The sequence below is a fragment of the Streptomyces sp. NRRL S-340 genome, assembly GCF_000720185.1.
GTDB lineage: Bacteria > Actinomycetota > Actinomycetes > Streptomycetales > Streptomycetaceae > Streptomyces.
The window spans coordinates 56457-114127 of sequence record NZ_JOIY01000011.1 but is presented as its reverse complement, the minus strand read 5'-3'; the positions used below and the strand labels follow the sequence as shown (position 1 = coordinate 114127).

At 74.5% G+C, this 57671-nt stretch carries 48 protein-coding genes (1 of these 48 only partly in view); 26 read left to right on the top strand and 22 right to left on the bottom strand.

The features are described from left to right. Both IG64_RS11475 and mltG read left to right on the top strand, forming a co-directional pair. On the top strand, positions 1–322 hold the 3' portion of the coding sequence (locus IG64_RS11475) for an ABC transporter ATP-binding protein (RefSeq protein ID WP_037854714.1). 1589 nt of this gene lie to the left of the window's left edge; the window shows 322 of its 1911 coding nt (coding positions 1590–1911); its start codon lies off the left edge, out of view; the stop codon is at positions 320–322. Between the two features lie 134 nt (positions 323–456). Next, complete coding sequence (gene mltG, locus IG64_RS11470; protein WP_037854815.1) at positions 457–1371, top strand: endolytic transglycosylase MltG; 915 nt, start codon at positions 457–459, stop codon at positions 1369–1371. A gap of 14 nt (positions 1372–1385) precedes the next feature. Here the strand turns inward: mltG and IG64_RS11465 are convergent, their stop codons facing one another. Continuing rightward, on the bottom strand, positions 1386–2465 hold the full coding sequence (locus tag IG64_RS11465) for an NAD(P)-binding domain-containing protein (protein WP_037854713.1): 1080 nt from the start codon (positions 2463–2465) through the stop codon (positions 1386–1388). Positions 2466–2523: 58 nt separating this feature from the next. Between IG64_RS11465 and IG64_RS11460 the strand changes: the two genes are divergently transcribed. The 12 genes from IG64_RS11460 to IG64_RS11400 all read left to right on the top strand — a co-directional run bounded on the left by IG64_RS11460 (position 2524) and on the right by IG64_RS11400 (position 14190). Then, entirely contained in the window at positions 2524–2946 is a 423-nt protein-coding gene (locus IG64_RS11460; protein WP_037854712.1) for a secondary thiamine-phosphate synthase enzyme YjbQ, read from the top strand. 462 nt (positions 2947–3408) lie between these two features. Beyond that, on the top strand, positions 3409–4389 hold the full coding sequence (locus IG64_RS11450) for a hydroxyacid dehydrogenase (RefSeq protein WP_037854814.1): 981 nt from the start codon (positions 3409–3411) through the stop codon (positions 4387–4389). Continuing rightward, the gene (locus IG64_RS11445; protein WP_037854710.1) at positions 4386–4625 is read left to right on the top strand and encodes a hypothetical protein; all 240 of its coding nucleotides are present in this window, start codon (positions 4386–4388) and stop codon (positions 4623–4625) included. The genes IG64_RS11450 and IG64_RS11445 overlap by 4 nt, the downstream gene beginning before the upstream one ends. Before the next feature lie 315 nt (positions 4626–4940). Next, a complete protein-coding gene (locus IG64_RS11440) occupies positions 4941–5477 on the top strand; it encodes an RNA polymerase sigma factor (RefSeq protein ID WP_078883936.1) in 537 nt (178 codons plus the stop codon). Positions 5478–5725: 248 nt separating this feature from the next. Continuing rightward, entirely contained in the window at positions 5726–6370 is a 645-nt protein-coding gene (locus tag IG64_RS11435) for a hypothetical protein (RefSeq protein ID WP_063758785.1), read from the top strand. 509 nt (positions 6371–6879) lie between these two features. Continuing rightward, positions 6880–8424, top strand: a complete 1545-nt coding sequence (locus IG64_RS11430; RefSeq protein ID WP_037854708.1) for an ABC1 kinase family protein — start codon at positions 6880–6882, stop codon at positions 8422–8424. Positions 8425–8863: 439 nt separating this feature from the next. Next, positions 8864–9766, top strand: a complete 903-nt coding sequence (locus IG64_RS11425) for an SAM-dependent methyltransferase (RefSeq protein ID WP_107474229.1) — start codon at positions 8864–8866, stop codon at positions 9764–9766. A 5-nt stretch (positions 9767–9771) separates the two neighbouring features. Beyond that, complete coding sequence (locus IG64_RS11420) at positions 9772–10239, top strand: membrane protein (protein ID WP_037854707.1); 468 nt, start codon at positions 9772–9774, stop codon at positions 10237–10239. Then, positions 10236–11288, top strand: a complete 1053-nt coding sequence (locus IG64_RS11415) for a DUF2156 domain-containing protein (RefSeq protein WP_107474228.1) — start codon at positions 10236–10238, stop codon at positions 11286–11288. The genes IG64_RS11420 and IG64_RS11415 overlap by 4 nt, the downstream gene beginning before the upstream one ends. Before the next feature lie 53 nt (positions 11289–11341). Further along, entirely contained in the window at positions 11342–12322 is a 981-nt protein-coding gene (locus IG64_RS11410) for a VlmB-like protein (RefSeq protein WP_051812677.1), read from the top strand. Between the two features lie 54 nt (positions 12323–12376). Further along, positions 12377–13429 (top strand): fatty acid desaturase family protein, encoded by a 1053-nt coding sequence (locus IG64_RS11405; RefSeq protein WP_037854706.1) that lies wholly within the window; start codon positions 12377–12379, stop codon positions 13427–13429. A gap of 128 nt (positions 13430–13557) precedes the next feature. After that, complete coding sequence (locus tag IG64_RS11400; RefSeq protein ID WP_037854705.1) at positions 13558–14190, top strand: hypothetical protein; 633 nt, start codon at positions 13558–13560, stop codon at positions 14188–14190. A gap of 74 nt (positions 14191–14264) precedes the next feature. Here IG64_RS11400 and IG64_RS11395 read toward each other — a convergent pair whose 3' ends face one another. From IG64_RS11395 to IG64_RS11365, 7 genes are all read right to left on the bottom strand, one after another. Further along, positions 14265–15134 carry an esterase/lipase family protein gene (locus IG64_RS11395; protein ID WP_037854704.1) on the bottom strand — a complete coding sequence of 290 codons (870 nt, stop codon included), beginning with the start codon at positions 15132–15134 and terminating at the stop codon, positions 14265–14267. A gap of 91 nt (positions 15135–15225) precedes the next feature. Then, positions 15226–15888 carry a flavin reductase family protein gene (locus IG64_RS11390; protein ID WP_078883935.1) on the bottom strand — a complete coding sequence of 221 codons (663 nt, stop codon included), beginning with the start codon at positions 15886–15888 and terminating at the stop codon, positions 15226–15228. Beyond that, the gene (locus IG64_RS11385) at positions 15881–16366 is read right to left on the bottom strand and encodes an SRPBCC family protein (RefSeq protein ID WP_037854703.1); all 486 of its coding nucleotides are present in this window, start codon (positions 16364–16366) and stop codon (positions 15881–15883) included. Before IG64_RS11385 ends, IG64_RS11390 begins: the two co-directional genes overlap by 8 nt. 200 nt (positions 16367–16566) lie before the next feature. Beyond that, positions 16567–17901 (bottom strand): aspartate aminotransferase family protein, encoded by a 1335-nt coding sequence (locus tag IG64_RS11380; protein ID WP_078883934.1) that lies wholly within the window; start codon positions 17899–17901, stop codon positions 16567–16569. Next, positions 17898–18995: an SDR family oxidoreductase gene (locus IG64_RS11375; protein ID WP_037854702.1), complete on the bottom strand. Its 1098-nt coding sequence runs from the start codon at positions 18993–18995 to the stop codon at positions 17898–17900. Before IG64_RS11375 ends, IG64_RS11380 begins: the two co-directional genes overlap by 4 nt. A 425-nt stretch (positions 18996–19420) precedes the next feature. After that, positions 19421–20554, bottom strand: coding sequence for an acyl-CoA dehydrogenase family protein (locus IG64_RS11370; protein WP_037854701.1), 1134 nt, complete (start codon positions 20552–20554; stop codon positions 19421–19423). A gap of 339 nt (positions 20555–20893) precedes the next feature. Then, on the bottom strand, positions 20894–21472 hold the full coding sequence (locus IG64_RS11365; RefSeq protein WP_037854700.1) for a TetR/AcrR family transcriptional regulator: 579 nt from the start codon (positions 21470–21472) through the stop codon (positions 20894–20896). Positions 21473–21720: 248 nt separating this feature from the next. Here IG64_RS11365 and IG64_RS11360 point away from each other — a divergent pair, with 248 nt between their 5' ends. Genes IG64_RS11360 through IG64_RS11345 form a run of 4 tightly spaced genes read left to right on the top strand, consistent with a single transcriptional unit; the run spans position 21721 to position 26582 of the window. Continuing rightward, positions 21721–22308: a (2Fe-2S)-binding protein gene (locus IG64_RS11360; protein ID WP_037854699.1), complete on the top strand. Its 588-nt coding sequence runs from the start codon at positions 21721–21723 to the stop codon at positions 22306–22308. Then, the gene (locus tag IG64_RS11355) at positions 22305–23297 is read left to right on the top strand and encodes an FAD binding domain-containing protein (protein WP_037854698.1); all 993 of its coding nucleotides are present in this window, start codon (positions 22305–22307) and stop codon (positions 23295–23297) included. Before IG64_RS11360 ends, IG64_RS11355 begins: the two co-directional genes overlap by 4 nt. Further along, positions 23294–25435, top strand: a complete 2142-nt coding sequence (locus tag IG64_RS11350) for a xanthine dehydrogenase family protein molybdopterin-binding subunit (RefSeq protein WP_037854697.1) — start codon at positions 23294–23296, stop codon at positions 25433–25435. Before IG64_RS11355 ends, IG64_RS11350 begins: the two co-directional genes overlap by 4 nt. Next, on the top strand, positions 25428–26582 hold the full coding sequence (locus IG64_RS11345) for an XdhC family protein (RefSeq protein WP_037854696.1): 1155 nt from the start codon (positions 25428–25430) through the stop codon (positions 26580–26582). The genes IG64_RS11350 and IG64_RS11345 overlap by 8 nt, the downstream gene beginning before the upstream one ends. Before the next feature lie 66 nt (positions 26583–26648). Here the strand turns inward: IG64_RS11345 and IG64_RS11340 are convergent, their stop codons facing one another. The 4 genes from IG64_RS11340 to IG64_RS11325 form a co-directional block, all read right to left on the bottom strand. Next, positions 26649–29552 (bottom strand): helix-turn-helix transcriptional regulator, encoded by a 2904-nt coding sequence (locus IG64_RS11340; protein WP_037854694.1) that lies wholly within the window; start codon positions 29550–29552, stop codon positions 26649–26651. Positions 29553–29774: 222 nt separating this feature from the next. Then, positions 29775–30806 carry a (-)-alpha-amorphene synthase gene (locus IG64_RS11335; RefSeq protein WP_234438474.1) on the bottom strand — a complete coding sequence of 344 codons (1032 nt, stop codon included), beginning with the start codon at positions 30804–30806 and terminating at the stop codon, positions 29775–29777. Between the two features lie 5 nt (positions 30807–30811). Continuing rightward, positions 30812–32095: a cytochrome P450 gene (locus tag IG64_RS11330; RefSeq protein WP_234438473.1), complete on the bottom strand. Its 1284-nt coding sequence runs from the start codon at positions 32093–32095 to the stop codon at positions 30812–30814. Between the two features lie 593 nt (positions 32096–32688). Continuing rightward, entirely contained in the window at positions 32689–33093 is a 405-nt protein-coding gene (locus IG64_RS11325; RefSeq protein ID WP_037854690.1) for a DUF5997 family protein, read from the bottom strand. 78 nt (positions 33094–33171) lie between these two features. On the opposite strand from IG64_RS11325, the gene IG64_RS11320 reads away from it, so the two are divergent. Beyond that, positions 33172–33999 carry a LysR family transcriptional regulator substrate-binding protein gene (locus tag IG64_RS11320; protein ID WP_037854687.1) on the top strand — a complete coding sequence of 276 codons (828 nt, stop codon included), beginning with the start codon at positions 33172–33174 and terminating at the stop codon, positions 33997–33999. Between the two features lie 129 nt (positions 34000–34128). Here IG64_RS11320 and IG64_RS11315 read toward each other — a convergent pair whose 3' ends face one another. Next, on the bottom strand, positions 34129–34605 hold the full coding sequence (locus IG64_RS11315) for an Lrp/AsnC family transcriptional regulator (RefSeq protein ID WP_037854684.1): 477 nt from the start codon (positions 34603–34605) through the stop codon (positions 34129–34131). 270 nt (positions 34606–34875) lie between these two features. Between IG64_RS11315 and IG64_RS11310 the strand changes: the two genes are divergently transcribed. Next, entirely contained in the window at positions 34876–36375 is a 1500-nt protein-coding gene (locus tag IG64_RS11310; protein ID WP_037854681.1) for an FUSC family protein, read from the top strand. A gap of 108 nt (positions 36376–36483) precedes the next feature. Continuing rightward, on the top strand, positions 36484–37521 hold the full coding sequence (locus IG64_RS11305) for a lactonase family protein (protein WP_037854679.1): 1038 nt from the start codon (positions 36484–36486) through the stop codon (positions 37519–37521). Positions 37522–37673: 152 nt separating this feature from the next. Here IG64_RS11305 and IG64_RS11300 read toward each other — a convergent pair whose 3' ends face one another. Then, positions 37674–38597: a sirohydrochlorin chelatase gene (locus IG64_RS11300; protein ID WP_107474226.1), complete on the bottom strand. Its 924-nt coding sequence runs from the start codon at positions 38595–38597 to the stop codon at positions 37674–37676. A gap of 636 nt (positions 38598–39233) precedes the next feature. Between IG64_RS11300 and IG64_RS11295 the strand changes: the two genes are divergently transcribed. Then, complete coding sequence (locus tag IG64_RS11295) at positions 39234–39911, top strand: uracil-DNA glycosylase (protein ID WP_037854675.1); 678 nt, start codon at positions 39234–39236, stop codon at positions 39909–39911. Positions 39912–40056: 145 nt separating this feature from the next. Here IG64_RS11295 and IG64_RS37550 read toward each other — a convergent pair whose 3' ends face one another. The 3 genes from IG64_RS37550 to IG64_RS11280 all read right to left on the bottom strand — a co-directional run bounded on the left by IG64_RS37550 (position 40057) and on the right by IG64_RS11280 (position 44996). Beyond that, entirely contained in the window at positions 40057–41583 is a 1527-nt protein-coding gene (locus IG64_RS37550; protein WP_107474225.1) for a sensor histidine kinase, read from the bottom strand. 254 nt (positions 41584–41837) lie between these two features. Beyond that, positions 41838–42923 carry a WD40/YVTN/BNR-like repeat-containing protein gene (locus IG64_RS11285; protein WP_037854673.1) on the bottom strand — a complete coding sequence of 362 codons (1086 nt, stop codon included), beginning with the start codon at positions 42921–42923 and terminating at the stop codon, positions 41838–41840. A gap of 387 nt (positions 42924–43310) precedes the next feature. Further along, a complete protein-coding gene (locus IG64_RS11280; RefSeq protein ID WP_051812687.1) occupies positions 43311–44996 on the bottom strand; it encodes an acyl-CoA dehydrogenase family protein in 1686 nt (561 codons plus the stop codon). A 212-nt stretch (positions 44997–45208) separates the two neighbouring features. Here IG64_RS11280 and IG64_RS42095 point away from each other — a divergent pair, with 212 nt between their 5' ends. The 3 genes from IG64_RS42095 (at position 45209) to IG64_RS11260 (ending at position 51991) form a co-directional block, all read left to right on the top strand. Then, on the top strand, positions 45209–46204 hold the full coding sequence (locus tag IG64_RS42095) for a PaaX family transcriptional regulator C-terminal domain-containing protein (RefSeq protein ID WP_234438472.1): 996 nt from the start codon (positions 45209–45211) through the stop codon (positions 46202–46204). Between the two features lie 264 nt (positions 46205–46468). Then, entirely contained in the window at positions 46469–47608 is a 1140-nt protein-coding gene (locus IG64_RS43235) for a hypothetical protein (RefSeq protein WP_420709909.1), read from the top strand. A gap of 9 nt (positions 47609–47617) precedes the next feature. Then, positions 47618–51991, top strand: a complete 4374-nt coding sequence (locus IG64_RS11260) for a cation-translocating P-type ATPase (RefSeq protein WP_199811569.1) — start codon at positions 47618–47620, stop codon at positions 51989–51991. Positions 51992–52180: 189 nt separating this feature from the next. On the opposite strand, the gene IG64_RS11255 is transcribed toward IG64_RS11260, so the two are convergent. Next, complete coding sequence (locus IG64_RS11255) at positions 52181–53260, bottom strand: NADH:flavin oxidoreductase/NADH oxidase (RefSeq protein WP_037854792.1); 1080 nt, start codon at positions 53258–53260, stop codon at positions 52181–52183. A gap of 121 nt (positions 53261–53381) precedes the next feature. Here IG64_RS11255 and IG64_RS11250 point away from each other — a divergent pair, with 121 nt between their 5' ends. Then, positions 53382–53744, top strand: coding sequence for an ArsR/SmtB family transcription factor (locus IG64_RS11250; protein ID WP_037854669.1), 363 nt, complete (start codon positions 53382–53384; stop codon positions 53742–53744). 25 nt (positions 53745–53769) lie between these two features. Here IG64_RS11250 and IG64_RS11245 read toward each other — a convergent pair whose 3' ends face one another. The 4 genes from IG64_RS11245 to IG64_RS11230 all read right to left on the bottom strand — a co-directional run bounded on the left by IG64_RS11245 (position 53770) and on the right by IG64_RS11230 (position 57553). Continuing rightward, entirely contained in the window at positions 53770–55170 is a 1401-nt protein-coding gene (locus IG64_RS11245) for an FAD-dependent oxidoreductase (RefSeq protein WP_037854666.1), read from the bottom strand. Between the two features lie 129 nt (positions 55171–55299). Then, positions 55300–55977, bottom strand: a complete 678-nt coding sequence (locus tag IG64_RS11240; RefSeq protein WP_037854665.1) for a TetR/AcrR family transcriptional regulator — start codon at positions 55975–55977, stop codon at positions 55300–55302. 241 nt (positions 55978–56218) lie between these two features. Next, entirely contained in the window at positions 56219–56935 is a 717-nt protein-coding gene (locus IG64_RS11235; RefSeq protein WP_037854663.1) for an HAD family hydrolase, read from the bottom strand. A gap of 15 nt (positions 56936–56950) precedes the next feature. Next, positions 56951–57553 (bottom strand): phosphatase PAP2 family protein, encoded by a 603-nt coding sequence (locus IG64_RS11230; RefSeq protein ID WP_037854789.1) that lies wholly within the window; start codon positions 57551–57553, stop codon positions 56951–56953. Positions 57554–57671: the final 118 nt, after the last annotated feature.

The following is a 57671-nucleotide window of genomic DNA, read 5'->3' as shown; positions in this document are numbered from 1 at the left end:
GTTCTCCGGTGGCGAGAAACAGCGCCTGGCCATCGCCCGGACCATCCTGCGCGACCCGCCGGTCCTCATCCTCGACGAGGCCACCAGCGCCCTGGACACCCGGACCGAGGCGGCCGTCCAGGAGGCCATCGACGCGCTGTCGGCCAACCGCACCACGCTCACCATCGCGCACCGCCTGTCCACCGTCCGCGACGCGGACCAGATCGTGGTCCTCGACTCCGGCCGCGTGGCCGAACGCGGTACGCACGAAGAACTGCTGGCACTGGACGGACGGTACGCGGCGCTGGTCCGCCGCGACGCCCGGCTGGAACCGACGACCTGACGGCCCGCCGGTGGCCCGGCCCCCGGCCGCGGCAGGCGCCGCGAGCGCGGGGCCCGAGCAGGCCACTGCCCGCTGAGTGCCGACAAAATGACGATATGCCGGGTTTGGGGACCCTGGAGGGTTACCGTGCCCGCATGCAGACGAACACTCCGTCACGGAAGACCGTCAAACTGACGCGGCGGGGCCGGCTGGTCCTCCTCGTGTCCGGGGCCGCCCTGGCCGGCACCGCCGTGGTGGTGCCGCTGCTGACCCTGCGCGACGACGGGGCGGCGCGCCCGCGCACGCTGGTGATCCCGGAGGGCTGGCGGGCCGTCCAGGTGTACGCCGCCGTGGACAAGGCGCTCGCGCTGCCCCCCGGCAGTACGAAACAGGCGGCCGCCGGGGCGGGCCTGAAGCTGCCGGACGCGGCCGAGGGCAATCCGGAAGGCTATCTGTTCCCGGCGACGTACCCGGTCGACGAGCGGACGACCCCGCGGTCGCTGCTGTCGGCCATGGTCTCCACGGCGAACAGGAAGTTCTCCGCCGCGCCGGTCGCCGCCGGCGCCCCCCGTACCGCGATGAGCCTCTACCAGGCGGTCACCATCGCGAGCATCGTGCAGGCCGAGTCCGCCACCAAGGCCGACATGGGGAAGGTGGCGCGGGTCGTCTTCAACCGGCTGGAGCAGGGCATGCCGCTCCAGATGGACTCCACCTTGAACTACGGCCTCGGCCGCAGCACCGTCCGCACCACCGCGGAGGACACGCGGATCGGCAGCCCGTACAACTCCTACCAGCGCATGGGCCTTCCGCCGACCCCCATCGACAGCCCCGGCGAGGACGCCCTGCGCGCCGTGTACAACCCGACGCCGGGCGACTGGCTGTACTTCGTCACGGTCAAGCCCGGTGACACACGATTCACCGCCGACTACGCCGAGCACCAGCGCAACGTCGAGGAGTTCAACGCGCGCCGGCGGAGCCTCGCCCAGCAGCGGAGCGAGCAGCAGGGACACGGGGAGCACGGCGACGGGGAGCAGGGGCAGAGCCGTGGTCCGCAACCGGCCGGGAGGTGAACAGGTCCCCGGACTCAGGCGGCGACGGCCGGTTCCCCGGCCAGCAGCCGCCGGATGTCCCGGACGGCCGCACGCCCGGCGCGGTTGGCGCCCACCGTGCTCGCCGAGGGACCGTAACCGACGAGATGGACGCGGGGGTCGGCCACGGCGCGGGTGCCTTCGACGCGGATGCCGCCGCCCGGCTCGCGCAGCCGCAGCGGGGCGAGGTGGCCGAGCGCGGCCCGGAACCCCGTCGCCCACAGGATGACGTCGGCCGCCAGGCGCTGCCCGTCCCGCCACTCCACTCCGTCGGGGGTGATCCGGTCGAACATGGGCCGGCGGTCCAGGACCCCGTCGCGCAGCCCCTCCCGCACGGCGTCGTTCAGCGGAAGGCCCGTGACCGAGACGACGCTGCGGGGCGGCAGCCCCTGGCGGACCCGTTCCTCGACGAGCGCGACCGCGGCACGGCCCGCGTTCTCGTCGAAGGGCCCCTCCCGGAAGACCGGCGGCCGTCTGGTCACCCACGTGGTGGCGGCGGCGTAGGGCGCGAGTTCGAGCAGGTGCTGGGTGCCGGACGCGCCGCCGCCGACCACGATCACCCGCTGTCCGGCGAACTCCTGCGGACCCGCGTACTGCGCTGTGTGCAGCTGCCGCCCGCGGAAGGTCTCCTGCCCCGGGTACCGGGGCCAGAACGGCTGGTCCCAGGTGCCGGTCGCGTTGATCAGCGCGCGTGCCGCCCACACACCGGCCGAGCTCTCCACGCGCAGACGCCCTCCGGCGCCCTCGCGCACGGCACGCACGTCGACGGGGCGCCGTACACGGAGATCGAACGCGCGCTCGTACCGGGCGAAGTACTCGCCGATGACCTCCGAGGACGGCCGCGCGGGGTCCGCGTCCGTCAGTTCCATCCCGGGCAGCGCGTGCATCCCGTGCACCTTGCCGTACGTCAGCGAGGGCCAGCGGAACTGCCAGGCGCCGCCCGGGCCGGGGGAGTGGTCGAGCACGACGAAGCCGCGATCCGGCTCGAACCCGCTGCGCCGCAGGTGATGGGCGGCGGCCAGGCCCGCCTGACCGGCGCCGACGACGACCACGTCGACCTCGTGTGTGCTGTTCACGCAGGGACCAACCGTGCCGCGGGCACGGATCTTCCCCGGTATCGAGGAGGATGGGTGCATGTCACATGCCTTCACCACCCGAGTGCTGAACGTCGCTTCCGGCTCACGGGAGAGGGTCGTCGACCTCACCCGTGACTGCGAGGCCTTCCTGCGGGAGGCCTCCGACGGCCGCGACGGCCTGCTGAACCTGTTCGTACCGCACGCCACCGCCGGCATCGCGATCATCGAGACGGGCGCGGGCAGCGACGACGACCTCCTGGCCGCCCTGCACACCCTGCTGCCCGCCGACGACCGCTGGCAGCACCGTCACGGCAGTCCCGGCCACGGCCGCGACCACGTCCTGCCCGCGCTCGTCCCCCCGCACGCCACCGTCCCGGTCATCGGCGGCCGGATGGAGCTGGGCACCTGGCAGTCGGTGTGCCTGGTGGACACCAATGTCGACAATCCGAACCGTCAGGTACGGCTGAGCTTCCTCGGGTGAACTGCGGGCAGAGCGGGAAGATCAGGGAGGCCCCGGAGGCGATGGAGGCCAGGGAGGCCACGGAGGCGGTGGAGGCCAGGCGGGCCGCGGACGGGCGCGGGGCGCCGGGACCGAGGCCGATCACGACCGACGCGTCCTGTCAGGATCGGGGCTCCCGCCGTGCGACCTCCTGGTGACCACCGGCTCCCTGTTCCCCCGTCCCCCTCGTCACCGCCTTCGTGCTGCTGCAACGCCAGTGGCGCAGCGGACTCGCCGCAGGGAGCACACGTGACCGACAGCACCGTCCGCTCCGGGGCCGCCCAGCCGCCCGCCCCCGCTTCGTCCGGCGCCACCCCGGCGCCCACCCCCGAATCGGTGGGCGCCGCCCCTGCGGCCGCCGCCGCCTCGCCGGGGGCCGCCCCGGCGGCGACCGTTCCCGGCCCGGCCGCCGGGAACGTCAGACGTCCCGAGACCCTGCTCGTCATGGACGCCAGGTCGCGCGAAATGCAGTTCGGCGAGGAGGAGATGACGCGGCTGCGGGCGGTGGCGGCTCTCGGCGAACCCGTCGTCGTGGACGAACTCGCCTCGCCCCGCACCCGGCGCCGTCTCGGTGAGACCGAGGTGCTGATCACCTCCTGGGGCTGCCCCCCGCTCGAAGCGCAGGTCCTGGACGCGGCCCCCCGGCTGCGTGCCGTCCTGCACGCGGCGGGCTCGGTACGCCCGCACGTCACGGACGCCGTCTTCGACCGCGGCATCCTGGTGACCACCGCCGCCGACGCCAACGCCGAACCGGTGGCCCACTTCACCCTCGCCGCCGTCCTGTGGGCCTTCAAGAAGGCTCCCTTCCTCGCGAACGACGCCCGGCGCTTCCGCGACGACTGGAGCTACGTCGAGCGCCGCGGCGAACTGACCGGTGCCGGCCGCACGGTGGTGGTCGTCGGCTTCTCCCGCATCGGCAGCCGCGTCGTACGGCTGCTGCGCGAACTGGACCTGGCACGGGTCCTCGTCGTCGACCCGGTGGCCGACCCCGCACGCGTCGTCGCGGCGGGCGGCGAACCCGCCGCCCTCGCCGAGGCACTGCCCCGCGCCGACGTCCTCAGTCTGCACGCGCCCGCGCTGCCCGGGACCCGGCACATGATCGGCGCCGCCGAACTGGCCGCCCTGCCCCAGGACGCCGTCCTCGTGAACACGGCCCGCGGCAGCCTCGTCGACACGGCGGCGCTGGAGGCCGCCTGCCGCGCCGGCCTGCACGCCATCCTCGATGTCACCGAACCCGAACCGCTGCCGGCCGACTCGCCGTTGTACACCCTGCCGAACGTGATGCTGACCCCGCACATCGCGGGGTCCCTCGGCTCCGAGGCCCGCAGGATGAGCGCACTGGCCCTGACCGAACTGGAGCGCTACGCCGCCGGCCTGCCCCCGCTCGCCCCGGTCACCCGGGACAGTCTGGCGGTGCAGGCATGAGCCGGCCGTACGAGCGCCCCGCCTCCGCTCCCGGCCGGGGGGCCTCCCCGTACACCGGCCGGGAACGGCGGCACGGGGCCGCACCGGCCGACCATCTGCTCACCGCGCTCGACGCGCCCGGAAGGGGTGACCTGCCCCGCACGGACATCCGGCCGGACGAGGGCGGCGGTGGTCGCCTCGCGCGGATCCGGTGGACCGACCGGGTGCTCGTCCAGATCGCCGTTCCCCGGAACTGACGCCACCCCGCCCGATCCGGCGCACGCCCAGCGGACCCGCCCCTGCCGAAGAGTTCCCTGGAAACCGGTCACGCTTTACCCAGTGCTGGTACGTTTCCGCGCCTGCCGGTACGTTTCCGCTGGGCGGATTCGTGCTGCGCTGACTTCTTGGAACAGCGGCCCGTCCGGCCTCTTCATGCATGGCACGCTAGCACGAAACGGAACCCGAGGTACCGCGTGCCCTGCCACCTTCACGCGGATGAGTGGACGTCCACCTGCCCCGTTTGCTGATGTTCCGGGAAGGACATTTTCCGGGGTGACGGGCGGAGGGATTTCGTGGACTGTTCTGAAGATTTCAATCGTTCAAAAGAGTTCCAGCGGGAATTCTCCTGGGATGTCATTGCCGGCCACCGCGAACGCCTGATGCGGCTGGTGCGCCGCCGGCTTCCGAACGCCCAGGACGCGGAGGACTGCGTACAGGAGGCAATGCTCCGGGCTGCCGCGCACGGCAACCTGGACCGGGAGCGGATCGGGCCGTTTCTGACCTCGGTCGCCCTGCGCCTGTGTGTCGATCACTACCGTGAACAGGAACGACGCCATCGTATGCTGCGGCGTGCGGCGGATGCGCGCGCTCCCGAGATGCCGGACGAAGGAGTGTGTGACCAGGACTTCGGGCGCTGGCTGCTCGGCCAGGTGCACCTGCTGCGCGGCCGCGAGCGGCAAGTCGTGCTGGCGCGCGCCCAGGGCATCTCCACGCTGGAATTCGCGCGCATGCATCAGATCTCGGTGAAGGCGGCGGAAGGTGCTTTCACCCGGGGGAGGGCCCGGCTGCGGCTGGTGTGCGCCCGCGCACTGGACGGTGCGATGGCCTGAACCGGAAACGATCGCATGCGATCGGCGGTACGTTCCGCGGACGTAAAAGTAAAAACGTGAGCGGAATCCGCAGAAAAGCTCCATCAGGTTCATCTCCGGATTTCAATGTTCCCAGATTCCTGAATTCTGGGAAAACTTCGAATCACCTGGACTTCAGGGACTGAATTTCCGCACTCCGTGCACACCACCTCCGGACTCCGTGGGGCCAATCCCACGGATCCCGACAGGCTCGTGAAAGGGAAGTGACCGTGGGGAAGAACAACACGCAGGACACCATCAAGGACCTGATCGGCGACATCGCCGACAGCACGAAGAAGGCCTTCGACGAGCTGCTCGACCGGAAGGACGACGACCGCGGCGGCCTGGACTGGTTCGGGCCGGTCAACCCGTACCAGGCGCTCACCGGCCTGCCCGGAGACGTGCTCCGGACGGTCAGCGCGCTGTCCGCCCTCGGCGGGGTCGCCAACCCCGTCGCCGCGCTGGCCAACGCCGCCAACGCGGCGGCCGGAGCGGGCAGTCCGCTCGGCGCGCTGACCGGCGCCGCGGGCAACCCCCTGGCGGCGCTCCCCGGCGGAGGCGCGAATCCGCTCGTGGCGCTGACCGGCGCGGCCGGCGCGGTCAACCCCCTGGGCGCGCTCGCCGGCGGAGCCAACCCCCTGGGCGCCCTCACCGGTGGCGGCAACCCCCTCGGCGCACTGGGCCAGGTGGCGGGCGGCGCAGCATCGGCGGTGTCGGGTGCGGCGGGCATGGCCGAGGGGCTGGCCGCGCTGCCCGGCCAGCTCGCCCAGCTCACCGAACTCGTGGCCAACCTGGCGAGCGTCCTGGAGAACGTCCAGAAGGTCGCGGGCCCGCTCGCCGGCGCGAGCACCCCGGCCGCCCGCAAAGCCACCTGAGCCCTCCGTGGCTCCCGGCTCCCGGGCAGGCTCCCTGCCTCCGGCCGCCGGGCTCACCGGGCGCAGGCTCGCCTTCGCCCGGTGGCCGCCTCGCCGTGCCGACGAGCACCGTGCCGGGCCGAGGCGTCCGCCTCGCGGGACCGGCGTGATCCCTGCGGACGCTCCGGCGTCCGACCCGGGGCTCCGCGCCCGCGTCGGCAGACCTCCGTGCGCCCGGGAACTCCGCGCCTCGCGCCCGGAGACCCACCGAGGTGCCGGGGACGCCGGGGTGTCTTGGCCCCGCAGCTCCTCGCGGCGGTACGGCACCGCGGTTCCCCGGCCCGGCAGCTCCCCGCGGTGACAGGGCACCGCGGTTCCCCGGCCCGGCAACTCCGCCCGGCCGTACGGCACTTCCGTGCCTCAGCCCGGTGACTCACGGCGGCCCACGGCACCTCGGTGCCTTCGCCCGGAGAATCCGGGGATCCGTCGGGAACCCCCGACATCCGTCAGACATCAGGAGGATGTGGCACATGAGTGCCCCGCTCGGCAGCCGGCTCCGGCTGGTGGTGAAGGTGCTGGGAGGCCTCGTCACAGACGAGGTCGGCCAGATGGCCCGGGCCAGACGGCAGTTCGGGCGGAACTCGCCGCCGGCCGAGACCTCCGCCGGGGAGGGCGGCCGCCGCGCGCGAGCGGTCCGTCAGGCGCTGGAGAGCCTCGGCCCGTTCTACGTCAAGCTCGGACAGATCCTGTCCACCCGTCCCGACATGGTGCCCCCCGCCATGATCGCCGAACTGCAGAACCTCCACGACCAGGTCGACGTCCAGCCGTTCTCCGTCTTCGAACCCGTCCTCGAAGCGGAGCTGGGCCCGGACTGGAAACTCTGCTTCGACGACATCGACACCACCCGCCCGCTCGGCGCCGCCTCGCTGGCCCAGGTGTACCGGGTGGAACTGCCCGGCGGCCGCCCGGCCGTCGTCAAGGTGCAGCGCCCCGGCATCCGCGACGCCGTACGCGCCGACATGGCGCTGATGCGCAAGGCGTCCCGGATCCTGGCACGCACCGCGCCCCGCTTCAACGAGGTCATCGACGTGGAGGCGATGCTCGGCTCCATCTTCGACGCCATGGAGCCCGAACTGGACTTCACCGGCGAGGCACGCAACATGGACGAGGCGCGCGAGAACATCCGCCGCTACCCGACCCTGGAGGTGCCCCGGGTCGTCCACGCCACCCCCAAGGTGCTGGTGCAGTCGCTCGCGGCAGGGACCTCCGTCCGCCACGCCGACCGGCGCGCGTTCAGCGACCGGGAACGCACGGACATGGGCAAGGATCTGCTGCGGTTCATGTACCGCGGCTACTTCGTCGACCGCATGTTCCACGCCGACCCGCACGCGGGCAACGTGTTCGCGCGGCCGGGCGGCCCGGCCACTCTCATCGACTGGGGCATGGTCGGCCGGCTCGACCGGCGCACCAGCCTGCGCCTGCTGCCGCTGCTGATGTCCATCGCCCAGAACGACGGGCACGGACTGGCCTGGGCGTGGGCGGACATGGGCCGCGTCACGGCCTGGTCCAACCTGCCGGCCTTCGCCTCCGACATGGCCGCCCTGGTGCCCAAGGTGGCCACGGCCTCGCTGGAGGACATCAACTTCGGGGTGTCCCTGACCACCGTGCTGGAGAAGGCCACACGGCGCGGCATCGGCTCGGCGCCGGCCATCTCCCTGCTGGGCAAGTCCTTCGCCAACCTGGAAGGCTCGGTGCGCTGCCTGGCGCCGGACATCGCGCTCGCCGAGGTCTTCAAGTCCGAGGTGCGCGGCATCATCGTCTCGCTGCTGCGCGAGTACTTCTCGCTCGACCAGGTCGCCCGCAACACCATGGACCTGCTCACCGCGGTGACCTCGGGCCCCGAGCAGTGGCGCGGGGTGCTCGCGGACGCCGCCAACCGCCGCTTCGCCCTCCAGGTCAACGAGCCGTACACCCCCGCCTCCCTGGGCGGGCAGCGCTCCTGGTCGCCCTCGCGCGGCCTGATGGCCCTGGGGGCCGCGGCCCTCCTGCTCGACCGCCGGCGGACACCGCGCTGAACCCGGCCCCGCCCGTCCGCGCCGCCCGCACCGCCGTCGCCCTGACGCCGGCCCGGCACCGGCCCCGCGGCCCATCAGGGCACCGGCCGCCCCGGACCCCCACCGAGCCGCCAGGCCGCCCGACCACCGGCTCCCCCCCGACCACCGACTCATCCCCTCACCCCCCACTGACCCCCGACCACCACCTCGCCACCCCACCGACCCCGACTCGCCACCTCACCAACCCGCCCCACCCACCACCGACCCGACCCGCGCACCCCGCCCCCGGCCGTCTGCCGCCGCTCGCCCGGATGCCGCATCCCGCGCTCGCTCGGCGTCCCCGGGCCCGGCTGCCCGGACACCCGCGGCCCGGTGACGCCGCTCGTCCCGGCGGCCGAGCGCCGACGCCCGCCCCGACGACCCGCCCGTGTGCGCACCCTGAGACGAAGGATCCCGACCGATGCCCATGTTGCTGCCGCAGGACGACACCCACCCCGACTCCGCCGACGGGACCGACCCCGTGTCCGCCGCCCTGGACGGCGTCTCCGGAACGGCCCTGTGGACCGTGCGGATGCGGGCCCAGGAGTCCGCCCGCGCCGACGCCCTCTTCGACGACCCGCTGGCCGCCGAGTTCCTCACCCGCGCCCGTGAGGCGGGCACCCCGCCCGGCAGCGGCCTGCTCCAGCAGGTACTGCCGGACTGGCTGGCCGTACGCACCCGCTTCTTCGACGACCACCTCATCGCCGCCACCCGTTCCGGCTGCCCGCAGGTGGTCCTGCTGGGCGCCGGGCTCGACACCCGGGCCCACCGGCTCGACTGGCCCGACGGAGTCCACCTCTTCGAGGTCGACCTGCCGGCCGTGCACGCCTTCAAGGAACGCATCGTCTCCGGTCACCCGGCGGCCGTCGCCCGCCGCGTCCCGGTCGCCGCCGACCTCCTCGCCGACTGGTCCGGCGCGCTGCTCGCCGCCGGGTTCGACCCCGGCCGGCCCACGGCCTGGCTGTGCGAGGGGCTCCTGTTCTACCTGGCCCCCGAGGCCGTGGACCGCCTCGTCGCCACCGTCGGAGAACTGTCCGCGCCCGGCAGCACGCTCGGCGCGGAGTGCCTGAACGCCGACGCGGCCGACTCGCCCTTCGTCCGGCCCTGGCTGGAGGCCCTGTCCGGCTCGGGCACCCCGTGGGTGTGGCACCTGGCGGACGCCGAACACTGGTGGGGCGAACGCGGCTGGGACGCCCGTACGGCCGACCTGCTCGCCCTGCCGTACGCCGTCGAACGCTTCGCCCCGCACCTGGCCGCCCATCCCGGCCTGGAGAAGCAGAGCATGGTCCTGGTCACCGCGACCCGGCCCGCCGGGGGGCGGTGAGCGCGATGGACGGCCACAACCTCTGCCAGACCCCGACCACCTACCGGCTGCTGCGCCTGGAGTACCTGCTCGGACTGCTCGTCGCCGCCGGGTTCTTCCTCGCCCACCTCGCCGAGGTCCGCTGGTGGGTCGCCGCCGTGCTCTTCCTCTACGTCGACCTGATCGGCTACCTCCCCGGCGCCGTCGCCTACCACCGCAGCCCCGACCGGCGGATCTCCCGCGTCCACTACGTCCTGTACAACACCATGCACAGCCTCAGCGTGCAGGGCGCGGTCCTCGGCGCCTGGGTGCTGGTGCACGGCTGGGAGTGGGCGCTGCTCGTCCTGCCGATCCACCTGTTCGGCGACCGCGCCCTGTTCGGCAACTTCGTCAAGTCGTTCACCGTGTCCTTCGAACCCCGCCCGCACCCCTCGGTCCAGTCCGCGCTGCACGACTTCGCGTCCGTGCCCTGGCACCAGGCGGCCGCCCGATGAGCACCCGGCAGGCGCGGCAGTCCGCACCGCCCCCGCGGCCGCCGCGGGCCCCCGACGACGGCGAGGCCTACGCCATGCTGCGCCGCCACGCCGGCCACAGCAGCGCCTTCCTCGCCCTGAACGCGGGCAACCGCCGCTTCCGCACCCCCGGCGTCGACGGCTTCGTCCCCTACCGGGAGGGCGGCCGGCGGCACGTGTTCCCGCTGGGCGGGCCGATCTGCGCCGCCGGGGACCGCGACCGGCTGCTCACCGCGCTGCTGGAACGGGCCAGGAGCGAGGGCCGGCGGGTCACCGCGGTGCAACTGCCGCGCCCGGCCGCCGAACTGCACGCCCGGCACGGCTTCACCGTCAACCAGTTCGGCGCCTCCTTCAGCATCCACCTCGACGGCTACGGCCTCGGCGGACAGCGCATGGTCAAGGTGCGCAACATGGTCAACCGGGCCCGCCGCGAAGGCGTGACCGTCACGGAGGTGACCGCCGCGGAACGGGAGGCCCCGCAGGTCCGTGCCGACCTGGACGCCGTCGACCGGGCCTGGCTGCGCGACAAGGGCCGCCACGTGAAGGAGCTGGACTTCCTGATCGGCGAGCGCGGCGGGCCCGGCGCACCGCACCGGCGGCTGTTCACCGCCCGGCACGCGGGACGGACGGTCGCCTACGTGTCCTACTCGCCCGTCTTCGGCGACCGCTCCGGCTGGCTCTACGACCTCACCCGGCGGCTGCCCGACGCCCCGCCCGGCACCGTCGAGATGGTCTTCGCCACCGCGCTGCGCCGCTTCCAGGACGAGGGCTGCGCCTGGCTCCACCTCGGCTTCACCCCGTTCGTCCAGCTCCGGCCGGACGCATGCGCCTTCGGGCCCACCAGCGGAGCCCTGCGGCGCTGTCTGGAACTCCTCGCCGCCAAGGGGCAGGCGATCTATCCGGCGGCCACCCAGGAGTCGTTCAAGCTCAAGTGGCGTCCGCAGCTGATCGAACCCGAGTACCTGGCCTTCCAGGGCGGGGTCACCCCCGGCGCCGTATGGCGGCTGATGCGGCTGACCAAGGCCGTCTGAGCCCGCCCTCCCTCGCGCACCGACGCGCACACACCCTGAGCTGAAAGGCAGAGATGACCACAACCGTCGCCCACGGCCCGGCCCGCCCCACCGCGATCCCCGCGGAGGCCGACCGGAACCGCGCCCCGGGCCTCCTCGACGGCGCGCTGCACGCCGACCTGACACCGGAGGGCTGCGACCTCGGCTACTGGTTCCGCGCCGTCCCCGAAGGCACCCTCGCCGGCGACCCCATGGGCCGCACCCCGGACGTCACGGTACCGGAGCACATGCTGTGCGAAGGGCCGCTGCGGCAGGCCGTGATGCAGGAGCTGGCCTTCCGTTCCATGGCCGAGGAGAAGGCGGCCCGCGCCATCTCCTACCTGGTCGCGCACGCCCCCGACCTCAGCGGGATGGACTTCTACACCACCCAGCTGATGGACGAGGCCCGCCACGCCTACGCCTTCCGCGGTCACCTCCTGGAACTCGGCGTCGAGACGGCCGGCCTGGAAGCCACCATGGAGGACCTCGCCGGGGCCGACCGGGACGCGGTCCTCGCCCCGCTGGAGGAGTTCGGCCTCGATGTCCTGCGCGACCAGCGGGACTACGTCGGCGGGGTCATCACCCTGACCGTCCTGGTCGAGGGTGTCCTCGCACCCACCGCGGAACTCAGCGAACGCAAGTGGCGCCCCTTCGATCCCGCCGCCGCCGAGATCGAACGGGCCGCCGGCATCGACGAGATCCGCCACCTGTCGGTGGGCACCACCATCGTCCGGCGCCACCTGGAACAGCACCCCGAGGACCGCAAGCGCATCGGTGACCTCATCGCCCGCGGTGTCGAACTGTGGTCCCGGCTGCCCGTGCGCGAACTGACCCTGCGGCGCGAACGGCTCTACCAGCAGGGCCTCGAACAGCACCGGGACATCGCCGGCGACTACGAGGTGTGGCCGGGCCGCCGGCTCGCCGACACCACCGCCGAGGAACGGATGGCGACCGCCGCCGAATGGGCCGAGAACACCCAGCGGGCGCGCCTGGCCGACATGGGGCTCGCGCCGTGAGGCGGACCCGCACCCCGTACGACACCGAGAACGAAAGGGCTGGTGGCACCCCCGATGACCGACATCCCGGCAGTCGACTCCGCACCCCGTGAACCGGGTGCGGCGGAGGAGGACTTCCGCGAACTGACCCGGCGCGTCACGGCAGCCGGACTGATGCGCCCCCGCAAGGGGCAGTACGTGGCCGCCATCGTCACCGTGTGGCTGATGAACGCCGTCGGCTGGGCCGCGCTCGCGCTGGGCGACGGCAGCCTGTGGCAGGCAGCGACGGCCGCGGTGTGGCTGGCGGTCTGGCACGAACAGCTCGCCTTCCTGCTGCACGACGCGGGCCACCGGCAGATCAGCCGCTCCCAGAAGACCATCCGCGCCCTCGGCCTGATCCACGGCAACCTCATGCTCGGCGTGTGCTTCGGCTGGTGGGTGCAGCACCACAACCGGCACCACAACCACCCCAACCACCTGGAGCTGGACCCCGACATCCTGCGCCGGGCCGCGATCTTCGCGCCCGAACAGGCCCGGCAGCGCACCGGGTTCGCCCGTTTCCTCGCCGCCAACCAGCGTTACCTCTTCTTCCCGCTGCTCGGCCTGGAGTCGGTCGTGCTGCGCATCGCCGGGGTCATCGCCCTGCGCCGGCGCGCGGTGCGCAGACCCTGGCTGGAGGGCGGCCTGATGGCCCTGCACGCGGTGCTGTTCCTCGGCGCGCTGTTCTGGCTGCTGCCCTGGCCGAGCGCCCTGCTGTTCCTCGCCGTGCACCAGGTCCTGCTCGGCTACCTGCTCGGCCTCGCCTTCGCCGTCAACCACAAGGGGCTGCCCACCCGGACCGGCGGGGAGTGGAGCTGGCTGGAGCGCCAGGTGCTCACCTCCCGAACCCTGCCCACCAGCCGGGTCGGCGACTTCTTCTACGGCGGTCTCAACTACCAGATCGAGCACCACCTGTTCCCGGGCATGCCGCGCTCCGCCCTGCGGCACGCCTACCCCCTGGTGAAGGGGTTCTGCGCCGAGCGCGGCATCGCCTACACCGAGACCGGCGTCCTGGAGTCCTACCGGGACCTCGCGCGCCACCTGGGTTCCGCGAGCGAGGTCCTGCGCTCCGGCACCGTCACCGCCTGACGCCCCCGCACCGCGCAGGTCCCCTGACCCGGGCGGATCCTCGCCCCTCCGCGGACCCTCGCACCGGCGCACGCCCTCACACCCGCGTAAGTCCCCTGAGCCCCCACGGACACGGAAGGAACCGTCGTATGAAGACCACCCGGACCACCGCCGCCCCACCCCGCTCGTGCCGGCCCCGGCTGCGCAGGGCGCTGCTGCCCGCCGCCCTGCTCGCGGTTCTCGGCCCGACCACCCCGGCCGCCGTCGCCGCACCGGCTGCCGCCCCTGCCACCGCCCGTGCCGCGGCGGCCGACCCGGGGCCCGTCCCCGACCTGGTCTGCCGCCTCGACGCCGAGGTGGACTTCAGTCCGCCGCTCGGCGTGCTCACCCGGCAGTCGCAGGTGACCGGCCACATCGGCTACCGCGACTGCCGCTCGCCGGACGGCGCGGCCCCGGAGCTGACCGACATCGTCTTCCATGTCGTCGGCACGGGCCGGTTCGGCGCCCTGCCGGTGCCGACGTTCTCGGTGGAGGGCACCGGCCAGGGCACCTGGAACACCGGGGAGTACGGCTCGCTGTACTTCAACGGTGAGCTGAGGAAGGGCAGTCCCGTGCCCGACCGCACCGTGACCAGCGGCCCGCTCGCCGGTGACGGGATCAACGGCCTCCAGATCCCCGTGCCGCGCTTCGACAAGATCGACCCGAACGGGGTCGCCGGGTTCGACGTGGTCGGCCAGGTCTGCTTCTGGAACGGCGAGAAGGGCAGGTGCACCGCGTACTGAGCACGGCCGGGAACACGACGACGGGGTGGGGCCCGAGGGCCTCACCCCACTTCGTCGTGCGCCGGGCCGGCCGCTCAGCCGTCCAGGGCCCGGAGCATCTCGCGCAGCACGACGGGGTCGTACGGCATCGCCAGGTGCGTGGCCCGGTTGTCCGGGGCGAGTTCCTGCAGGCACAGGTTGGTGACCTCGTGCCCCGGTTCACTGGGGGTGAGCCGCTGCGAGGTGGGCGGCTGGACCACCTCGTCCCGCGTGGACCAGATCACGGTGTACCGCACCCCGGCGACGGTGTCGCCCGTCGACGTCAGCTCGCGGACGAACTCCGAGTCGTGCAGCAACTGCACGAACGCCGGACTCACCCGGAAGAGCAGCTCCTCCTCGACGATGTCCCGCACCCCGACCGCCTGGCGCACCAGCGCCGTCAGCCCCTCCACGGTCACGCCGTGGCTGCTGGGCGCGATGCCGACGAATCGGCGCACCTTGCCCGCGCCGCCGAGGAACTTCAGGTAGTAGTGCGGGATCATCCCGCCCTGCGAGTGCCCGACGAGGTCGACCTGGGCCGCGCCGGTGTCGGCGAGCACCCGGTCGACGAACTCGGCCAGTTCCCGGGTGGAGAGCCGGATGTCGGCGAGGCCGTACAGCCGTGGCAGGGTGGGCATCTCCCCGTAGTTCAGCCGGAAGACCCGGTGCCCGGCGGCCTTGAGCACCGGCACAGCCTCCCGCCACACGTACTGGCGGTCGCCCAGGGTGCCGTGCACGAGGACGACGGGGTACGGGCGCCGGGCGTCCGGGGGCCGGCCCCAGTCGTCCGCGGTGGCCTCGGCGTCGAGAGCGGCGGCGACCCGGTGGCCCGCCGCCGTGGTGTTGCCGGAGAGCCGCTCGGGCGCGCGGGTGAGTTCGATCCGCGCGTCGTCGGCGTTCACTCCGGGGATGGGGGGCAGGGACATACGACCTCCTTGGACGGTCATGTCGGTGAGCGGATACGCGGACGCCCGGCCGGTGGAGCTGATGGCCGGGCGTCCTTGAGGAGGAGAACGGTCAACTTCCCCCGCCCTGGGACGGGAGAGAAGCGGGTTCGGCCTGAGAAGGAGCAGGGACGGGTGAGGCCTGAGAAGGAGGAGAGGCGGACGCGGTCCGGGGTGGCAGGGGGACGAGGGCGTGGAAGGTACGGTCGTGCCACAGCAGCGGCCTGCCGGCCCCGGCCTCGACGGCCCGTACCCGGCCGACGACCGCGTCGTGGTCGCCGTAGCGGCGTACGTCCTCCACGAGACACACCGACCAGGCGAGCGCCCCGGACAGCACCGGCACGCCCAGCACCTGCCGGACCGGGACGCCGGCGAACCGGGCGGCGGGGGACAGGGCCGGGTCGGCGAAGCGCTCGGCGACGCCGCGCTGCCGCTCGCTGAGGAAGCTGACGGCGAACGCGCCGCGCTCCCGTACGGCGGTCAGCGTCTGCGAACCGGCGCGCAGACAGGCGAGCAGCAGCGGAGGCCGGGCCGACACGGAGGTCAGGGCCGAGACGGTCATCCCGGCCGGCCGGCCGGCGGCGTCGAGCGCGGTGACCACCGTGACCCCGGCCGCCAGCCTGGTGTAGAGGGCGAGGCAGCGGACGGCGTCGGGACCGGGTTCGTCGCGCAGCGTGTCCCAGCCCGCGGCGGGCGTCGCTCCCGGTCCGAGCGGGGCGAGGGCGAGATCAGCCACTGACGGGCGCCGCCGTCCGGGGCAGCGGGAGGGCCGGCGCCGGGGCGACGGAACCGAGCAGTCCGCCCAGGATCAGTTCGATGTTGGCGCGCAGCGTGGACTCCGCCACCGGGTCCAGCATGTCGGCCAGGGTCGGGATGCCCAGATCGAACACGGCGTCGAAGGTCACGACGGTGCCGGACCCGGTCGGCGCGCACCGCCACGTCCCCTCGAACACCTCGAAGTCGCCGCGCAGCTGGGTGAAGCCGAGGGTCAGGCGCTCCGGATGGAACGAGTCGCGTTCCGACCACCGCATCAGGCCGTTGCGGAACCGGACGGTCCAGTCCGACACCACCGAGCCGTCGGCGCCCGGCGGATGCACCACCACCTCGCGCACGGTCTCGGTGACGTCCGGATAGCGGCGGAAGTCCCGGATGCGGTCGTAGGCGGCTTCAGGGCTCACGTCCTGAGCGTTCATCTGTACGGTCACGCGGCGCATGGCAATACCTTTCGTGGTCGTGGTCGTGGTGGCCCGGTGGGCTTCCTGGTGCAAGTGGTGTCGGTGGTCTTGGTGGTCTTGGTGGCGCAAGCGGTCCGGTGGCCTCGGCTGCCTCGCGGTGGGCTGTGTCTTCCGAGGAGAGGAGGAGGGGGCGCGGGAGCCAAGGGGCGAAAGGGGGCGGGGAGGGGAGGGGGTGCCGGTCAGCCGACCCGGGCCGCCACCGCCCGCAGCGCCTCGCTCAGGGCCGTGAGGAAGAGCCCCAGCTCCTCGTCGGTGACGACGGCCGGCGGGGTCAGACGCAGCACGCGGCCCGCGTTGAGCGAGTGGTTCACCAGCACGCCACGCCCGACCAGTTCGAGGATCAGCTCGCCCACGGCCTGCTCCACGCCGAACTCCAGACCGATCAGCAGGCCGCGGCCGCGCACGTCACGGACCAGGCCGCCGGTGTAGGGCGTACAGGCGGCGCGCACGCCGTGCAGCAGCCTGAGTCCGAGCGCCCGGGCACGGCCGGGCACGTCCTCCCGCTCCATGGTCTGCACGGCGGCCAGCGCGGCGGCGCAGGCGAGCGGCGAGGCGGCGAAGGTGGAGGTGTGCAGGTAGGGGTCGCGCGAGAACGGCGCGTAGGCCTCGTCGGTGGCCACCATCGCGGCGACCGGCACCACACCGCCGCTCAGGCCCTTGCCCACGAGGAGCACATCGGGGCGGACGTGCTCGGTGTCCACGCCCCACCACGAACCCAGCCGGCCCAGACCCGTCTGGATCTCGTCCACGATCAGGAAGGCACCGTACGTCCGGCACAGCCGCCCCGCGTCCGCCAGGTAGCCCGGTGGGGGGATGCGGACGCCGCCCTCGCCCTGCACGGGCTCCACGATCACGCAGGCCCGTTCGCCGAAGCGGGCGAGCATGTCCTCCAGGGCCTCCCGGTCCCCGAACGGCACCGCCGCGCTGTCCGGCAGCAGGGGACGGAACGGGTCCTGGTAGGTCGGGTTGGCGGTCGCGCTGAGCGCGCCGAGGGTCTTGCCGTGGTACCCGCCGACGGTGCTGACCAGCGCGGTGCGGCCGTGGGCGCGGGCGAGTTTGAGACCGGCCTCGGTGGCCTCCGCGCCGGAGTTGACGAAGTGGACCCGGTCGAGGCCGAGCGGGGTGTGCGCGGCCAGCGCGGCGGCGGCCCGGGCGGCGACGGGCTCCAGGAACACCCGGGTGGCCAGCGGGTGGGCGTCGATCTGCCGGTGCACCGCGGCGGTCACCGCCGGGTGCCGGTGGCCCAGGATGAAGACGCCGTACCCGCCGAAGTCCAGATAGCGGCGGCCGTCCGCGGTGTGCACCCAGGCACCCTCGGACACGGTCTCCACCATGCCGCCGAGCACCTCGCCGAGCACCGCGCGGCCGGCTGCCAGGTGCTCACGGTAGAGGCGGGCGATGTGCGCTCCGTCGGCCGGGAGGTCAGCGGGCGGCGGTGCCTGGTCCTGCGTCGCTTCCGGGGTTCGGGGTTCCGCCGCGAAAGGCGCGGTCTCGGTGACGGGGAGCGCGGTCATGACGCCAGCTCCCGGGGTGCGGTGCCCTCCTGGAGGGCCGACCGGGTCCGCCGTTGCCGTCGCAGGCCCGCCGGACCCGCCGCCCAGGCGGCCAGGTTGCTCAGCAGCGCTCGGCGCAGGTCGTCCTTGGTGACGGCCGTGCCGCAGTGCGCCGAGCCCAGGGACGACTCGAAGGGCAGGGCCCGCTGGAAGACCAGCAGCAGTTCCGCGTACGTGTGGAACCGGCGGCGCAGCGACTCCGGGAAGGCCGGGCCCTCGATCAGCGGGAGCAGGAGCCGGTGCACCGACTCCAGCGGGATCAGCCGCGGGGGATGCGGGCGGGGGCCGTGGCGGTCGGCGAACTCCAAGCAGGTGTCGACGACTTCACGTTGCAGGAGTGCCTCGGTGCCGGCCGCCAGCCAGTACTCGCCCTGGGTGACACCGCCGCGCAGCAACGCGCCGACAGCACGGGCGACGACGTCCTGGGGCACCATGTCGATGCGCGCCCCCGGCTCTCCGGGCAGGACCGGGACCTGTCCCTTCACGATGGCTCCCAGGGCCCGCGTCAGCCCCTGGGCGCCCGCGATGCGGCCGGTGACGGAGTCGCCCATCACCACCGACGGACGCAGGATCGTCGCGGGCACCGGCGCCTCGCGCACGGCCTGCTCCGCCGCGGTCTTGGAGGCCAGGTAGGCGGCGGCGCCGGGGAAGCGCCGCTGCTCCTCCTCGGCCAGCGGGTTGGCCACGAAGGCGGTGCTGATGTGATGGAAGGGCGCCTGCGCGCGGACGGCGAGGCCGAGCATGGTGGCGGTGCCGTCGAGGTTGGCCCGCCAGATCGCCTCGGGCTCGGCCTTCCAGTTGGTGGCCGCGGCGCAGTGCACGACGAGGTCCACGTCGTCGGCCAGCCGCGCGAACTCCGTCCGCGACAGGCCGAGGCCGGGCTCCAGCAGGTCGGCGCTCACCTCTTCGATCCTGGGGTCGTCCACGGGTGTGCGGTGGCGCAGGCAGATGATGCGGAAGCCGGGCGACAGCTCCTCGATCAGTGCCCGGCCGAGGACACCGGAGCCCCCGGTCAGCAGGAGCACCGGGCGGCGGGGCGGCGGTAGATGAGGCATGCGAGGGATCCCCTCGGTCGGAGACGGACGGTGACGGCGCGGGCCGGGAAGCCCGGTGGGCGGCCGGCGTGGTGGACGCAGCGGCGGGCACGGTGACGGGAACGACGGAGAGCCGAATGATTCGACGTCGACAGCTTCGGCGGCGCGGGTACGAGGGCGGCGGGTACGACGGGGTATCGGATACGACGGGGATGACGGATACGACGGCGGTGGCGGAAGGTCCGCTGGGGCCGGTGGCGCGTGCCGCCGACCGCGGCCGGGCACGGCGATGCGTGACAGAGCCACGGTGTCTCACGCCACGGCCGGGCGCTGTGACGGCGGGACGGCAGGCGCAGCCGCGCGCCGTGGCGGCGAGTTGTCAGACCCCTGCCGCGCGCCGTGGCGCCGGGCGTCAGGCGGCGGCCGTGCGCCGTCGCGCGGGGGTGTCAGGCCACGGTCAGTGGCCCGTCGGCCAGATAAGCGGCCAGCGGTCCGGTCATCCGCGACCGGGACGGCGGGTGCAGGGCGAGGCCGTTGGTACAGGCGGCGAGGTAGCCGACCTCGTCGGAGGCCATGAAGTTCAGGCCGCCGAGCAGTTCCACCGCGCGCGGGACGATCCGGGACAGCGCGTCCTGGACGCCGTAGCGGACGTAGAGCGATTCGGCCAGCGTGGACTCGTCGGGAGTGCCCTCGTCCACACGGCGGGCGAGGCCCTCGACGGACGCCGCCGCGCTCTCGGCGGCGACCAGCAGCGCGACCCGCTCGCCCTCGGGCACCCGGTCGTTGAGCAGCACCCGCTCCACCAGACCGCTCGCCGCGCCCAGGTAGCTGCCCGTCATCAGCAGCTCGAACCAGACCAGACCGATCGTCTGCACCTCGTCCAGCCGGGCCCCGGGCGGGCACGCGGTGCGCACCATGAGGTCGGGTGGCACCAGCACGCCGTCCAGGGTCACCTGGTCGCTCTCCGCGCCCGCCAGGAACCCGCTGGACCAGAAGCCGCTGACGCTCAGCCCCTCGCTGGCGGCGGGTACCAGGGCCACGGCCAGTTCCTCGCCCTCGCCGTCCTCGCGGGGCACGAGCACGCTCGCGGTGAGCAGGTCCATGGAGCGGGCCAGGCTGCACGGGCGCTTCACACCGGTGATCCGCAGCCCCTGCGGTGTCGGAGTGGCGGACATCGACGGCGACAGGATGCCGGCGCCGCTGCGCCCCTCGGCGAACCCGGAGGCCATGAGCTGGTTCTCCGTGGCGACGGCCTGGACCAGCATCCACTCCAGGCCTTCACCGGCGTTGCTCAGTCCGACGAGGGTCGCCATCGAGAAGTGGTGCATGGTCGTCGCCACGGCCAGGGAGGGCGAGCGGCTGCCGAGGGCGCGCTGCACCCGTACGGCGTCGAGCGCGGTGGCGCCGCGGCCCTGGAGCGACGCCGGGGCGAGCAGCCCCGGGCCGCCGCTGTCCCGGAAGAGCCCGATGCCCGGGCTGCCGGGCCGCTCCAGGGTCATCAGCGGTACGGCTCGCAGGCTGTCGTCGAGCCCCGGCAGCAGTTTGGTGAGGGCCGCACGTTCACGGTCCAGGAATCTCATGTCGTCCCCTGCTCCTTGGTTCGCGGGCGCTGCCTGCGGCGAGGTTCACGGTGTCGCTGTCGTGGCAGCGTCACTTGTGTTTACGCGCGGGGCGCGAGGACCCCTCGGGACGAAACGAGGTGATGCGAACTCGGGTCCCTGTGAGGGGAGATGGGGAGAGGACGAGGGGAGGTGAGGAGCGCCGGGAGGGGCAGGACGATGGGGCGGGGGTGCGGTGAGGCGGCCGGGTGAGGGCCGGTGAGGTGAGGCCGGGTGAGACGACGGGCATGCGGGAGAGGGGCGGGCCGGAGGCGGGCGGTGGTCCGCGGCCGGGTGCGTCCCGGAGGGGGCCGTGCGGCCTCAGGGGCCGGGTGCTCCGACGCGCAGGCCGTCCATCACCAGGTCGAGGAGGCGGCTCGCGCGGGACTGCCAGTCGCCGTGCGGATCCAGCTGCCAGATGCCGGCGATGGCGAGGACGAAGTCGTCCGCGCTCACGCCGGGTCTGATGGTGCCGGCCTCCTCCGCGGCGCGGAGCAGCAGTTCGGCGGCGGTGGCCAGGGTGGTGTGCCCCGGCTTGGCCGGGCTGCCCGGTCCGCTCGTGGCCTGGCGGATCACGTCCGCCAGCCCGGCCTTGGTCATCGCGAACCGGGCCAGGCGGTCCATCCACTCCCGCAGCGCCCGGTCGGGAGGGCGGCACTTCAGCAGTTCGGCCGCGCTGTCGGAGACCTGCTGCATCTCGTGCCGGTAGATCTCCAGGACCAGCGCCTCGCGGTTGGGGAAGTTGCGGTAGAACGTGCCCTGCCCCACTCCCGCCTTCCTGGCGATCAGGCTGAGCGGGACGTCGGCACAGCGGGTCAGCTCGGCCACCGCGACCTCCAGGATGGTCTCGCGGTTGCGTTGCGCGTCCGAGCGCAGAGGAGCGTGCTTCTTGTGCTGCACTCGTCCTCCTTTCGGGTGCGTAGCCGAACCCGGTCTTGCTAAGCGGACAGCTGTCCGGTAGGTTTTCGATAACGGACAGCTGTCCGCTTGTCGTCCACCATAGCGGCGGGCAGTGCTTTTCCGCCACGTACAGTGCCCACTCCTGCCACCTGAGTCCTTACCCCGCAACGCGCCGTATTTTCCGGACTCGTCACCTTTCAGGCCGACATCCCGACGTGTTTCCGCCGCATACGCGAAAGAAGCTGATCATGGACCCAGCCACCTCGTCGACGTACAGCCCGATCACCTTGAACATCAACGGCGAGAAGCACGCGCTGTCCGTCGACCACCGCACCACCCTGCTCGACGCCCTGCGGGAGCGGCTCGATCTCACCGGCACCAAGAAGGGCTGCGACCAGGGACAGTGCGGCGCCTGCACAGTGCTGATCGACGGCCGTCGCGCCGTGGCCTGCCTCCAGCTGGCGGTCGCTGCCGAGGGGCGTGAGATCACCACCATCGAGGGCATCGCCGAAGGCGACCGGCTGCACCCGGTGCAGCAGGCCTTCCTCGACCTCGACGGCTACCAGTGCGGCTACTGCACACCGGGCCAGATCTGCTCGGCCGTCGCCATGATCGAGGAGCACGCCGCCGGCTGGCCGAGCGCCGCCACCGACGACGTGCGTCCCGAAGCGGGGCCGCCCCCGCTGACCCCGGAGGAGATCAAGGAGCGGATGAGCGGCAACCTGTGCCGCTGCGGCGCCTACGCGTCGATCGCCCAGGCGGTGGCCCGGGCCGCCGCGACCACGCGGTCCGACGGCAAGGCGTCGGCCGCGGAGACCAAGGAGGCCGTGGCATGAGGGAGTTCGGCTACGAGAGGGCGCAGGACGTCGCCGGTGCCGTCGCCCTGCTGGACGCCGACCCGGACGCCCGGTTCCTCGGCGGCGGCACCAATCTGGTCGACCTGATGAAGACCGGTGTCGAGCGGCCCACCCGCCTCGTCGACGTGCGCGAACTCCCGCTCGACGGCATCGAGCCCACCGAGGAGGGCGGCCTGCGCATCGGCGCCACGGTCACCAACAGCGACCTGGCCGCCCACCCCGAGGTGCGCCGCCGCTACCCGGCGCTGGCGCAGGCGGTGCTGGCCGGTGCCTCGGGCCAGCTGCGCAACATGGCCACCGTCGGCGGCAACCTGCTCCAGCGCACCCGCTGCGGCTACTTCACCGACGTCACCCGGGCGTGCAACAAGCGCGTCCCCGGCAGCGGCTGCCCCGCGATCGAGGGCGAGCACCACAACCACGCGATCCTGGGCGCCTCCGAGCACTGCGTGGCGGTCCACCCCTCGGACATGGGGGTGGCCCTGACCGCCTTCGACGCCGTCGTCTCCTACGTGACGGCCGACGGGCCGGGCAGTCTGCCCCTCGCGGACTTCTACCTGCCCGTGGCCGACACCCCGCACCGCGAGACCGCTCTGCCGCCGGGCGCGCTGATCACCGGTGTCACGCTGCCGCCCGCCCCGGTCGCGGGCAACTCGCGCTACCGCAAGGTGCGTGAGCGTGCCTCCTACGCGTTCGCCATCGGCTCGGTGGCCGCCGCGCTCGACGTCCGCGACGGCGCCGTGCACGAAGTGCGCCTCGCCTTCGGAGCGGTCGCCTCCCGCCCCTGGCGGGCCCGCGCGGCCGAACAGGCACTGACGGGTGCCCCCGCCGACGCCGCGGCCTTCGCCGCCGCCGCGGACGCCGAGCTGGCGGCGGCCGACCCGCTGCCGCACAACGGGTACAAGGTGACCCTCCTGCGCAACCTGGTGGTGGCCGTGCTGACCGAACTCGCCGAGGAGACCGCCCGATGACCACCGCCACCGGAACGCGTACGACCGTCCAGGGCGCCGTCGGCACCGCGCACACCCGTGTGGAGGGCCGCGACAAGGTCACCGGAGCCGCGCGCTACGCCGGCGAGATCCCCTTCGCCGACCTGGCCCACGGCTGGCTGGTGCTCTCCACGGTGGCCCGTGGGCGGATCCGGTCCGTGGAGACCGAGCCCGTCCTCGCCATGCCCGGCGTCCTCACCGTCCTGCACCACGGGAACGCGCCCCGCCTGGAGACCGACTTCATCGGCCTGCTGGGCACTCCGCCGGACCCCACCTGCACCCTCTTCCAGAACGACCGGGTGGCGCACCTGGGCTGGCCGGTGGCCCTGGTCGTCGCCGAGACGTCCGAGCAGGCCCGGGAAGCGGCCGAAGCCCTCGTCGTGCACTACGAACAGGAGCCGCACGACACCGAGTTCTCCGCCGACCGCACCGACGCCTACGCGTTGGAGGGCCATATGCCGGCGGTGGTCGAGAAGGGCGACCTGGAGGCCGAACTCGCCGCCTCCGCCGTCGCCCTGGACCAGCAGTACACCACCCCCGAAGAACACCACAGCATGATGGAGCCGCACGCGGCCACCGCCCTGTGGGACGGCGGGCGGCTGGAGGTCGTCGACTCCAACCAGGGCGCCAGCTGGGTCGTCGGCGAACTGGCCAAGCTGTTCTCGCTCGACCCGTCCGCCGTGCGGGTGCGTTCCGAACACGTCGGCGGCGGCTTCGGCAGCAAGGGAGTCCGCGTCCACCAGGTGGGCGCGGTGATGGCCACGACCGTCCTGCACCGCCCGGTCCGTGTCGTGCTGACCCGCCGCCAGATGTTCTCGCTGACCGGCTACCGCAGCCCCACCGCCCAGCGGATCAGGCTCGGAGCGGACGCCGACGGACGCCTGCGCGCGCTGGAACACCTCTCCCTCAACCAGACCTCGTCGGTGCACGAGTTCGTCGAGTCCTGCGCCGGTCCCTCCCGGGTGATGTACGACGCCGACGCCCACCACACGGCCCACCGCATCGTCCGGCTGGACGTACCGACCCCGACCTTCATGCGCGGACCGGGAGAGGCCCCGGGATCCTTCGCGCTGGAGTCGGCGCTCGACGAACTCGCCGAGAAATGCGGCCTGGACCCGATCGAACTGCGCCGGCGCAACGAACCGGAGCGGGGCCCCGTCTCCGGGCTGCCCTTCAGCAGCCGCAACCTGGATGCCTGCTTCCGGGAGGGCGCCCGCAGATTCGGCTGGGCGGACCGGGACCCGCGCCCCGGCGTGCGCCGCGAGGGCCGCTGGCTGCTCGGCACCGGCACGGCCGCCGCGTCCTTCCCCTCCGGAGCCGGACCGTCCACCGCGATCGTCACCGCCGAGGCGGACGGCACCTTCACCGTGCGGATCGCCGCCGCGGACATCGGCACCGGAGCCCGTACCGCGCTGGCCCTGATCGCCGCCGACGCCCTGGCCACCACCCCGGACAAGGTCCGCGTGCGGATCGGCGACAGCGACTTCGGGCCGGCGATGATCGCCGGCGGCTCCATGGGCACCCGCTCCTGGGCCTGGGCCGTCACCGCCGCGGCAGGAGAACTGCGCGAGCGGCTGGCACTGGGCACCGACATCCCGCCGGAGGGCATCACGGTACGGTCCGACACCACCGAGGCCGTCGGCGCCCTGGCCCGCAAGGAGCGGCACTCCTTCGGCGCCCAGTTCGCCGAGGTCGCCGTGGACGTCACCACCGGCGAGGTACGGGTGCGTCGCATGCTCGGCATCTTCGCGGCGGGCAAGATCGTCAATCCGCTGACGGCACGCAACCAGCTCGTCGGCGGCATGATCTGGGGCATCTCCATGGCGCTGCACGAGGAGGCCGTCCGCGACCGGGCCAGCGGTGGCCTCTACGGCGCCGACCTCGCCGGCTACCACGTCGCCACGCACGCCGACGTACCGCCGCTGATCGAGGCCGACTGGGTCGACGACCCGGACCCGGACGACCCGGTAGGGATCAAGGGCATCGGCGAGGTCGGCATCGTCGGCGCCGCGGCCGCCGTCGCCAACGCGGTCTGGCACGCCACCGGCGTCCGCCACCGCCACCTGCCCATCCGCCCCGACCGGGTCCTGCAGGCGGCCGCAGGGGAGCCACATGCTTGACATCGCCGGAGAACTGCACCGCTGGATCGAGGAGGGCCGCGCCTTCGCCGTCGCCACCGTGGTGGCCGTCGGCGGCAGCGCGCCGCGCGGCCCGGGCGCGGCCCTCGCGGTCGACAGCGAGGGCACCGTCATCGGCTCGGTCTCCGGCGGCTGCGTGGAGGGAGCGGTCTACGACCTGTGCCGGCAGGCGCTGCGGGACGGCACCACCGTCCTCGAACAGTTCGGCTACAGCGACGAGGACGCCTTCGCCGTCGGACTGACCTGCGGCGGGACCATCGACATGATGATCACCCCGGTCCCGGCGCACGCACCCGTGCGGACGGTCCTGCGGGCGGCGCTGTCGGCCGCCGTCCGGGGCGAGCCGGTGGCCGTCGCCCGGATCGTCCGGGGCCCGGACGACCTGCTGGGCGCCACGGTGCTGGTCCGGCCGGACGGGGCGGACGAGGGCTTGGACGACGGCGGCTTCGGTGACCACCCGGAAGCGGCCCGCACCGCGGTCGCCGAGGCCCGGGCCCTGCTGGAGGCGGGCCGTACGGGAACGGTGGAGCTGTCCGAGGACGACTCGCACTGCCCGGGCGGTCTGACCCTCCTCGTGGAGTCCACACTGCCCCCGCCCCGCATGATCGTCTTCGGGGCGGTCGACTTCGCCGCGGCACTGGTCAGGGCGGGCAAGTTCCTCGGATACCACGTCACGGTGTGCGACGCCCGGCCCGTGTTCGCCACGCGGGGCCGCTTCCCCGAGGCCGACGACATCGTCGTCGACTGGCCGCACCGCTATCTGCGGGAGACCCCCACGGACCGGCGGACGGTGCTGTGCGTGCTCACCCACGACGCCAAGTTCGACATACCCCTGCTCACCGTCGCGCTGCGGATGCCGGTCGCCTTCGTCGGCGCGATGGGCTCGCGCCGCACCCATGAGGACCGTCGGCGCCGGCTGCGCGAGGCAGGCGTGGGCGAAGCGGAACTGGCCCGCCTGCGGTCCCCGATCGGCCTGGACCTCGGCGCGCGCACCCCGGAGGAGACCGCCCTGTCGATCGCGGCCGAGATCGTCGCCGCCGGGCGGGGAGGCACCGGCGCCCCGCTCACGGGCTCCGACGGACCGATCCACCACGACCGGGCCGCACCCGGCGCCACCCGGGCGGCGTGAGCCTCACGGCCCGGTCGCCGCGCACCGGACGGCGGCGTCCGGGCCGTGTCCCGGCCGCATCCCGGCTCAGGGACAGGACCGGGGAAAGGTCTCCAGGGCGGCGGCGAGACCGGCCGCGTCGGTGCCGACCTTCCGGTACACGGAGGAGAGGAGCTGGCGCACTCCCCGCTCGGTGAGGTGCAGCTCCTTGGCGACCACCGTGACCGGGTGCCCCTGGGCGGCCAGCTCGGCGGCCCTGCGCTCCTGGGCGGTGAGCGTGTCGGTCTGCCCGTACCGCAGGGGCAGCGGGCGCATCCCCGCGGCCGACAGCTCCGCCCGGGCCCGGCCGGCCAGGGCCTCCGCCCCGCAGTGCACGGCGGTCTCCAGCCCCCGGTACAGGCGGTCGGCGGCCTCGGGGAGCCTGCCGTTGCGGGCGAGCGCCGCGCCGTGCCCGACCAGCGCGCGGGCCAGCTCGTAGCCTGCCGGGGACCCCTCCAGCAGGCACACCGCCTCCGCGTGCAGATCGAGCGCCGCCGGCCCGCCGGTGACCTCGGCCAGGGTGCGCAGCGCCTGCCCGGTGGCCGACGCGGCGCCGAAGGCCCGCGCCCGCTCGACGGCCTCCGTCGCCAGGCCGACGGCACGCTCAGGAGCCGTGGGCGCCAGCGCCGATGCCAGGTCCAGCTGCCAGGGGCACCACGCCGGATTGCGCCAGGCCCGGGCGTCCAGCCGGTCACCGACTCCGGCCAGCAGCCGCACCGCCTCGGCGTCCCGGTTCTCCGCCAGCAGCAGCTCGGCGTAGACCGTGCGGGGGTCGGGGTAGATGACCGCGTTCGGCGCGGTCTCGCCGAAGTGGTGCTCGTCGGCGACCTGCCGGGCCTCCTTGACCCGGCCGCGGGCCAGCAGGGTCTGGATCAGGACACCGACCGCGAACCACTGGGCCGGAACCGCGCCTTCCACCCGGTCGGCGGTCCGCAGGCCCTCCAGGACCAGGTCCTCCGCCTCGGCCAGGCAGCCGCGGTGGTAGCGGATGTAGCCGAGGAGGGTCTGGCCCAGGGCAAGGTGGGAGCCGCGCCAGCCCTTGTCGGTGCACTCGGCGATGCCCCGGCCGAACAGTTCCTCGGCCCGCCGGGGCTGGTCGCAGTACATGAACAGCAGGGCGACCGAGGCGGGGACCTCGAAACCACGGTGCTCGTCGGTCCAGCTCAGACCTCCGCGCAGCGCCCTCTCGGCGTGTTCCAGGACGGTCCGCCGGTGCTCCCCGCGCACCATGGCGTCCCAGGCGCGCAGCCCCAGGATGTAGCGCTCCTCCAGGGTGCGTCCCGTCAGCCGTCCGGCCAGCCGCGCCAGCTTGCGGGACCGGGCAGGTGAGTCGGGTTCGTCGCTGCGGAAGGCGCTCCACACGAAGTGATCGGCCTGCATGCGCAGCCGTGTCCGCGGATCGGTGGCCTGCTGTGCCTCCTCGGCGGCCACGCGGGCGGCCTCCGCCATGCGGTCCGTGTGGGCGAGGGCCTGGGTCAGCCGGTAGACGATGGAGGCCCGCAGGCCGGGAGCGAGGTCCGGCTCCGCCAGCGCCTCCCGGAGAAGGGTGACGGTGGCCGCGGGCTCGATGAGGAAGGTCGCGCACGCCAGTTCGTGCAGGAGTGCGGCCCGGTCCTCCGGCAGCGGCGGCTCCTGCAGCGCCCGGGTCAGCACCCGGCGGGCGGCTTCGGGAGCCCCCGCCCGCAGGTACTCGCGGCCGGCCTCCCGCAGGCAGTCGACCGCCTCGGGCCTGGCCTCGCACGGAACCTCCAGCAGATGCCGCGCGGCGGCCGCGGGCCCGAGTCCCGCGGCGCGGACGGCCATCGCGGCGGCGTTGTGCAGGCCGACCCGAAAGCCCGGCTGGATGGCCTGGTAGATCGCCGTGGCGATCAGCGGATGCGCGAACTCGAGTCCGCCGCCGGGCGACTGGCTGTCGGTCAGGATCCCGGCGGCCCGCAGTTTCGCGGTCTCCTGTGCGGCCTGCTCCACACCGACCACGGCGATCGTGGCGGCCAGTTCCGGGGAGAAGGATGTGCCCAGCACGGCGGCGGCCGAGGCGAAACGGACGGTCGTCGTGCCGAGCCGGCGCAGCCGGTCCAGCAGTCCCGGACCCTTGATCGCCGACGCCAGGTCGCGCATGACCGGCAGCTCGTCCCCGGTGCCCCGCACCTCCCGTTCGGCCAGCCGGATCGCCAGCTCCACCGCTTCGAACGGGCGCCCCTCGGTGACCGTCCAGCACTCCGCGCAGAACTCCTCCTCGGCTCCCTCGCCCAGATGGTCCCTGATGATCCGGGCGACGCCCGCGGCGGAGAGCGGCATGAGGGCGTGCGGACGGTTCTCGTGGTGTTCGAGCAGCGACCGGAACGCGGTGGCCTCGGGCGGCAGTTCCCCGGGGCGGTAGGCGACGACGATCAGCAGCGGAAGGTTCTCGATGCGCGCCGCGAAGGAGGCGAGCCAGCTCAGGGACTCGGCGTCGGCCCAGTGCGCGTCGTCGAGCAGCAGCACGACCGGCGCCTGCTCCACGGCCAGGCGCGTCATCACCCAGTCCAGGCCGTCCCGCACCCCGGCCGGGTCGGGCACGCGTGCGCTGCCGGACGCCTCCAGACCGAGCGCGGTGGCGACGATGTCGTACCAACTCCCCAGGAACGCGCGGCGTTCCGGTCCGGGCATCGCCGCCAGCGGGGGCTGCACGAGCTGCCGCACCACGTGGAAGGCGAGTTCCTGCTCCGTCTCCCCGCCCCGGCCCGAGAGCACCGTGAGTCCCCGCGCGGCGGCCCGGGCGCGCAACTGCGCCATGAGCGTCGTCTTGCCCAGCCCCGCCGCGCCCGTGAAGGCGAGCAGCCCACCACGGCGCGGGGCACCGTCGGCGGACGCGGCGAGGTCGGCCAACGCGGCGTCGAGCACGCGCAGTTCCCGCTGGCGTTCGAGCAGGGGTCGGTGTTCGGTGTGTGACTGCCACGGCTCATGTGCCATGTGCCCTACCGCTTCCTGTCCTTGGGCCCTGTCCTCCCGGGGAAGCCAGAGCGTACGCCCGGGCGGCCCCCGGACGGCCGAACGGGGCACGCAAGGGGCAAGGAAGGGTGAATCACCCCTCTCGGAGGATTGACGCGCCCTCCGGGTGGGTAACACCGGTCGAATGGGCAGGCCGCGGGTCGGACAGGCGGGCGGAGAACGGGGCCGGGCGGACGGCAGGTCCTAACGGGCGGGCGCCTGTGCGGAGTCGGCGTAGCGCGGTACCGTGCGCGACCAGTGGTAGCACCCGCGGATCCAGCCGCTCATCCCGTCCACGTAGCCGCGGCCGGCGGCGCTCAGTTCCGGCTGGAGTTCCGCGCGGATCCGCTCGAACTCGCGGATGGTGCCGTTGATCCGCGCGATGGCCGGCAGCACCGCCTCCGCCAGGGAGCAGTCGTACGCCCGCTGGTAGCCGAGGGCCAGATTGATCAGGCCGCCCGCACGCTGCTCCTTCACCGCCGAGTACAGGTCCGGTATCCACACCGCGGCGTCCACGGACAGCCTGGTCAGCCGCCGCATCAGCGGGTGATGGAGTTCCTGCGGCCGCAACTCCTCGGCCTCCGCCGCCTCGCAGAGCGGATAGAACGGCTCCACCCCCGCGGTCAGCGACCGTATCGACGTGCACACCCCCATGTGCGGCGGCGCGCTCCCGTTCTGGGCGACCGCCTCGTACAGCAGGCCGTGCACGTACTCCCGGCTGTTCGACGCCCAGCGCGCCGCCTGGTTCGGGGTGCAGCGCTGCCGGACCTGGCGGTGCAGGTCGGCCAGGGCCGCGCCGAGGGCCGTCGTCGGCGGCCGGCCGTCGCGGAGGATCGCGACGCTCTCGCACAGCATGGGCAGCAGCCGGTCGGACCCGCCCGGCCCCACCTCTTCCGCCCGGTCGTCGAAGACGAACTGGTAGGCGATCTGGCGGGCGACGAGCAGCAGGATGTCCAGGCTGGCGTCCGGGGTGATGCAGGAGGCGAGCTGGGCGGGACGGGTACGGGCGATCATCTCCGCGACCCCGGGTTCGGCGGTCAGCCCGCAGCTGTCCAGCCAGGCGTCCGTGCCCGCCGCCGCCTCGGCCTCGTGGCGGTTGCTGCGGAAGGGGAAGGGCATGTACAGGTGGGCGTCGATCAGGTCGTTCAGCGTGGCCGCCGGATCGGCCGCGCGGCCGGTGGCCGCATCGGCCGGGACTCCCTGGCGCGGTACCGCGCGTTCCTGGGTCGTCGACACCACTGTCACCTGCCCTTCGGTTCGGAGAGGTCCTGCGGACGGTCCGTGCGCGGTTCACAGGTCATCACCAGCGACCGCGGCCCCAGGGTCACCGCGGGGCGCGGCCGGGCCGGCGGCCCGGGCAGATGGCGCAGCCGCACCCGCCCGGCGACGGTCGCGAGCGCCACGGTGGCCTCCGCCACGGCGAACGCGTCCCCGATGCACTTGCGGTTGCCGGCGGCGAACGGGAGCATCGCGCCCTGCGGCACGGCGGCCGCGGCGCCCGGCAGCCAGCGGTCCGGCAGGAACCGTTCCGGGTCGGGGAACGACGCGGGATCGTGGTGGAGCAGGTAGGGGCTGTAGAGGACGGTGGCCCCGCGGGGCAGCCGGCAGCCGCCGAGTTCGGTCTCCTCGGTGGTGACGCGGGTGAAGAGCCAGCCGGGTGGGGAGTGCCGCAGCGTCTCGGTGACGGCGTTGCCGGTGTGCACCAGACGCGGCAGATCGGCGGTCGTGGGCGCGCGCCCGCCGAGCACCGCGTCGACCTCCGCGTGCACCCGGCGCTCCGCCTGCGGGTGCCTGGCCAGCAGGCTGAAGAGGGACGTCAGGCACAGGGCGGTGGTCTCCACTCCGGTGAGCAGGAGGGTGATGAGGTGGTCGTGGACCTCCCGTCCGGTGATCGGCGGCCCGTCGTCACCGCGCTCGGCGGCCAGCAGGGTGCCGAGCAGGTCGTCCCGCGGAGCGTCCGCGCGGCGCCGCGCGACGGCCGCGTCGACCAGGGAGTGCAGGCGTGCGAGGGCGTGCCGGTAGCGGCGGTTGGCCGGCAAGGGTATGCGGAAGGGCGCGTCCAGCGGCACCACCGTGCGGACGAACAGCCCGCGCACCACCGTGGACAGACAGCTCCTCAGCTCGGCGGCCGCCGCCTCGTCCAGGCTGTCGGAGAGCAGGACCCGGCTGGTGACCCGGGTGGTCAGCGTCATCATCGCGGCGCTGACGTCGATCGGCTGCCCGGGCCGCCACGCGTCGCACAGCGCCGAGGTCTCGGATGCCATCAGCTCGGTGTACGCGGCGACGCGGGTGGCGTGGAAGCGCGGTTGCAGCAGGCGGCGCTGCCGGCGGTGCGTGTCCTGGCGGCTGGTGACCAGGCCGTCGCCCATCAGCGTCCGCAGCCGGTCGTACTGGGGGCCGCCCTTGTCGAACGTACGCGTGTCCACGAGCATCCGGTGGACCAGCTGCGGATGGCACACCACCCAGGCGGGCAGCGGGCCCAGCCGGATCCGGACAATGTCGCCGTGTTCCGGCAGAGAGTTCACGAACGCCAGTGGACGGCGGAACAAGGCGATACCGTGGCTGAAGAAAGGGAATATGCCTGGCGCAGTACCCACGGTCCAGGACCGGTCGGACCGGTCCGCCGTGGACAGGGCACCGGTTGACGCACCGCTCATCGAATACCACCTGCCTCAGTCGGCACACACAACTCGGGCGGTCTTTCAGGGCTTGGCGTTCGCACCATGTCCTGCCCAGTCCAACGCGTGACCGGCCTTCCCTGCGCCGAGCAACGGGGGCGCACGGGAGCGCGCGGAAGCGTGGGACCGACCGTTTGTGTGCCCTACCGAGGCAACCGGCCGTTTTCCGCCGTCAGAACTCTTCCGGCGTCAGGCCTTTTCAGGTAGGGAGCCCTATGGGCCCTGTACGGCGACGGGCCCCGTCCGGGACGGGGCCTGCCGGCGTGGGGACCGGCCCGGCACGGGGTCCGGCCGCCGTGGGACCGAGCGGGCGTGGGGACCTGCCCCGCAGGGGGTCAGGCCATCAGGGGGATCAAGTCGACGTGGCGATCAGGCCGGCGGGGGGAGCCGGCGGGCGTCGGGGCCGTCCGGTCGGCGGACCCTCTCCCGCCGGGCTCCCGTCAGCTCTGCGGGCCGTGGCCCTCCTCGGCGCGCTCGGCGTCCCGCTTCTTCAGGCGGGCCGCCTCCTTGCGGACCTCCGCCTGGGTGGCGCGCTCCTTCTCCAGCCACTCGGGCCGCTCCTGCTTGAGGGCCTCGATCTGCTCGGTGGTGAGCGCCTCGGTGACCCCGCCGCGCGCCAGACCCGCGATGGAGACCCCGAGCTTGGCCGCGACCACCGGGCGGGGGTGCGGGCCGTCGCGTCGCAGCTCCCGCAGCCACTCGGGCGGATCGGCCTGGAGCTGGTCCAGCTCGGCACGCGAGACGACGCCCTCCTGGAACTCGGCGGGCGTGGCGGGCAGGTACACACCCAGCTTCTTCGCCGCCGTGGCGGGCTTCATCGTCTGGGTGGTCTGGTGCGACTTCATGGTGTCCAGACTATCGACCGGCGCAGGGGGTTCCGACCACACGCCGACGGACCGGCCGGGGGCGGGTAACCTGGCCGGGTGACAGGCTCGGAAGCATCCCCCACGTTCCGGCTGGCGTACGTCCCCGGGGTGACGCCCGCGAAGTGGGTGCGGATCTGGAACGAGCGCCTGCCCGACGTCCCCCTCGACCTCGTGCAGCTCCCGGCCGCCGACGCACCGGCGGCGCTGCGTGAGGGCGCCGCGGACGCGGGCGTCGTACGGCTGCCCGTGGACCGTACGTTCTTCAGCGCGATCCCCCTCTACACCGAGACCACGGTGGTCGTCGTCCCCAAGGACCACCTGGTGACGGCGGCGGACGAGGTGTCCGTCGCCGACCTGGCCGACGAGGTCGTCTTCCACCCCCTGGACGACGTCCTCGGCTGGGAGCGGCCGCCGGGGGAGCCCGCCTTCGAACGCCCGGCCACCACGGAGGACGCGGTCGAGCTGGTGGCGGCGGGCGTGGGCCTGCTGGTCGTCCCCCAGTCGCTGGCCCGGCTCCACCACCGCAGGGACCTGACCTACCGGCCCGTCGTGGACGCCCCGCAGTCGGGTGTCGGACTGGTGTGGCCCGAGGACGCGACCACCGACCTGGTCGACGACTTCATCGGCATCGTGCGCGGCCGGACCGTCAACAGCACCCGGGGCCGGGCCGCCGCCCAGGCCCCCGCCGTGACCGGCGGCCGGAAACCCGAGGCGGGCAGGACGGGCAAGGCCGGGAGCAAGGGCTCGGGCAGGACGGCGGCGGGCGCCGGAAAAGGTGCCGCGCCCAAGGGAGGCTCCCGTGGAGCGCCACGCGGGGCCAGGGGAGCGGGCTCCCAGGGCTCGGCCAAGGGCGCCCGGCGGGGCAGGCCCCGCCGCAGCTCGTAGCCGGGCCGTCGGCTCGTAGTCGATCGTCGGCACGGACGGTGGCGCCGGCCCGCGGACGGCCCGTCGCCCGCACCGGCCGCCCGCAGGGGCCACCGGCTGCCGCACGGGCCGCCGGTCCGCGCGGCGGGATCACTTCCCGCTCGTGCGGCCGATCGACTCCACGAGGGGCAGCAGCCGGTGCGGGACGCGTTCGCGCAGGGCCACCTCGGTGCGGGTGCGGACCACTCCGGGCAGGCTGATCAGCTTCTGGATCACGTCCTCCAGGTGGGCGTTGTCCCGCGCCACGACCCGGGTGAGGAGATCGCCGCCGCCGGTGATGGAGAACGCCTCGACGATCTCGGGCACCCCGGCCAGCGCGTCCCCCACATCGTCCAGGTGGCCCTGGGTCACCTCGATGTGCACGAACGCCAGCACCGGATGGCCGAGGGCGGCGGGGGAGAGGGAAGGTCCCGTGCCGGTGATCACCCCGTCCCGCTCCAGCCGGTCCAGCCGTGCCTGGAGCGTGCCGCGCGCGATGCCGAGGAGGCGGGCGTACTCCCGCACACTGGTGCGCGGCTGTTCGAGGAGCAGCCGCAGGATGCGGGTGTCGAGTTCGTCCACGGCCATGACGGCTCCGGCCTCCCAGCGGCGGGTCGATGCCACCCGACTGTACCAATGGCTCAGTCGGGTGCGATGCGGGTGGGCCAGGTGATCTCGTCCATTGGCCCGCTGACGGGCCGGTCTTCGCGCAGCGGAGTGGGCCAATGGACCAGTGATCCTGCGATGACTTGAGCCAGGGGCCTCGAAGGTGCTGTGATGGACGTGTCGATGGCGCTGCGGATCACCGCGGCGCCTTTTTCGTGTCGTGTCCGAAGTCTGCCGAGGGGGCGGTCATCAGTGCTGAAGAGGGTGTTCGCGGCTCCGGACCCCGGGCGGGCGCGGCTGCGGTTCGCGTCCCGCGCCGTGCTCGGGATCGGTCTGGCCACCGCCGTGTGCGGCCTGGCCGGCCACTCCCTGCCCGGCGCCGTCACCGGCGGGCTCGCCGCGCTGCTCACCCTGTTCACGGTCTCCGACCCCACGGTGCGCGGCCAGGCGGTCACCACGGCGCTGCTGCCCGTGGCCGGCATCCCCGTCCTGGCCGCCGCGGCCTGCCTGCACGACCTCCCGGTGGCCCGTGACCTCACCTTCCTCGCCCTGGTCGGCGCCGGCGTGTACGCGCGCCGCTGGGGGCCGCGCGGCCACAGCCTGGGCGTCTTCGCGTTCATGACCTTCTTCGTGGCCCAGTTCCTGCACGCCACGACCGGCCGGCTGCCCGAGCTGTCGGCCGCGGTGGTCCTGTCCGTGCTCAGCGCGGCGGCGGTCCGCTTCGGGCTGTGGTGCTACGAGCGCAGCCAGTCCCCGGCCGCCGTGCCGCCACCGCCGGGCGGCAGCGGACTGGCCCGGGTGACCACCCGGCAGGCCGTCCAGGCGACCGCGGGGGCCGGCTTCGCGCTCGTCGTGGGCCAGCTGGTGTCCGGACAGCGCTGGTACTGGGCGGTCGGCGCGACCTGGTGGGTGTTCGTCAACACCGCCTCCCGCGGGGAGACCCTGGTCCGCGGTTTCCGCCGGGTCCTCGGCACGGTGCTCGGCCTCGTCCTCGGCGCCCTGTTCGTCGCCCCGCTGCACGGGACACCCCTGCCCACCGCCGTGCTGGTCGCCGTGGCCGTCTTCGGGATCTTCTACACGGCCGCCGTGTCCTACACCTGGATGATGCTCTGGGTCACCCTGCTCGCCGTCTCGCTCTACGGGCTCCTCGGCGTCCTCACCCCCGGTCTGCTCGCCCTGCGGCTGGGGGAGACGGCCGTCGGGGCGCTCGGTGCCTGGCTCGCCGTGCTGTTCGTGCTGCCGGTCAGCACCCATGCCGTCACCGGCGCCTGGATCCAGCGCGCCCTGCGCTGCGTCCACGCCTGCACCGCCGAGGCCGCCGCCCGGCTCGCGGGCGCGGCGGACGCCGACCCGGCGCACCGCGTGGCCGAACTGGAGCACCTGCTCGGCCGGGTCCGGCTCTCCGTGGCGCCGCTGGTCCATCCGCTGAACCCGATGCGGGGCCGCAAGCGGCGCGCCCGCCGGGTGCTCGTGCTGCTCGACGACTGCGCCCGCGAGGTCCGCGGCCTGGTCGCGGTCGCCGCCGACCCCGAGGCGTCCCACGACGCGCGCCTGGCCGCCGCCTGCTGGCGGGTGGAGGCCGCGGTCCAGGCGCTCACCGACGGCGGTGGCGGACCCCTCGCCGCCGCCGGCACGCCCGGGGCCGCCGCGGAGCCGCCCGCGCTCGCCCACCTGCACGGTCTGGAACGGGCGCTCGCGGAACTGGCCGCACCACTGCGGGCGCCGTCGGGCTCGCCCCTGGTCGGTGCCTGACGCGGCGGTCCCGGCGGTCCCGGCGGGACACTCCTGCGCCTTGGTCTAGACCGCTCTTGATCGACTGCTACCGTCACCCGCAACGGGTCGACGGAGAGGGGATCAGAGGTGGCGGACGAGGACGGCAGGCGGCGGCGGGCCTTCATCGGGTCGTTCACGGCGGCGGGAGGACCCGGTGTGGTCACCGCGGCCGTGGCGGAGGACGGCGCGCTGACCGTGCTGAGCAGCGTGGACGGCGTGCTGGACCCGTCGTACCTCGCCCTGTCGGCTGACGCCGGCACGCTGTACGCGGTCAGCGAGACCGCCGAGGGCGCACTGGCCGCGTACCGGGTGAAGGGCGAGACGGTCGAACTCACCGGTCCGCCGGTCCGGGTCGGCGGCAGCGGCCCCACCCACCTCAGTCTGGCCGACGGACACGTCCTCACCGCCAACTACGGCTCGGGCAGCGTCAGCGCCGTCCCCGTCCGCGCGGACGGCCGTCTCGGACAGGGCGCGTCCGACGTGCTGCGGCACACCGGTTCCGGCCCGCACGAACGCAGACAGCGCGCCCCGCACGCGCACCAGGTGCAGCCCGACCCGAGCGGCCGCTGGGCCGTCAGCGTCGACCTCGGCACCGACTCCGTGCGGGTGTGCACGCTGACGGACGGCAGGCTCGGCCTGCACCGCGAGATCGCCCTCCGCCCCGGCTCCGGCCCCCGCCACCTCGCCTTCCATCCCGGCGCCCGGCACGCCTACGTCCTCAACGAACTCACGCCCACCGTCACCGCCTGCCGCTGGGAGGCGGAGACCGGCTCGCTGCGGCCGCTGGCCGAGACCCGGGTCCTGCCGGACGCCCCGGCGGGCGACGCCTACCCGTCGGGCATCGCCGTCGCACCGGACGGCCGCTTCGTGTGGACCGCGACGCGCGGCGAGGACGTGCTCTCGGTCTTCGCCGTCGAGGCGGGCGGGGACCGGCTGGAACTGCGGGCGACCGTACCGTGCGGCGGCCACTGGCCCAGGGCGCTCACCCTGTCCGACGGATTCCTCTACGTCGCCAACGAACGCTCCGGTGACGTCACCTGGTTCGCCGTGCATCCGGAGACGGGGCTCCCGGCACGCGCCGGCTCGGTCAAGGTGGCCGCCGCGTCCTGCGTCGTCTTCGGCTGAGCCCCGGCCGGCTCCGCCCCGTGCCGCCGGTGACGGCACGGCGAAGGGCCCGCCCCGGCCTGTGCGGAGCGGACCCTTCGAGATGGTCCCGCGGGCGTCCGTGCCACCGCGGTGGCCGCGGCCGCCCGAATGCTACGGGCGCCGGTGCGGCGTCATCGCACCGGCGTGCCCTGCGGCTGCTGCGGGGCGATGCCCAGGGCGGTCGTGTACTTGGCCAGGGCGAGCTTGCCGATCGCCGGATAGGCGCCGAGCGCTTCGGCGGCGGAGCAGTCCGCCTCCTTGACGGCCGCCTCGACCAGCTCGGCGTCGATCTCCGGACCGATCAGGTACGGCGCCAGGGCCAGCTGCTGCGAACCGGACGAACGCAGCTGCTCGGCGACGCCCGCGACGGAACCCTCCTGGTCGAGGGCGGCGGCCATCACCGGCACCGCGAGGCGGGCGGCGAGCAGCATGCCGGTGATCCCCGCGGCCTGCACGGCCTCCTCGCCACCGACCGACGCGAGGATGATGCCGTCCGCGGCCGTCGCCACGGTGAACAGCCGGGCCCGGTCGGCGCGCGCGAGCCCCGCCTCCGACAGACGCACGTGCAGCGCCTCCGCGAGCAACGGGTGCGGGCCGAGCACATCGGTCAGCTCGGCGGCGACCCGGCTGTCCATGACGGCCTGGCGCAGCCGGCGCAGCAGCGCGTTGTCCGGACCGGCGAGCAGCGGTACGACGACCGCGACCGGACCCTCGGGCTCCTTGACGTCCGCACCGGCGGCCAGCGCTTGCTCGTAGCGGGCCGTGCGCTCGTCGGCCGCGCGCGCGAGCACCGACTGCAGGGTCGGGAACTCCGCCCCGTCCCCGTCCAGGTACCCGATCTGGGCATTGAGACCGGGAAGCTCGGAGCGGGCGATGCTCACGACCTCCTCGGCGAGGGAGCGCGCTGCGGCACCGGGCGTGCCCGGCACCGCGAGGACGAGCGCGGGCGCGCCCTCGGGAGCCGCCAGCGGTTCGGGTCGGCGGTGCCGTCCGGGCTGGCGGGGGCGCGGCATTCGTACAGGCAGGCCGGACGCGGGCCCAGTGGGGGAGCTCATGGCGCCGCATGTTACTGGCTTTCGGGGTTCCCCTGTTCGGGGAGGGGGCGGGTGAGCGGTTTCCGTCCGGTTTTGTCGTATGAGGTACACACCGATCGGAAATGATCGGTGTGGTGCGAACCCGGCTTCAAGGGGCGTGAGGGGACACATCCGGGGAGCGGCGCGCGGCGCGGCACCCCCGAGGAGGCGAACCCGGCCGCCCCCACGACGGCCGTCTCCAACCGTCCAGGCTCCGCGCCGGGGGCCGGCGCCCGTGGGACGGGCACGAGTTGTTCCATCAGGTGTACGGGGCCGTTCCCCCGGGTGCGGTGCGCACGGGTTCCTCGGACTCCCGCTGCGCCGACGGTCCCCGGTCGGGCACCCCGACGACGGCCCGCAGACCCGGACCTCCGGGGCCCACGGCGAGGAAACCGGCCGCACCGCTTCCCGCGCCTCCCTTCACGGCCGGCTCCGGGCAGCCCGGACCGGGCGGAGCGCCACTGCGGGCGGGCGCACGGACATGCCGTCTCCTCGGGTTTCCGGAGGTCCGAAGACCGGGAAGGTCTCGACGGCGGGGAAGGGTGGCGTCACGCGCCCGTCCGTGCGGAGCCTCCCGCCCGTGCGGCGTCCTGGCCCGTGCCAGTAGAGTGACGGGCCGTGGCACCACGACCGTTGCATGAACTCGTCGAGGCGGGCTGGGCGAAGGCCCTCGAACCCGTGGCCGAACGCATCGCCGCGATGGGGAACTTCCTCAGAGCCGAGATAGCGGCCGGCCGGACCTACCTTCCGTCCGGGGCCAATGTGCTGCGGGCGTTCCAGCAGCCGTTCGACGACGTGCGCGTCCTCATCGTCGGCCAGGACCCCTACCCCACCCCCGGTATGGCCATCGGGCTGAGCTTCGCGGTCTCGCCCGAGGTGCGGTCCCTGCCGGGCAGCCTGGAGAACATCTTCCGGGAACTCCATTCCGACCTCGGTCTGCCCAGGCCGTCCAACGGCGATCTGACGCCGTGGACCCGGCAGGGCGTGCTGCTGCTGAACAGGGCGCTGACGACGGCGCCGCGCAAACCCGCGGCGCACCGGGGCAAGGGCTGGGAAGAGGTCACGGAGCAGGCCATCCGGGCGCTGGCGGCCCGCGGCAAGCCGCTGGTGTCGATCCTCTGGGGGCGCGACGCACGCAATCTGCGTCCGCTGCTCGGCGATCTCCCGGCGATCGAGTCCGCCCACCCCTCGCCCATGTCGGCGGACCGTGGCTTCTTCGGTTCGCGCCCCTTCAGCCGGGCCAACGACCTGCTCCTGCGGCAGGGCGCGCAGCCGGTCGACTGGCAGCTTCCCTGAGCCGACGCCCGCCCGCCGCCCCGCCCGTCGGCCCGTCCGCTTCCCTGCCGGTCCGGCGAGGTGTCGTTCGCCCCGTCGGCCCGGTCGGTCCCGGGGGGTGTGCGGGCCGAGGGGACAAAGGCCCCACCGACGACGAGCACACGTGTCATCCCTGGGGTTCCCCCGCACGGGGTTCGGCTGCCGGGCTCGCGGGCGGTGCGGCGGCCGGATGGTCGTCGCGGGCGGTGCGGTCGGGGACGGGCAGGGTGAACGCCACCTCGAAACCGGCCGCCGGCCCGCGTCCGGCGCGGAAACTGCCGCCGTAGAGCCTCACGCGTTCGTACATGCCGATCAGCCCGTGCCCCGTTCCCGCCGGGGCCGGGCCGGTACCCTCCTCGGTCCGGCCGGCCTGCGCGGCGCGCCGGCCGGGTCTCCCCGGCCGCCCGCCCAGGCCCTTTCGCGGTCCGGGGACGGCGGCGGCCACGCTCCCGGCGTCGGCTCCGGCACGGTTTCCGGAGTCCGTCCCGGCTCCGGCTTCGGTCCCGGCTCGGCTGCCGCTCCCGCCGACGGTCCGGGATGCGACCGGCGTCGCCGACGGCGCCTGCGTCGTCGGCGTGTGTGTCACCTGCGCAGCCCGGGTGGCCTGGCGGGCGCCGTCCGTCCGGGGGCCGCCGTCGTCGGACACCGTGACGGCCAGCGTGTCGGTGTCGTACGCCAGCGCGATCCGGACACGGGCACGCGCACCGGCGTGTTTCAGCGTGTTGGTCAGGGCTTCCTGGACGATGCGGTAGGCGCACAGGTCCGCACCCGGCGGCAGCGGCCGGGGCGTGCCCGTGACGGCGGTCTCGACGACGAGCCCCGCGGCGGTCATCCGGGCGGCGAGTTCGTCCAGCCGGGCGAGACCGGCGTCGGGCCCGGTGGACGGCCCGGACACGGCGTCGGTGCCGTCCGGGCTCACGCGCAGCACCTGGAGCAGGCCGCGCATCTCCTCCAGGGTCTCGCGTGCGGTGTCCTCGATGGTGTGCAGGGCGGCCCGGGCCTTCGCGGCGTCGCTGTCGAAGACGTACCGGGCCAGACCGCTCTGGACCGAGACGACCGACAGATGGTGGGCGACCACGTCGTGCAGTTCGCGGGCGATCCGCAGGCGTTCCTCCGTGACCGCGTGCCGGGCGCGTGCCCCCTCCTCCGCGCGCAGGCGTGCGGTCAGCCGGTCCAGTTCGGTGTTCTGCTTCTCCAGACGGCGCAGGTTCGTGCCGAAGCCCCAGGCGAGGAGCAGGACCATGAGGGTCTGTCCCAGGGCCACCAGGACCGACATCGCGTGGGACGCCAGCGCGTTGTACAGCCACGCGGCCGTGACCGGCACGGCGGCCCGCGCGGTCTCCCGGGGAGGTCGCGCGGCGGCGATCGTGAAGAACGCCAGCATCGGCGACCACACGTTGACGGACGGCTGGTAGCCGAACGCGGTGTACAGGGCGAGGCCGGCGCACGTGGCGCACAGCACCGGCCACGGAACCACCCGGCGCACCGCGAGGGGCAGGTGGATCAGGCAGGTCAGGACGACCGCGCGGGCGTCGAAGGCGGGCCAGCCCAGTGGCCGGTAACCGGCGGCGAAGCCCAGCGTGACGCCCAGCATCGCAGCCGCGATGAGCGAGTCGAGGTACAACCGTTGACGTGGCGTCACCCGCAAGCGCATGACCGCAGGGTAGCCAGCGTCCCCGCGCCCCGCGCCGACGCCGGGGGCCGCACCCTCCTCCTTCCGCTCGCCCAGGCCGCCGCCGCGTCCACGGGCGCCTGGTCCGGGACCGGGGCCGGTGGGCGGATCACCCGTGCCCGTGCCCGCGCCAGTGGCCTTCGCCTTGGTACGGGGCACGGTCGCCGGAGCCGGAGCCGGAGCCGGAGCCGGAGCCGGAGCCGGAGCCGGAGCGCGGGCCACCCCCCGCTCCCGCGTCAGTCGATCACCGCCGCGCGGACACACAGCACGTCGGGCAGGTGCGAAGCCAGTTGCTGCCAGCTGTCGCCGTCGTCGGCCGAGGCGTACACCTCGCCGTTGCGGTTGCCGAAGTACACGCCCGCCGGGTCCGCCGTGTCGGTGCACAGGGCGTCGCGCAGCACGGTGCCGTAGTGGTCCTCCTGCGGCAGGCCGGCCGAGAGCGGCTCCCAGCTCCGCCCGGCGTCGGCCGTGCGGTACACCCGGCAGCGGCGGCCGGCCGGGACCCGGTCCGCGTCGGCGTTGATCGGGAAGACGTACGCCGTGTCGCCGCGGTGCGGGTGGGCGGCGACCGCGAAGCCGAAGGTCGAAGGCAGGCCCTCGCCGATGTCCGTCCAGTGCGCGCCCCTGTCGTCGCTGCGGTACACGCCCCAGTGGTTCTGCAGGTAGAGCCGGTCGGGGTCGGCGGGGTCCTGGGCCACCTTGTGGACGCACTGGCCGAACTCCGGGTCCGGGTCGGGCAGGAACACGGCGGACACCCCGGAGTTGGACGGCGCCCAGCTCGCGCCGCCGTCGGCCGTGCGGAACACCCCGGCGGTGGACACGGCGACCGTGACGGCCTTCGGGTCGCGGCGGTCCGTGACCACGGTGTGCAGGCCCTCCCCGCCGCCGCCCGGCACCCACTTGGAACGGGTGGGGTGCTCCCACAGCGGACGGACCAGCTCGAAGCTCTCGCCGCGGTCCTCGGACCGGTAGAGCGCGGCCGGTTCCGTGCCGGCGTACACCACGTCGGGTTCGGCGGCGGCGGGGTGCAACTGCCAGACCCGCTCCAGCGACGCGCCGGTGTCCTTGGGGAACTTCACCGCCGGCCGGGCAGGTTCGGTCCAGGTGCGGCCCAGGTCGTCGGAGTGGAACACGGACGGCCCCCAGTGCGCGCTGTCGCCGCCGGCCAGCAGCCGTGGGACGGTGCCCCTGGTGTCGATGGCCACCGAATACACGGCCTGGGCATTGAACTGGGGACTGTCGTCGAACTCCCAGGCGCCACCGCGTCGCCGCCCGATGAACAGACCCTTGCGGGTGCCCACGGCGAGCAGTACCTCGGTCATGCCGATCACCTCCGCGACAACGGGTCCAGGACGCCTTCGTCCCAGACACCGGCCAGTCTGCACCCCACCACTGACAGTCACCCCCGGGATGGCGTCACCGCAGGTCACAGCGGCTCGTCGGAGAGACAGCGGCCGGGCGGCGAAGGCCCGCCGGAGGAGCACGGAGCACGGGCGGGCCGATGGGCGGGCCGTGCCGCAACGGGGCAAGACCCGCCGCACGGCCCACTGCCCGGCCCAGGCCGTGGCCCGCCCGGAGCGTCGGCCGGTCCGGGCCGGTCCGGCAGAGGCTCGTCAGGGGTCCACGACCCGTCCCCGCGCCGGCTCAGCGGATCCACGGCCGGGCCGCCCGCCGTCTCGCCCGGAGCGTCGGCCGGTCCGGGGAGAGGCTCACCCGGGTCCCGGCAGCGCCCGCTCCAGGATCGCGTCGAGGTCCGCGGAGGCAGGGAGCGTGCCGAAGGAGTGCCCCCAGTCCCCGCCCAGCCGGGTGGCGCAGAACGCGTCGGCGACGGCGGGCGGGGCGTACCGGACCAGGAGGGACGCCTGGAGCGCCAGCGCCATCAGCTCGACCAGGCGGCGCGCGCCGACCGGGGAGGCTTCGCCCAGCCCCCGCCGCAGACGGGCCACGGCCGCGTCCAGCCGGGGGTCGGCGCCGTGCGCGAGGGCGAGTTCGGCGAACAGCGCCTCGGCGGCGCCCGGCTCACGTTCCAGCGCCCGCAGCACGTCCAGGGCGTTGACGTTCCCGGAGCCCTCCCAGATCGACAGCAGCGGGGCCTCGCGGTAGTGCCGGGGCATACCGGACTCCTCGACGTACCCGTTGCCGCCCAGGCACTCCAGGGCCTCCGCGGTGAAGGCGGGCCCCCGCTTGGTGACCCAGTACTTTCCGACGGCGGTGGCCACCCGCCGGAACGCGGCCTCCCGCGGCGCCCGCGCGCCCTCCCGCACCGCCCGGTCGGCAGCACCGGCCAGCCGCAGGGTGAGCGTCGTCGCGGCCTCGGACTCGAGCGCCAGGTCGGCCAGTACGTTGCGCATGAGCGGCTGGTCGGCGAGCAGCGCGCCGAAGGCCCTGCGGTGCCGCGCGTGGTGACCGGCCTCCACGAGGGTCTTGCGCATGAGGGCCGCCGACATCGTCACGCAGTCCAGCCGCGTGCAGTTGACCATCTCGATGATCGTCTTGACGCCCCGCCCCTCGGGGCCGACCAGCCAGGCCACCGTCCCGTCGAACTCCGGTTCGCACGAGGCATTGGACCGGTTGCCCAGTTTGTCCTTGAGCCGCTGGACGCGGAACGTGTTGCGGCTGCCGTCGGGCAGGACACGCGGCACGAGGAAGCAGGACAGCCCGCCCGGCGCCTGGGCCAGGACCAGGAAGACGTCGCACATGGGCGCCGAGGTGAACCACTTGTGGCCGCGCAGCGTGTACACGCCGGGTTCCTTGGCCGGCGCGGCCGTCGTCGTGTTGGTCCGTACGTCCGAGCCGCCCTGCTTCTCGGTCATGCCCATCCCCGCCAGCAGCCCCGGCTTGCCGGCCGGTGCCCGCAGTCCCGGCTCGTAGACCCGGCTGGTCAGCAGCGGTTCGTAGAGGGCGGCCAGGTCCGGCTGGGCGCGCAGGGCGGGTACGGCCGCGTACGTCATCGACGTGGGACAGCCGTGCCCCGCGTCGGTGTGGCCCCACACCAGGCCGCCCGCCGTACGGGCCACGTGGGCGCCCGGCCGGTCGTCGGCCCAGGGGGCGCCGGCCAGGCCCTCGGCGACGGCGGTCCCCATCAGGTGGTGCCAGGCGGGATGGAAGTCGACCTCGTCGATCCGGTTGCCGTAGCGGTCGTGGGTCCGCAGTTCCGGCTCATGGCGGTTGGCGAGATCGGCCCACTCCTGCACCTGTGCGCTCCCGGCCCGCACCCCGAGCCGCCGCACGCCGTCCTCGGCCCATCCGGCTCCCTCCCGGCGCAGCCCCTCCAGCAGCGCCGCGTCGTCGGACGCGTCGTACGGGGTCAGGGGCGGAGCCTGGTTGGTCACCTCGTGGGTGGCGCAGGGGCGGGGCGAGACGACCGGCCCGGTGTGGGGACGTGCGCCGTCCAGCCGGGCTTCTCCCACGCCCGGCGCGGAGGCGGCGGTGGGTGCGGGTGAGTGTGCCGGGGCGGAGCCGGACGCCGGTACCGGGGCGGATGCGGGCGCCGGCGCAGGGGGCGAAGCGGGCGTGTGTGCGGGTCTCGAGGCCATACGGCAATGTTGCACCAGTGCTACGGTCGCAGCAATACTGCAACAAGGACGGATCCGTACAGTACGTGACCATGAACGCCTCCCAGGAGCCCGCAGCGCTCGACCTGCGCCCTTTGCCGGCACGGTCCGTCGTGCTGAGCCTGCTGCTGGGTACGCACCCGCCCGAGCTGCCGGTGAAGGAGCTCCTGCGGGCCGTCGAGCCCCTCGGCGTCGGCGGGTCGACCCTGCGGGCGGCGCTGAGCAGGATGGTGGCCGCCGGTGATCTGTGGCGCGTGGACGGCGTGCACGGCCTCAGCGACCGGCTGCTGGAGCGCCAGCGGCGCCAGGACGAGGCGGTGCACCCGCGGACCCGGCGCTGGGACGGCGCGTGGGAGATGGCCGTCGTGACGGCGACCGGACGCGGACCGGCCGAGCGCGCCGAACTGCGCGCCCGGCTGGCCGCTCTCCGGCTCGCCGAACTCCGCGAGGGCGTCTGGCTGCGACCCGCCAACCTGCGCCGGACCTGGCCCGCCGGCCTCGACGGTGTCGTCCGGTACTTCGCGGCGCGGCCGGCCGAGGGCCGTCGGCGGGACGAGGAGGGGCGGGACGAGAATCGGCGGGACGAGGACGTGCGGCCGGCCGAGGGCCCCCGGCGGAGCCGAGACTCCGGGCGGGACGAAGGCACCAGGGGGGACGAGGGCGCCCGCTGGGGCGAAGGCTCCCGGCCGGACGAAGAGTCCGGACGGGGTGAAGGCTCCGGGCGCGACGAAAGTTCCCAGTGGGACGAAAGCTCCCAGTGGGACGGAGACTCCCGGTGGGACGAAGGAGCCCGCGCGCTGGCCGCGGACCTCTGGCCGCTCGACGCCTGGGCGGCCACGGCCCGGGCCCTGCTCGCGCACGTGGCGCGCACCGAACGGCCGGCCGACCGGTTCACCGCCCTCGCGGCCGTCGTACGGCACTTGCTCGACGACCCTGTCCTGCCCCCGGCCCTGCTGCCCGCCGACTGGCCGGGACCGCAGCTGCGCGCCGTCTACACGGACCGGCAGAGGCGGCTGACGGAGGAGGTCCTGGGCGGGGCCGTCCGGTAGGGGGCCTGCCGAACGGCACGCCGGGTGCGGGCGGGCGTGGAGAGCGGACGCTTTCCGGCCGACGCCCCGCGCGGAGACGGAAGCTCCTGGGGAGTTTCCGGGAGCACTTCCACGAAGCGGTCCACCGGCGCCGGGGCGACCGGGCCCGGTGGCGCGCGAGGGAACCCTGACGTTCCCTGAGTAATGAACAAGGCGGGATGACCAGGACGGCCGCGGGCACCCGGTGGGCACGGACGCGGGATCTCACCCCAGGCGAGGAGAGTCATGGCTGAGCAGATGTCGTCGGTCCTCACGATGCCCCTGCACGGCGCCGCGTCGGTGCTGCGCAGGGTGCCCGGCGCCGGGACCGTGGGCAGGGCCGCGCAGGGCACGCTGGAGAGGATCGGCGCCGTGTCACCGCGGGGGCGCCGGCTCGCGGTCTACACGGGTGCCGGGGTGCTCGGCGTCGCCGGGCTGGTCGAGTGGCCGGTGGCGCTCACCGGCGCCGCGGTGGCCTGGCTCACCCGCCCCCGGTCCGAACACCCCGAGCAGCAGCCCTCGTCCCCCGGGCAGCGCACGGACGGCGCACGGAGCGCCTCCGCGCCTTCCGGTGACACCGCACGCCCGCGTGCGCCCCGGAGTACGGGCCCCGGGCGGGAGACCCTGACCACACCGGCCGCCAGGTCCTCCCTGGCGAAGACGACGACCAAGGCGTCCGCCGCGAAGGCCACCGCCGTGAAGACGTCCGCCGCCAGAACACCCGCGGCCAAGGCGGCGGGCGCCGCCGCCACCGGGACCCGGGCCGCCGCGCGCGGCACCACGGCGGGCGAGACCCCCGCGAGCGAGAACGCCACGGGCGGGACCACGGCGCGCAGGACCACGGCCCGTAAGACCGCCCCCAGCGCGACCCCGGCGGGCAGGGCCCCCACGAGCAAGGCGCCCGCGAGCAAGGCGCCCGCGAGCAGGGCCTCCGCATCCGCAGGCAGGACCGCAGGCAGGACCTCCGCGGGCAGGACGTCCGGGGGCAAGGCCTCACCGAGCACGGCCAGGACCGCGACGGCCAAGGCGGCGACCGCCCGGGCCACGACGACCAAGGCCGCGGCGGGCAAGGCGGCTGCCCCCGAGACGACCCCGGGGAGGTCGACGACCGCCAAGGCCGTGACCGCGAAGGCTGCGGCCGCGAAGTCGACGACCGCCAAGTCCCTCGCAGCGAAGTCCGCGACCGCGACGTCCAGGACCCCCAAGTCCGCGACCCCCAAGTCCGCGACCGCCAAAGCCACCTCCGCCGCCAAGGCCGCGACCGCCAAATCCACCCCCGCGAAGTCCGCGGGCGCCGAGTCCGCCACCGGCCGGCAGAGCAAGGGGCGGGGCGCGTCCGGCGGGCGGCTCGGGCCGACGACGCGGCCCGGCCGCACCACCCTCTGAAGGTGTGTCATGGTGCTCGGACTCCTCACGGCTCCTTCGGCCGCCGCCCGGCTGCTGCCGGCGGCCCCCGAACTGCTGGCGCGCGCCGCCGCACCGGCGATCGGTGCGGCGGCCGGGGCGCTTGCCGGGACCGCGCGCGCCGGTGTGCGCGGCGCGGACACGGCGGCGCGGGTCGTGCGGGTCGCCCGCAACGCGCTCCCCGGCGCGCACGGCCACTGGCGTTCCGGCACCCGGGCCCACCTGGCGCTGCGCACCGCCGAACCGGAGCGGGTCCGGCGGGCCGGCGGAAGGGACCACCTGGCACGCCGGGTGGCCGTCGCGCTGGCCGAGCGGCCCGATGTGCTCTTCGCCTACTGGGACGAGGGCCTCGCCCGGCTGGTGGTGACCGCGACGGAGGACGAGGCGGCCGAGCGCGTAGTGGACCACGCGGCCGACCTGGCCGCCCGGCACGGCCTGGTCCTCGACGGCGGCGACCCCGAGGAACCGACGCACCCGGCCGATCCCGCCGGAGTGCGGGCGGCGGCGGCCACGCTGGCCGCCGACGCGCTCGGCATCGCCGTGGCCCTCACCGCGTCCGCCCTGCACCTGCCGCCCTCGCCCCGGCTGGTCACCGCCGTGGTGACACTGCTCCGGGAGAACCCGCGCTTCCGTGCCTGGCTGCGGGGCCGGCTCGGCGACGCACGGATGGACCTCCTGCTGGCCGGTGCGAACGCCGTCGCCCACGGCACGGGCCAGACCCCCGCCGCGCTGGTGCTCGACGGTGCGCTGCGCGGCTGCCAGCTGGCCGAGACCGTGGCCCGTTCGGCGGCCTTCGACACGGTGCACGACCAGCTCTGCTCGCCCGGACGGCTCAGTCTCGCCGGGACCGGCGGACCGCCCCGCCCGCCGCTGCGCGTCTCGCCCGCCCAGGAGTACGCACGGCACGCCTCCGCGGGCAGCCTGGTGGGCGCGGCCGTGACCCTGCTGGTCAAGCACGACGCCGCCGAGGCCGCCGAGGCGGTGCTCGCCGGCTCGCCGAAAGCCGCGCGCTACGGGCCCGCCGTCTTCCACGCGGTGCTCGGCGCCGCACTGGCCCGCACCGGCGTCCTGGTCCGCGACCCCGAGCGGGCCCGCCAGCTGGAGATGGCGGGCACCGTCGTCCTCCACCCCAGCGCGCTGCGCACCGCGGACGGCGAAGCCGACCCGTGGGCCGAACCCGTGCTCGACGCGGCCCGCCGGGCCGGACTGCGGGTCGTGGTCGTCGACGACCCCGCCCTGGAGGATCTCACCGCCCTGGCCGACCAGGTCGTGGACGCCCGGCGCCCGCTGGACGACGTGGTGTACGGGCTGCGCGCCGAGGAGGACGCCGGCGCGGTGCTGACGGTCGCCCGCGTCGGATCGGCCGACGAGCACGGCGTCCTGGCCGGGCTGACCGGCAGCGACATCGCGGTCGCGCTCACGGACCGCGACTCGGCCGTCTTCTGGGACGCCGACATCCTGGCCCTGCACGGTCTGCCCGACGTGTGGCGGCTGCTGAAGGCGGTCCCCGCCGCGCGCACGGTCGGCCGCCGGGCGCAGACCCTGGCCCGCTCGGGCGCCGCGCTGTCCGGACTGCTCGTCGCCGTGGGCGAGTCCGGCAGGGGCCGCGGGCGCCTCGCCGTCCTGCCCGGGCTGCGGCACGCGCCGGTCGACCTGAGCGCGGCCGTCGCCCTGGTCTCCGGGGCGCGCGCCGCCCTCGGTGTGGCCGTGGCCCGTGCGCCGCACCCGCGTCCGCGCGTGCACTGGCACGAACTGCCCTCGGACGAGGCCCGGGAACGGCTCGCCCACGAGGAGCCGGCCGTACCGACCCCGCTGGAGGCGGCCACCGCGAGGGTGCGCGGCACGGCCGGGCAGGCCCTGCGGCATCCCGTGCTCGCCCCGGCACGCTGGACGTACGAGCTGGGCCGGGCCGTGCGGGGCGAACTGCGGGATCCGCTCACTCCGGTCCTCGCGGTCGGCTCGGCGGCCTCGGCCATCCTCGGCTCGGTCATGGACGCGCTGCTCGTGGTCGGCGCCCTCGACCTGAACGCGCTGGTCGGCGGGGTTCAGCGGCTGCGCGCCGAGCGGGCCCTGTCGGGCCTGCTCGCCGACCAGAAGCGCAAGGCCCGGCTCGCGCCGCCCCCCGCCGAGGCGCCGGCCGGCGGCACCCGCACCGTGGAGGCGGGCCGGCTGCGGCCGGGCGACGTGATCGAACTCAAGGCGGACGACGTCGTGCCCGCCGACGCCCGCCTGCTGTGGGAGGAGGGCCTGGAGGTCGACGAGTCCGCGCTGACCGGTGAGTCGCTGCCGGTGCAGAAGCAGACCGCGCCGACCCCGCACGCCGTCGTCGCCGACCGGCTCTGCATGGTCTTCGAGGGCACGACCGTGGTGGCAGGGCAGGCCCGCGCCGTCGTCGTGGACACCGGTGAGGACACCGAGGCCGCGCGCGCCGTGCACCTCGCCGCCCGGACGCCGCCCGCCGCCGGTGTGCAGGCCCGGTTGCAGGAACTCACCCGCAAGGCCCTGCCGTTGACGCTCTCCGGCGGGGCGGCGGTGACCGGTCTGGCACTGCTGCGCGGCACGCCCGTGCGGGACGCGGTCAGCGGGGGAGTGGCCGTCGCGGTGGCCGCCGTGCCCGAGGGCCTGCCGCTGGTGGCCACGGTGGCGCAGCTCGCGGCGGCCCGCCGGCTCAGCCGTGACGGCGTGCTCGTGCGCACCCCGCGCACGCTGGAGGCGCTCGGCCGGATGGACACCCTCTGCTTCGACAAGACGGGCACGCTCACCGAGAACCGGCTGCGGCTGGTGCGGGTCTGCGCCACGGACGGCGTGATCCACCCGGTGGACGACGAGGCCGCCGCCGACACGGTCCGGGCGGCGGCTCGCGCCTGCCCCCGCGGGAACGGCAGTGCGAACGGCGGCACCGACGCGGACGGCGGAGCGGGCCGGCCGGTGCACGCCACCGACGAGGCCGTCCTGGACGCGGCGGGCCCCGACCCGGACTGGACGCAGCTCGAAGGCCTCGACTTCGAGGCCGGGCGCGGGTACGCGGCGGCCGTCGGCCGCAGCGGGAACGGGCCGCGGGTGCTGGTGGTCAAGGGCGCTCCGGAGACGGTCCTGCCCGCCTGCCCGGGGCTGCCCGCGCACGCCTCGGGCGCCGCGCAGTCGCTCGCGGGCGACGGGCTGCGCGTCCTCGCCGTCGCCCGGCGGCGGCTCGCCGCAGGGGAGCGGGAGACGGACGTACTCGAACAGCCGCTGGCCGAGCTGGAGTTCGCGGGTCTGCTGGCGCTGTCGGACGTGCCGCGTGAGACCTCCATGGCCCTGGTGCAGGGCCTGCACGAAGAGGGTGTACGGCCGGTCATGCTCACCGGCGACCACCCGCAGACCGCGCGGGCCATCGCCACCGAACTGGGCTGGCCGCAGGACACGGTCGTGGTCACCGGGGACGAACTGGCCGCCGCCGACCGCGTCGCACGGGCCCGGATGCTGCGCGACGCGGGTGTGGTGGCCCGTGTGGCGCCCGAGCAGAAGCTGCAGGTCGTGGAGGCGCTGCGGGACGCGGGCCGGGTGGTGGGCATGGTCGGCGACGGCGCCAACGACGCGGCGGCGATCCGCGCCGCGGACATCGGCGTGGGCATCAACGCACGGGGCTCGGCCGCCGCCCGCAACGCCGCCGACATCGTCCTGACCGCCGACGACCTCACCGTCCTGATCGACGCCATCGGCGAGGGCCGCGCGCTGTGGCACAGCGTCGCGGACGCCATCGCCATCCTGATCGGCGGCAACGCGGGCGAGGTCGGTTTCGGGATCCTCGGCACGCTGCTGTCGGGCCGGGCTCCGCTGTCCACCCGTCAGATGCTCATGGTGAACCTGTTCACCGACCTCTTCCCGGCCATGGCGGTGGCGGTGACACCGAAGGAGGACGCGGCGCGGGCCGCCTCCCCCGAGGACGCGGCGGGCGGGGTGCTGGGCGAGCCGCTCGTCCGGCAGATCCGCCACCGGGCCCTGACCACCTGCCTGGGCGCGGTCACCGCCTGGCTGATCGGACGCTTCACCCCGGGCACCGCGCGCCGCGTCGGCACGATGGCGCTGTGCGGTGTGGTCGGCACCCAGCTCGCCCAGACGCTGCTCGACCGCCGCGGCAGCCCGCTGGTGCGGCTGACCTCGCTGGGCTCCGCGGCCGCTCTCGTCGCCGTGGTCCAGACACCGGGCGTCAGCCATCTCTTCGGCTGCACCCCCCTGGGCCCGCTCGCCTGGGCCGGCGTCGCGGCGGCCATCGCCCTGGCCCTGGCGGGCCAACGGGCGCTGCCGCGGCTGGAGGAGACGGTCATGCGCTACGCCCGAAGGGACGCGGCGGAGCCCGAGCGGGCAGCGGGACGCGCACGCTGACGACTCCACCCGGCCCCCTCGGCCCCCGCCCCGCTCAGCGGAGCCGCCGAGCGGTCCTCCGCGCACGGCCCGGCACTCCTGCTAGGCGGACCCGCCGAGCCCTCCTCGCCGGACGGCCGGGCAGCACCCTTCCGCGGGCCGCCCGGTAGCCGCGTCCGGCCGCCCCGCCCGGCGGTCTGCCGCCGGGGCTCAGACCGACCGGTGGTACTGGTCGGGCACGTGCACCGTGGCGCCCAGCTCGCGGGCGGCGTGGCGGGCCCAGGACGGGTTGCGCAGCAGCTCGCGGCCGAGCAGGACCGCGTCCGCCTCGCCGTTGGCGAGGATCTTCTCGGCCTGCCCGGCCTCGGTGATCAGGCCGACCGCGGCCACCGGCATGGGCGTCTCCGCCTTCACCCGGGCCGCGAACGGCACCTGGTAGCCGGGGCCCGTCGGGATGCGGACGGCGGAGGCGTTGCCGCCGGTGGAGACGTCGAGCAGGTCGATGCCGTGGGTGTGCAGCTGAGCCGCGAAGCGGACCGTGTCGTCGGCCGTCCAGCCGTTCTCCTCCAGCCAGTCGGTGGCGGAGATGCGGAAGAACAGCGGCTTGTCGTCCGGCCACACCGCCCGCACGGCGTCGACGACCTCCAGCGCGAAGCGCACCCGGTTCTCGTAGGAGCCGCCGTAGGCGTCGGTACGGCGGTTGGAGTGCGGGGACAGGAACTCGTTGATCAGGTAGCCGTGCGCGCCGTGGATCTCGGCGATCTCGAAGCCGGCGGTGAGGGCCCGGCGCGCCGCGGCCGCGAACTGCCCGACGATCTGCTGGATCTCCTCGACGGTCAGCTCGTGCGGGACCGGGTGGCCCTCTTCGAAGGGCACCGCGCTCGGGGCGACGGGCTGCCAGCCGTGCGCCTCCGGTCCGACCGGTGCCCCGCCCTTCCACGGCCGCTCGGTGGAGGCCTTGCGTCCGCTGTGCGCGAGCTGGACCGCCGCCACCGTGCCCTGTGCGCGCAGGAAGCCGGTGATCCGGCGGAACGCCTCGACCTGGGCGTCGTTCCAGATGCCGAGGTCGTACGGGGAGATCCGGCCCTCCGGCGACACCGCCGTGGCCTCCACGATGATCAGGCCCGTGCCGCCCGCCGCCCGGGCCGCGTAGTGCGCGAAGTGCCAGTCGCCCGGCACACCGGCCGAGGGGCCCTCGGGCGCCGCCGAGTACTGGCACATCGGGGGCATCCAGACCCGGTTGGGGATCGTCACTTCGCGCAGGGTGTAGGGCTCGAAGAGCGCACTCACGGCGGGCTCCATTCGTCACGGGACCGAGGGACAGGCTTGTACGATAACTCTCGTAGTACGGTGACTGTCAAACTACGACGGTGCTCGTAGAATGAGGACTCTCGTACGAAGTGGAGCCGCCGTGACCACCGCCCCCGTCCCCGCCGCCGGCAGCCGCGATCTTCCGCACCCCGGGCGGGAGGAGATCCGTCTGGAGCACGTGCTGCACGCGCTGTCCGAGCCCGTGCGGCTGCGGATCGTGCGCGAACTCGCCGCGGAGGGAGACGAGTTGTCCTGTTCGTACTTCGACCTGCCCGTCAGCAAGTCGACCACCACGCACCACTTCCGGGTCCTGCGCGAGGCCGGTGTCGTCCGTCAGGTCTACCGGGGCACGGCGAAGATGAACGGCCTGCGCCGCGACGACCTCGACCGTCTCTTCCCGGGTCTGCTCGACAGCCTGCTCGACGCCGCCGCCCGTCAGGCCGCCCGCCTCGCGGACGGCTGAGCCGGTCTGATCCGGACGGGAGACGCTACGGCGCCGCCGTGCGCGCCGCGGCCCGCAGGGAACGCCAGTCGGGCAGCTTGACCACACCGGCGCGTCCGAGCGAGGCGCCCAGCTCGGCCTCGGCGCGCTCGATCGCCTGCCAGCCCGCCCACGGCACCGGCTCGAACCCCTCGGCGCGCAGCGCGGCCACCGCGTCGCCGGGCACCGGCTCCCGTACGAGAGCGGGCGCGTCCGCCAGCAGCGAGGCCACCGTCTCCTTGGCGCACGGCCGGTTGGTGCCGATGACCCCCGTGGGCCCCCGCTTGATCCACCCGGCCACGTACTCCCCGGACGCCACGACCCCGTCGCGCAGCACGCGGCCCTCCCGGTGCGGCACCGTGCCGAGGGCCGCGTCGAACGGCAGCCCGTCCAGCGGCACCCCCAGGTAGCCCACCGACCGCAGCACCAGTTGCGCGGGCACGTCCTCGTGCTCCCCGGTGCCGGTGATCCCGCCCCGCCCGTCCGGCACCGTCCGCTCGAAGCGGACGGCCCCGACCCGGCCGTCCCTGCCGAGCAGCGCGACGGGACGGAGGAAGAAACGCAGCCGGATGCGGCGGGCCGGCTCCCGCGCGCCCGTGCCGGTGGCCGCGGCGCCGCCAGGTCCCGGCGCGTCCGTGCCCGTGGACGCGCTCGCCCAGCCGCGCAGCACCTCGACGTTGCGGCGCTGGGCGGCCGGCAGCGCGGAGGGGTCCGCCCAGGCCGGGTCCAGCGCCAGTTCGGCGGGGTCGACGACGAGAGCGGTGTCCGGCAGGGAACTCAGCTCCCGCAGCTCCTTGGTGGTGAAACGGGCCTGCGAGGGGCCGCGCCGCCCCACCATGTGGATCTCCCTCACCCGGCTCCCGGCGAGCGCGGCGAGTGCGGCCTCGGGCAGGTCGGTGGGGCTCAGCTCCGCCACGCCCCGGGCCAGCATGCGGGTGACGTCCAGGGCCACGTTCCCCACGCCGATGACCACGGCGTCGCGCACGTCCCGCAGGAAGCCGTGGTCCACGGCGTCCGGATGGGCGCTGTACCAGGACACGAACTCGGTCGCCGACCAGCAGCCCGGCAGGTCCTCGCCGGGGATGCCGAGCCGGCGGTCGGTCGCGGCGCCCACGCAGTACACCACCGCGTGGTACAGCTCCCGCAGCCGGCCGGTCGGCAGCCCGCCGGGCCCGCCGACCGGCACACCGCCCAGGAACCGGACCCGCTCGTGCTCCAGGACCGCCCGCAGACCGTGCTGCAGGGACTTGATCTTCTCGTGGTCCGGTGCCACGCCGTACCGCACGAGCCCGTACGGGCAGGGCAGCCGGTCGAGGACGTCGACGCACACCGAGGGGTCCTGCTGGACGAGGCCCTGAGCGGTGTAGCACCCGCTCGGCCCCGAGCCGACGACGGCGACACGCAGCACGGCACAACCCCCTGACTCCGGTGCGGACGGAGGACAGCGCTGAGGACTCCAGCATGACACCCGGCGGCCCGGCGGGACAGGACGGCGAGGCCGGAGCGCGGCGTGTCGCGCGGGACCGCTGCGGCCCGGCTACTCCGGCTGCTCCGCCGGGTGCCGCCCCGTGGCGAAGAACCGGGAGACGTCCGTACCGCGGGCCCCGCCGCCGGGTCCCTCGGCGTCCGGGGGCGTGCCCAGCTCCCAGCCGAGGCGGTACCGCTCGAACAGCTCCGCCCGCAGCTGCGGCACCGGCATGGGCGCTCCGGGGATGAGCGCGGAGTAGACCGCGCCCATCAGCAGGGCCCGCAGCATCGGGTAGTCGGCGTCGACGTCCGCCGAGCCGCGCCGGGCCACGGTGTCCCGCAGCAGGACCGCCAGACGCTGCTGCTCGGGGCACTGGACGAAGCCCTCGGCCTGAAGGATCCCCGCCATGTGCTGGCGCATCAGCACGGGCCGGTCGCGGGCCAGTCCCAGGATCGCGTCGATGGCCCGTGCCATCCGCTCGCGGCCGTCCTCGGTGCGCGGTTCGCGCTCCAGGGCCTCCTCCAGCGTGCGGTGCATCAGACGGTGCACGGCGGACTGCACCAACTGGCGCTTGCCGGGGAAGTAGTACGAGACCAGGCCGCGCGCCGAACCCGCGCGGTCGGCGATGTCCCCGAGGGTCGTCGCGTCGTAACCGTGCTCGCCCACGAGTTCGACCGCCGCCTGCAGCAGCCGCTCCCGGGAACGCCGGCGCAACTCTTCATTGACCGAAGCGCTTCGCGGGGACATCCTGTAACTCCTGCGTTGACTGGCTGCCAGCCAACTATACTCAACGCGAGCAGGCCGACCTTGTCACGGGGGTGTGGTCGGACTGCGCGCCCGTCTCGGGCGACGCGGGGGATCGTCCGAGGCGGGCACCCCCACACCCCATTGGTTTCCTCAGGCAACTTTCTCTGCGGCGGGACACGACGCCTTCCGGGCCGGGCACAGGCCAGGTCCGGACCGGCCCCGTACCGCCCGCGTCCCCACCTCACGCGCGCCCCGGCCGGGGCCGGCCCGCCAGGTCGAGCACGGGCCGCAGCGCGTCCGGGCGCTCCGCGACCGGCAGGTGGTCCACGAAATGCACCGCGCACCCCAGGGCCGCCGCGCCGCCGTCGGCCTCCCGGCTGTCGCCCACCATCAGCACGTCCTCCGGTTCCGCGCCGAGCGCCGCGCAGGCCATCGCGAACAGCCGCGGGTCCGGCTTCTGGATGCCGTGCTCGTACGACAGGACGTACGTGCCGACATAGGCATCCAGGCCGTGGGCGCGGAACACCGGGCGCAGGTCCCAGCCGATGTTGCTCACCACGCCCACCGCGACACCGCGTTCGCGCAGGGTGCGCAGCACCTCCGGCGCGTCGGCGTAGGGGGCCCAGGCCTGCGGCGTCCGGTGCCGGTCGTACAGCGCGTCGTGCAATGCGGGGTCGGGCAGGCTCACTCGACGGGACATGCCGGTGTACGCGGCGCGGTGCTGTTCGGCGCTGCGGTCCCTGACCTCCCACAGCCCGGCCAGTTCCTCCGGGACCCGCACCGGCGGCGCCCCGCCCGGCAGGGCGCCCGCCTCCTCCAGCCCGCGGGCCGCCTCGGTCAACTCCCGCTCGGTGAGCGGCAGATCCGCCGCGTCCAGCACCGCGCGCAGCCAGGACTCGGTGGACTCGATGCGGAAGAGGGTGCCGGAGAAGTCGAAGAGCACAGCGCTTTTGGCCATGGGGGTGATCATCGCTCACCGCGCCCGCGGGGGCCACCCGTTGGGGAGGGCGGACGCCACGGCCACCACGGCCGCACCGAGCAGCCAGCCGCCCAGGACGTCGGAGGGCCAGTGGACGCCCAGCCAGACGCGGGTCAGCCCGGCACCGGTGACCGAGATCCCGGCCACCACCAGGACGGTACGCCGCGGCCCGCGTCCGGCGCCGCACTGGTGGAGCAGCCGCAGGAGCAGGCCGCAGACCACCGTCGCGGTCATGGCGTGCCCCGAGGGGAAGGCCGCGTACTGGGCGGAGTCCACCGGGTCGGGCCAGACCGGGCGGGGCCGGCCGACCGCGGCCTTCAGGCCCTGCTGCAGCAGGGTGCCGAGGGCGCACGACGTCACCAGCCACAGCGCCGTCCACCAGGCCGCGCGCCGCCACACCAGCAACACCGCGCTCACCGCGCACAGCAGGCGCATGGTCAGCGGGTCCCACACCCAGTCGGTGAGGACGCGGCACAGGTGGGTGAGGCCTTGATCGCCGACCGCCCACCGGTGGGTCGTGCGGGCCACGGCCGCGTCCAGAGCGGTCAGCGGGTGCCACCGCAGGGCGACCAGGACCAGCAGGAGCGCGGAACACAGACCGAGCCCGAGGGCCGCACGGAGCGCGGTGGTATGCGGGCCGGGGGTGCGGGGACCCTGCGGGTGGGGCGGAGGGGCGGCAGCGCGGGCGGGGCGGGGGCGCGCGGCCGTGCGGACG

What these genes read in the sequence shown, in the direction of transcription:
- IG64_RS11360 (WP_037854699.1), top strand. Translation starts at nt 21,721, where the DNA reads ATGGACCCAGCCACCTCGTCGACGTACAGCCCGATCACCTTGAACATC.
- IG64_RS11285 (WP_037854673.1), bottom strand. Translation starts at nt 42,923, where the DNA reads ATGACCGAGGTACTGCTCGCCGTGGGCACCCGCAAGGGTCTGTTCATC.
- IG64_RS11240 (WP_037854665.1), bottom strand. Translation starts at nt 55,977, where the DNA reads ATGTCCCCGCGAAGCGCTTCGGTCAATGAAGAGTTGCGCCGGCGTTCC.
- IG64_RS11445 (WP_037854710.1), top strand. Translation starts at nt 4,386, where the DNA reads ATGAGCCGGCCGTACGAGCGCCCCGCCTCCGCTCCCGGCCGGGGGGCC.
- IG64_RS11260 (WP_199811569.1), top strand. Translation starts at nt 47,618, where the DNA reads ATGGTGCTCGGACTCCTCACGGCTCCTTCGGCCGCCGCCCGGCTGCTG.
- IG64_RS11385 (WP_037854703.1), bottom strand. Translation starts at nt 16,366, where the DNA reads ATGCGCCGCGTGACCGTACAGATGAACGCTCAGGACGTGAGCCCTGAA.
- IG64_RS11410 (WP_051812677.1), top strand. Translation starts at nt 11,342, where the DNA reads ATGACCACAACCGTCGCCCACGGCCCGGCCCGCCCCACCGCGATCCCC.
- IG64_RS11405 (WP_037854706.1), top strand. Translation starts at nt 12,377, where the DNA reads ATGACCGACATCCCGGCAGTCGACTCCGCACCCCGTGAACCGGGTGCG.
- IG64_RS11400 (WP_037854705.1), top strand. Translation starts at nt 13,558, where the DNA reads ATGAAGACCACCCGGACCACCGCCGCCCCACCCCGCTCGTGCCGGCCC.
- IG64_RS11355 (WP_037854698.1), top strand. Translation starts at nt 22,305, where the DNA reads ATGAGGGAGTTCGGCTACGAGAGGGCGCAGGACGTCGCCGGTGCCGTC.
- IG64_RS37550 (WP_107474225.1), bottom strand. Translation starts at nt 41,583, where the DNA reads ATGCGCTTGCGGGTGACGCCACGTCAACGGTTGTACCTCGACTCGCTC.
- IG64_RS11340 (WP_037854694.1), bottom strand. Translation starts at nt 29,552, where the DNA reads ATGGCACATGAGCCGTGGCAGTCACACACCGAACACCGACCCCTGCTC.
- IG64_RS11350 (WP_037854697.1), top strand. Translation starts at nt 23,294, where the DNA reads ATGACCACCGCCACCGGAACGCGTACGACCGTCCAGGGCGCCGTCGGC.
- IG64_RS11235 (WP_037854663.1), bottom strand. Translation starts at nt 56,935, where the DNA reads ATGGCCAAAAGCGCTGTGCTCTTCGACTTCTCCGGCACCCTCTTCCGC.
- IG64_RS11325 (WP_037854690.1), bottom strand. Translation starts at nt 33,093, where the DNA reads ATGAAGTCGCACCAGACCACCCAGACGATGAAGCCCGCCACGGCGGCG.
- IG64_RS11415 (WP_107474228.1), top strand. Translation starts at nt 10,236, where the DNA reads ATGAGCACCCGGCAGGCGCGGCAGTCCGCACCGCCCCCGCGGCCGCCG.
- IG64_RS11420 (WP_037854707.1), top strand. Translation starts at nt 9,772, where the DNA reads ATGGACGGCCACAACCTCTGCCAGACCCCGACCACCTACCGGCTGCTG.
- IG64_RS11375 (WP_037854702.1), bottom strand. Translation starts at nt 18,995, where the DNA reads ATGCCTCATCTACCGCCGCCCCGCCGCCCGGTGCTCCTGCTGACCGGG.
- IG64_RS43235 (WP_420709909.1), top strand. Translation starts at nt 46,469, where the DNA reads ATGGCTGAGCAGATGTCGTCGGTCCTCACGATGCCCCTGCACGGCGCC.
- IG64_RS11460 (WP_037854712.1), top strand. Translation starts at nt 2,524, where the DNA reads ATGTCACATGCCTTCACCACCCGAGTGCTGAACGTCGCTTCCGGCTCA.
- IG64_RS11370 (WP_037854701.1), bottom strand. Translation starts at nt 20,554, where the DNA reads ATGAGATTCCTGGACCGTGAACGTGCGGCCCTCACCAAACTGCTGCCG.
- IG64_RS42095 (WP_234438472.1), top strand. Translation starts at nt 45,209, where the DNA reads ATGAACGCCTCCCAGGAGCCCGCAGCGCTCGACCTGCGCCCTTTGCCG.
- IG64_RS11430 (WP_037854708.1), top strand. Translation starts at nt 6,880, where the DNA reads ATGAGTGCCCCGCTCGGCAGCCGGCTCCGGCTGGTGGTGAAGGTGCTG.
- IG64_RS11425 (WP_107474229.1), top strand. Translation starts at nt 8,864, where the DNA reads ATGCCCATGTTGCTGCCGCAGGACGACACCCACCCCGACTCCGCCGAC.
- IG64_RS11300 (WP_107474226.1), bottom strand. Translation starts at nt 38,597, where the DNA reads ATGAGCTCCCCCACTGGGCCCGCGTCCGGCCTGCCTGTACGAATGCCG.
- IG64_RS11380 (WP_078883934.1), bottom strand. Translation starts at nt 17,901, where the DNA reads ATGACCGCGCTCCCCGTCACCGAGACCGCGCCTTTCGCGGCGGAACCC.
- IG64_RS11345 (WP_037854696.1), top strand. Translation starts at nt 25,428, where the DNA reads ATGCTTGACATCGCCGGAGAACTGCACCGCTGGATCGAGGAGGGCCGC.
- IG64_RS11395 (WP_037854704.1), bottom strand. Translation starts at nt 15,134, where the DNA reads ATGTCCCTGCCCCCCATCCCCGGAGTGAACGCCGACGACGCGCGGATC.
- IG64_RS11315 (WP_037854684.1), bottom strand. Translation starts at nt 34,605, where the DNA reads ATGGCCGTGGACGAACTCGACACCCGCATCCTGCGGCTGCTCCTCGAA.
- IG64_RS11450 (WP_037854814.1), top strand. Translation starts at nt 3,409, where the DNA reads ATGGACGCCAGGTCGCGCGAAATGCAGTTCGGCGAGGAGGAGATGACG.
- mltG (WP_037854815.1), top strand. Translation starts at nt 457, where the DNA reads ATGCAGACGAACACTCCGTCACGGAAGACCGTCAAACTGACGCGGCGG.